We start from the raw sequence: 57,671 nt of genomic DNA, 5'->3' as shown, positions 1-57,671 counted from the left end.
GACATCGGCCCGTTTGGCTTTCGTGCCTTCGTCGACAGCGCCCCGGTGCTGGAGAAGGCCATTGCCGAGCAAGCCGGGCTGGGCTGGATCGGCAAGAACACCCTGCTGCTCAACCGCAAGGCCGGCAGTTACTTCTTCCTTGCCGAGCTGTTCGTCGACATGCCATTGCCGGTCGATCCACCGCAAGCCAGTGAACACTGTGGGCGTTGTAGCGCCTGCCTGGACATCTGCCCAACCCAGGCCTTTGTCGGCCCTTATGTACTGGACGCCCGGCGTTGTATCTCGTACCTGACCATCGAGCTGAAAAGCGCCATCCCCGAGGATCTGCGACCGTTGATCGGTAATCGGGTATTCGGTTGCGATGACTGCCAGATCGTCTGCCCGTGGAACCGTTTCGCCCGACCGACCGGCGAAAACGACTTCAAGCCCCGGCATAACCTCGACAGTGCCGGGCTTGCCGAGCTGTTCCTGTGGGATGAACAAACCTTCCTCGACAGTACCGAAGGCTCACCGCTACGCCGCGCCGGCTATGAGCGCTGGTTGCGCAACCTGGCGGTGGGGCTTGGCAACGCGCCATCGACCATTGCGGTACTGGAGGCGCTCAAAGCGCGGCAGGAGTATCCGTCGGAGCTGGTGCGTGAACATGTGACGTGGGCGCTGGGGCAGCATGCTTCGCGGGGCAAGCCCGATCCTACAGGGATTAGCGCCGGCCTGTAGGAGCGGGCTTGCCCCGCGATACGGTTATCGACTCAATGCTCGTCGTTGTAATGAAACTTGGGCATTTCCCAGTGAAAACGAATCGCCAACAGCCGTAGCAGGAAGCCACCAAACAAGGTCAACAGAATCGCCTGCTCGCCCGGCACGTTGAAGTACACACAGCCCAGGTAGAACCAGGCCGCAGCGAACGACACACTGGCATACAACTCGCGCCGGAAGATCAGCGGAATATCGTTACAGAAAATATCCCGAAGAATGCCGCCAAACACCCCGGTGATTACCCCGCTGATCGATGCCACCAGCATGCCCTGGCCCATTTCCAGCGCGGTCATGCAACCGATCAGGGTGAAGGCCACCAAACCCAGGGCATCGAGCACCAGGAACAGCGAGCGCAGGTGGCGCATCAGTGGCGCGATGAAGATGGTCATCAGCGCCGCGAAGCTGGTCAGCACCAGGTACTCCGGGTGCTTGACCCAGGTCAGCGGGTAATGCCCCAGCAGCACGTCGCGCACCGAACCGCCGCCCAGGGCGGTAATGCAGGCGATCAGCACCACACCGAACCAGTCCATGCCGCGACGCCCGGCAGACAGCGCGCCAGTCATGGCTTCAGCGGTGATTGCAATGAGGTAGAGCATCAACAACATGGCGCAGATCCGTGCAATGGGGCGCGCAGTCTAACCAGTTGCCACAGGCACCAAAAGGGGGCGCCGCACGGATTGTCTGTACAAGCCGGCGGCGTTGCGATCAGAACTTGATGAAGTGCTCGCGATAGTGGCGCAGTTCGTTGATCGACTCGCGAATATCGTCCAGCGCCAGGTGAGTGCCACCCTTCTTGAAGCTGTCGCGCACTTCAGGCGCCCAGCGTGCTGCCAGCTCTTTGAGGGTCGATACATCGAGGTTGCGGTAGTGGAAGTAGTTTTCCAGGCCGCGCATGTGGCGATAAAGGAAGCGGCGGTCCTGGCAGATGCTGTTACCACAGATCGGCGACTTGCCCTTGGGCACCCACTGCTCCAGGAAGGCGATGGTCTGGGCCTCGGCTTCGGCCATGCTGACGGTGCTGTCCTTGACCCGCTGGGTCAGGCCGGACGCGCCATGGGTGCGGGTGTTCCACTCGTCCATGCGCGCCAGCACCTGGTCACTGTGGTGAATGGCGATCACCGGGCCTTCGGCCAGCGTGTTGAGGTCGCTGTCGGTAACGATGGTGGCCATTTCGATAATGACGTCTTGATCCGGGTCCAGACCGGTCATTTCCAGGTCGATCCAGATCAGGTTCTGTGGGTTCTGCATAATTCTGCTCCTCGGTAGGTGCGCAGTTTAGCCTAGTGGAGCGTGCTAAACTGCCCGCCGTTAAACATCGCCTGCAGAACACGGAACCTTCATGGCCAAACGCCAGCTCAATCGACGCCAGAACTGGCGCATCGAAAAAATCCAGGGTGAACGCGCTGCCCGCGCCGCCAAACGCGAACAACTGACCCTGAAGGAACTCGAAGGCGGCGACCTCGGCCCGGAACAACTGGGCCTGGTCATCGCCCACTTTGGCGTGCAGGTCGAAGTCGAAGCCCAGGATGGCGAGGTCGCCGGCCAGGTGTTCCGTTGCCACCTACGCGCCAACCTGCCAGCCTTGGTCACCGGCGACAAGGTGGTCTGGCGTGCCGGCAACCAGGGCATCGGCGTGATCGTTGCGCAGATGCCGCGCCACACCGAGCTGTGCCGCCCGGACAGCCGCGGCCAGCTCAAACCGGTAGCCGCCAACGTCGATCTGATCGTGATCGTGTTCGCCCCGGCACCCGAACCCCATGCCAACCTGATCGACCGCTACCTGGTGGCCGCAGAGCACGCTGGCATCCGCCCACTGCTGCTGCTGAACAAGGCCGACCTGATCGACGAGCAGAACGCCCCAGCGCTCAACGCCCTGCTGGCGGTTTACCGGCAGCTCGGCTATCCGCTGCTGGAAGTGTCGGCCCACCACGGCAATGGCATGGAGCAACTGCAGGCCCAGCTCGACGGCCACATTAGTGTATTCGTCGGCCAGTCCGGGGTGGGTAAGTCGTCGCTGGTCAACAGCCTGTTGCCCGAGGTACAGACCCGTGTCGGTGACCTGTCGGAATGGTCTGGCCAGGGTACCCACACCACAACCACGGCGCGCCTCTATCACTTCCCCGGCGGCGGCGAACTGATCGACTCCCCGGGCATCCGCGAATTCGGCCTGGGCCATGTTAGCCGCGCCGATGTTGAAGCCGGCTTCATCGAGTTCACCGACCTGCTTGGCACCTGCCGCTTCCGTGACTGCAAGCATGATCGCGAACCCGGCTGCGCCCTGCTCAAGGCCCTGGAAGATGGCCGCGTGCAACAGCAACGGATGAACAGCTATCGCTCGATCATAGCCAGCCTGCCGCAAGACAGCTACTGAGTAGCCGAGGCTCGGCAACGGGCCTCTATTCATTGATAAGTAAGATTATTCCGTAGGATTTTTTACCCAGGCAAGTAGGCTTCATCTTGTTTGCTGGTGGTCCCTTGCCGTCCGAAAGACTTTCGCTGATTGTCACCTTTCAAGATTCGTCGCCATGAAGCGAATCACCCCATGCCCTGCGTGTGAAAGGAATCAAACAATGACAACTCAGCCCTTGCGCATCGACTCAATGTCCTCCAACCAGGGAGGGCAGCGCTGATGCCAGTCTTTATCAGTTATCGACACAGTGAACGCCTGGACGCCTTCATCATCAATGAGCGGCTCAAGCTCGAAGGTATCAGCACCCAACTGGACCTGTTCGACACCGAAGCCCAGCAGACCACCGACGATATCAGCGGCATCATCCGCCGCAACGTCAGCCAGTGCACCCACCTGATCGCCGTGCTGGCACCGGAAACCGCCGATGCCTGGTGGGTACCCTTCCAGCTCGGCGCCGCGACCCTGGTCAACCGCCGCGTCGCTTTCTACCAGTGCGGCGAGGCGACGCTACCGGGGTATCTGGAGAAGTGGCCGACCATGAACAATCGCGAGCACATAGACCTGTACGTACGCGCCTACCACGACGAGCAGACGTTCAAGCGCTCGATTGACAGCGAAGCCTGTGAAGCCAATGCCACCAATCGCTCCAACGCCGACTTCTTCCATGCCGACCTCAAGGCCAAGATCCGCCGCGGTTTCTAGCCCTTGACGCAAAAAAACGCCCGTGGGCAGCGCTGCGCACGGGCGTTTTTTTCAACTAACAGTATTACTGTTTGTTTTCGTCCATCTTCAACACACCATCCTCGAAGATGTTCAGCTTCTGTCGCAACTCCCGTGGCTGCATCGGCTCGGGTTCGGCCACCGGGGCCTGCGCTGGCGTTGCGCCCGGTACCGGCGCCGCAGCACCGGGTGCTGCGGCATCAGGGGCGGAAGGCTGGGTCTGCTCACCTTCGATGGTGCGCTGGGCCTTCTTGGTCAGGACGATGATATCGATACGGCGGTTGACCGGATTGAGCGGATTCTGCCGGTCGAACAGCGACGACGAGGCATAGCCCACCACCCGCGCGACCTGGGTATCCGGGTAGCCGCCAGCAACCAGCGCGCGACGGGCAGCATTGGCACGGTTGGCCGACAGCTCCCAGTTGCCGAAGTCGCCAGTGCCCGCGTAGGGCTTGGCATCGGTGTGGCCACTGATGCTGATCTTGTTCGGCACTGCCTTGATGGTGTCGGCCATGGCCAGCAGGATATCTTCAAAGTACGGCTGCAAACGCGCGCTGCCCAGGTCGAACATCGGCCGGTTCTCAGCGTCCATGATCTGAATGCGCAGGCCGTCCTGAGTGATCTCGAAGAGGATCTGATCCTTGAATTTTTGCAGTTGCGGGTTCTCTTCAACCTTGTTCTGCAGTTCTTGCAGCAGCAGTTCCAGACGCTCGCGCTCGACTTGCTCGGCCATGTTCTCGACCGTGTTCTGGTCGATCGGGATGCTGCTTTCAGGCGTAGGCTCGGACTTTACTTCCGGGTTGATGGTCTTTTCCGGCGCAAGCTGAGGCGAGCCACCCAGGTCAATAATGTAGGGCGTGCCGCTTTCGGAAAAACCGATCGGGTCCTTGAAGTAGCCGGCAATGGCAATCTTCTGCTCTGGCGTGGCGGTCGACAGCAGCCACAGCACGAGGAAGAAGGCCATCATCGCCGTAGCGAAGTCGGCGAAGGCAATCTTCCAGGCACCACCGTGGTGGCCGTCGCCAAAGCGCTTGATGCGCTTGACGATAATAGGCTGATTGTTCTCCATGGCTTAGCGACCGCGAACTGCTTGTTCCAGCTCGGCGAAGCTTGGGCGGTGGGCCGGGAACAGCACCTTGCGCCCGAACTCCACGGCCAGCGACGGCGGCATGCCCGAGGCCGAAGCCACCAGCGAGGCCTTGATTGCCTCGTAGACGTTCAGCTCTTCCTTGGCGTCATGGCGCAAGGAGGTGGCCAGCGGGCCGAAGAAGCCGTAAGCGGCGAGAATACCGAAGAAAGTACCGACCAGTGCCGCACCCACGTGCAGGCCGATGGACTTCTGGTCGCCATCGCCCAGCGAGGCCATGGTCACCACGATGCCCAGTACCGCGGCAACGATACCGAAACCTGGCATGCCATCAGCGATGCCGCTGACGGCATGGGACGGATGCTCAAGCTCTTCCTTCATGCTCAGCAGTTCCATGTCGAACAGGCCCTCGAGCTCGTGCGGGGCCATGTTGCCGGTGGACATGATGCGCAGGTAGTCACAGATGAACGCGGTCATGCGTTCGTCGCCCAGCACGGCCGGGTACTTGGCAAAAATCGGGCTGGCAGCGGCGTCTTCGATATCGGCTTCGATCGCCATCATGCCTTCACGACGGGATTTGTTGAGAATCTCGTAAACCAGGCCCAGCACCTCGACATAGAAGGTGTGGGTAAAGCGCGTGCCGAACATCTTCAGCGACTTCTTGATTACATGCATGGTCATGTAACCAGGGTTGGCCTGGAGGAACGCACCGAAAGCGGCACCACCGATAATCAGCACTTCAAAAGGCTGAATCAGGGCCGCAATCTTGCCGTGGGAGAGTACATATCCGCCGAGCACACTCGCGAATACGACGATGATGCCGATAATTTTAGCCATAGATAGAAAGCACTTACTGTCGTGGTCAGGGTCGTGAGCGGAAGTTAAAAAAACTCTTCTTCTACTTATCGGCAGAACTGCGCCAGACTATAGTCAGTCAAGGCGAAAAGCCAGTTCGGCCTACCTCCAGCATGCCTATTGAAACCATCGTGCCAAGTCAAACACCAAAAACACTCGATGCCTGGGTCAAGCTTCTCGATAGTGTGCGCCTGCCGGTGCCGCTTGCCAGTTACGAACGGGTAAAGGCGGCTATCGACGACAGCCGCCGTTCGTTGCGCGACATCGCCGAATTGATGCAGGACAGCCCGGCGCTGGTGCTCAGCGTGATGCGCGAGGCCAACCAGCACAGCAACACCAGCCTGGGCGAGCCTGCCGAAAGCCTGGAGATTGCCCTCAATCGCCTGGGTCTTGCCCGAACGGCACAGTTGCTGGAGCGTCTGCCGGCCGTGCCCGAAGACGAGATTGCAGTGACCCTGCGCCAGTTGCAGTTGGTCAGCCAGCATGCCAGCCAGCAAGCCAACGGCCTGTTCGCCAGCCGCCTGGCGCGCCTGTGGCAAGAAATTCACTGGGGCAGCCTGCTGTTCCTGTCACCGCTGTGGCCGCTGGCCCTGACCCACCCCAAGCTGCTTGAAGAGTGGGAGCTGCGCGTGGTGCACAAGGGCGAATCGGCCCCCAGGGTGGAAAAAGAGCTGTTTGGCGTGCGCGTCATGAGCCTGTGCAAAGCCCTGGCCGAACACTGGCGCCTGCCGGACTGGGTAACCCGCGGTTACCATTTACTCCAGGAAGAACGGCGGCTACTGGCCGAGGCGACCCTCATCGCCCGTGATCAGGACAGCCTGCACCAACAACAGCGCCTCGACGATCAGCCGAGCTTGCACCGCTGGTTCAACCAACCGGCCAACACCGTGCTACTGGCCAACGGCCTGGCCCTGGCCTCACAAGTAGGCTGGACCAATGCCCATGTGCAGCGCTGGCAGCTGCTCACCAGCCTGTACCTGCAGACCTCACTGGACGATGTGCAGCAACGGGTGCACCAACAAGCCGCCATCAGTGCCCGTCATCATGCCTGCCCCGGCTTGTTCCACCCTGCCGAGGCACTGCTCTGGCCCTGGCACCAACAATGCCTGCACCCGGGCCAGATCGCCCCGCCGACGCCCTCGGCCCAGGCCCTGGGCACCTGGCGTAAGCTCTGTGGTGAACTGCTGGCCGAGCCAAGCCCGTTCAGCAATTCCATACACCTGACTACCCTGGCCCGCGACGCCCTGGTTGCCTGCGGCATGCAGCGCGTGATGCTGCTGATGACCGACAAGACCCTGAGCCAACTGCGGGTCCATCAGATTGCCGGCCTTGCCGGCGAAGCAGCCAGCCTGGTGCTGCCCATTGAACAAAGCAAACTGCTGCAACGCTTGCTGAGCAAATCGGCGCAGTTGCGCCTGACCCCAGACAACCACGCCCAGTTCTCGGCCCTGTTGCCGGCCAGCCTACGTGCGCTGTTTCGCAGCGAGCACCTGTTGCTACGCTCACTCTCAAGCAATGGCCGGGTGGTGATGCTGCTGATCGCCGACCAGGGCGGCAAGCCATTGGCGGACGTCAGCGTGCAAGCCTTTGGCAAAACCGCGCAATGTATCGAACGGGCCCTGACCGCCTTCAGCAACCGCAGCACCTGAGCCATGCGCTACAATCGCCCCCTCTGTTTCGCCCTGGAGACTGTGGATGACTGATTTTTCTGGCTTGGCCCTGGTGATCGAAGCAGCCGACCTGCTGCCTCGCCTGGATTCGCCACAGCTGATCCTGGTCGACCTGACCAGCGCCAATCGCTATGGTAGCGGGCATGTTCCCGGAGCACGCTACGTTGACCCCAAGCGCACTCAGCTAGGCCAGCCACCGGCGCCAGGACTGTTGCCCAGTCGGGTCGACCTGGAAAAACTGTTCGCTGAACTGGGGCATCGTAATGATGCGGTCTACGTGGTCTACGACGACGAAGGTGGCGGCTGGGCCGGACGCTTCATCTGGCTGCTCGATGTCATCGGCCACAAGCATTACCACTATCTCAATGGTGGCATCCAGGCCTGGCCGGCAGACAAACTGAGCACCGAAGTGCCTGAGAGCGCCAATGGCCCGGTCAGTCTGACTCTGCATAGCGAGCCCACAGCCACCCGCGAGTACCTGCAAAGCCGCCTCGGCGCCGCCGACCTGGCCATCTGGGACGCCCGCAGCCCGGCCGAATACCGTGGCGAGAAAGTCCTCGCGGCCAAGGGCGGTCACATTCCTGGCGCGGTCAATTTCGAGTGGACCGTCGGCATGGACCTGAACGATCACCTGCGCATTCGCAAAGACATGCCCGAGATCCTCGAGCAGTTGGGTATCAGCAAAGACAAGGAAGTGGTCACCCACTGCCAGACTCATCACCGTTCCGGCTTTACCTACCTGGTGGCCAAACATTTGGGCTACCCTCGGGTCAAAGCCTACGCCGGATCCTGGGGCGAATGGGGCAATCACCCCGACACCCCTGTCGAAGTTTAAGGAAACCTAATGAAATCCCGCTTGTTCATCATCAGCCAGTACCTGCTGCCTCATCACTTGCTCTCACGCCTGGCCGGCTGCATCGCCGAATGCCGCGTGCGCTGGTTCAAGAACGCTTTCACCAGTTGGTTCGCCAAGCGCTATCAGGTCGACATGTCCCAAGCCCTGGTCGAGGACGTCACCGCCTACGAGCACTTCAATGCCTTCTTCACCCGCGCCCTCAAGCCTGGCGCACGTCCGCTGGATGAAACCCCGGGAGCGATTCTCTGCCCGGCCGACGGTGCCGTCAGCCAGCTCGGCCCGATCGAGCACGGTCGCATCTTCCAGGCCAAGGGCCACAGTTTCAGCGCCCTGGAGCTGCTCGGTGGCGATCCGGCCAATGCTGCGCCGTTCATGGGCGGCCAGTTCGCCACCATCTACCTGTCGCCCAAGGACTATCACCGCGTGCACATGCCGCTGGCCGGCACCCTGCGCGAGATGATCTACGTGCCGGGTCGGCTGTTCTCGGTCAACCAGACCACCGCCGCAAACGTTCCGGAGCTGTTTGCCCGCAACGAGCGCGTGGTGTGCCTGTTTGACACCGAGCGCGGGCCAATGGCCGTGGTACTGGTCGGTGCGATGATCGTTGCCTCGATCGAAACCGTCTGGGCCGGCCTGGTCACACCACCCAAGCGCGAACTGAAGACCGTGCGCTATGACGAAGCCAGCCGAGCGCCGATCCACCTGGAAAAAGGCGCCGAGTTGGGCCGTTTCAAGCTGGGCTCGACGGCGGTCGTGCTGTTCGGACCAGAGCAGGTGAAATGGGTCGAAGAGCTCGGCGCAGGTTCCGCCGTGAGCATGGGCCAGCGCCTGGCACTGCCGGCACAAGCCTGAAAATGAAAAAGCCCGCAGCGATGCGGGCTTTTTTATACCTGGTTTCAGATCCTGCGCAAAACCCTGTGGGAGCTGGCCTTGCCAGCGATGGGCCGCAAAGCGGCCCCCATCACGCGCGACCGTCGCGATCACGAAAGCCCAACAGGTACAGCACACCGTCGAGCCCCAGGGTCGAGATCGCCTGCTTGGCCGACTGTTTAACCAGCGGCTTGGCACGGAAGGCCACGCCCAGGCCGGCTATCGCCAGCATTGGCAGGTCGTTGGCACCGTCGCCTACTGCAATGGTCTGCTCCATCTGCAAGCCTTCCTTGCGCGCCAACTCGCCGAGCAGGTCGGCCTTGCGCTGGGCATCAACGATGGGCTCGACCGCAACGCCAGTGACCTTGCCATCGACCACTTCCAGCTCGTTGGCGAACACGTAATCGATCCCAAGCTTTGCCTGCAACTGCTTGGCAAAATAGGTGAAGCCGCCGGAGAGGATGGCGGTCTTGTAGCCCAGGCGCTTGAGCTCGGCAAACAGCGTTTCAGCGCCTTCGGTCAGGCGCAGAGATGCGCCGATCTGGTCCAGCACGCCGACATCCAGGCCCTTGAGCAGTGCCAGGCGCTCCTTGAAGCTGGCACGAAAATCCAGTTCGCCGCGCATGGCCCGCTCGGTGATCTCCGAAACCTGCTCGCCAACCCCGGCTGCCTTGGCCAGTTCGTCGATCACCTCGGCCTCGATCAGCGTCGAGTCCATGTCGAACACCGCCAGGCGGCGATTGCGACGGAACAACGAATCCTGCTGGAAAGCGATGTCAACGTTCAGTTCCTGGGCGACGCTGAGGAACTCGGCGCGCAAGGCCTGCGGATCAGCGGGCTCACCACGGACCGAGAACTCGATGCAACCCTTGCTCAGTTCAGCTGGCGTATCCAGCGCCACACGGCCCGACAGGCGATCGATATGGTCGATGTTCAGCCCGTACTTGGCCGTAATCGAGCTGACCCGCTGCAACTGCTCGGCAGTGACGCGGCGGGTCAACAGGGTAACGATATGGCGGGCCTTGCCCTGGCCTTCGACCCAATTCTGGTAGTCGGTTTCGGAAACCGGGGTAAAACGCACCTGCTGCTCGAGTTCGTTACCCGCAAACTGGATGTTCTTGAGCACCGCTGAGGCCTTCTCGGTGTCCGGGATTTCCACCAGGATGCCAAAGGACAGGGTGTCGTGAATCACCGCCTGACCGATGTCGAGGATGTTCACCCCGCCCTGGGCCAGAACCCCGGTGATGGCCGCGGTAAGACCCGGGCGGTCTTCACCGGTGATGTTAATCAGAACGATTTCGCGCACTACGGGCTCCGACTCGTTGAAAAAAAGCGCATTCTACCGATTTTCGCTGACCATCGGGCGCAGTCGATACTTTGCCCGCCCCTGAGCGCTCGCTATACTGCGCAGCAACTTCTCCGACATAAAGAGCCGCGCTCTGTGAACCGGCCCACGCCCGTTAAAACCGACAACTTCTTCCTGCTGATCTTCCACGCCCTGCGCCAACGCCGAGTACCGCTGGCGCTGCGTATCGCCTGCCATAATGTGTTCCTGGTGGCACTGGCGCTGGTGATCTACGCCTGCGTGATGGGCCTGCAGTTCAAGGAAGCCATGCATGAGCAAGCCGATGCCCTGGGGCAGAGCCTGACCACCCAGACGGCTACCTCGGCCACCGAGCTGCTGGTGTCCAATGACATCCTCAGCCTCAACGTACTGCTCGGCAACCTGGTGAAAAACCCGCTGGTGGCCCATGCGGCAATCTACAGTGTCGACAACCGGATCCTCGCCGAAGCTGGCCAGCGCCCGAAAAACGGCCTGCTGGGCGAAGCCGAAGGCCTGTACCAGACCAAGATCACCTTCCAGGACGTGACCGCCGGGCAACTGCGCATCAGCCTGGACATGAGTCAGTTTCAGCAGCCGTTGACCATCAGCCTGCAGAGCATGGGTATTCTTGCTGGCATCCTGCTCGCATTGGCACTGGCCATGAGCCTGCGCCTGGGTCGCTATATCTCCACACCGCTGCTGCAGTTGCGGGTCTGGCTGCGTGACATCAACGAGTTCACCCCGGCCATCGAACGCCAGGATGAAATCGGTGACCTGGCGCGCCAGTTGCACACACGCCTGGCACCGCCCCCGCGGGAAATCGAGCCGGAACAAGAGTCCTTCGACGAGGATGAGCCGGAATTCGAAGTGCGTAACCTGCGCGATCCAAGCTTCGACGAACAGCCTGCTGTGGCCAAGGTAGCCAAACCGGTCAAGCCTGCGGCGGACGCGGACAACGACGACAGCGATGATGCCTTCGCCGACCTGCTCGACGAAGACGACAGCCCCGCCCCCGCTCCGGCTGCCCCGGTCAACCGCGAACCACAGGCCAGCGCCGTGCTGGCAGTGCAACTGGGCTCCCAGGAGCAACTGCGACGCCTGCCACGCACGCGCCTAACCGAGCTGCTGGAGCGCTACCGCGATTGCCTCGACCAGGCTGCCTCGCTGTACGAAAGCGAAGTCCACACCCTCAACGACGGTAGCACCCTGCTGTTGTTCCACAGCCAGGACAGTGGTGAGGACTACCTCACCAACGCCATCTGCTGTGGCGAGCTGCTGCGTGCCCTGAGCCATGCCCTGCAGATCGAGGTGGCTGACAGTGGCATCACCTTGCAACTGCAACTGGGCCTGGCCTTGGGTGAAGACCTGCACGGCCTGAGCCAGATCGACCTGCTGCTGACTGAAAAGGCCCAGGACGCCCTGGCCCTGTCGCAGCACAGCCGCAACCTGCTGCTGGTCGAGCGCAAGATCAGCGACGATGCCCTGGTGCGCCAGCGTGCCCGCATCCGCCCGATCGCCAGCCCCGAAGGCGCTTGCTGTGTCGAGCGTCTGATGGAGCCCTATCCGTCGATGTTGGAGCGGCAATTGGCGCGAATGCATGAGCGTCGGGTCAAGAACTGATCCTCCTGCTACACAAAAGCCCGCAGTGATGCGGGCTTTTTGTTGCCTTTCTTGAACTACCCACACCTTCCCTGTGGGAGCGGGCCCCGCGATAGCTGACTGTCAGCCACATCGCATCGCGGGACAAGCCCGCTCCTACAGGCACAAAAAAGCCCGCATCACTGCGGGCTTCTTCAAGGCACTCGATTCAGAAGCGGAAGACTTCCAGGTCGGTACGAATTGGCGTAGCCAATGGGATCTTGGATTTCTCCGGCTCTTTGCGAACCTGAACCGGTGCCGCCTTTTTCGGTTGTTCTTCAACCACCACAGGCTGGTTGGCCAGAGGCTTCATTGCAATACTCAACTGTTCAGCAAGCTTTTGCAGCAACTGACCCTGGGCTTGAACCTGGGCAGACTCGCTTCCCAGGTGCTGTTGCTCCAGGTGCACAATGCGGTTGTCGCGAACCTGACCACGGCGGTCCAGCAGACGCCACTGGGCGTCGAGGATCGCTGGCTGGTTGGTACCGGAATCCAGGCGAGTGATCGACAGCAGCACCTGTACATCCGGAGTGAAACCGGTGCTGGCAGGGGCCAGGACCACACGCTGGCTGTCCAGGCGCCAGGCCAGTTGCCGGACCAGCAACTGGTCGATGTCTGCCGACAGGCTACCGGCCCAGCGACCATCGGTAGCGGCGGTCAGGCTGCCATCGGCCTGGCGTTGCAGCAGGGTTTCGCGTTGCAGGTAGTCGGCAACCGACACAGGGCCGAGAACCACGGCCATGCCCGCGCTTTGCTTGGGTTGGCCAGGCTCACCGCTGTCGAGCTGATACAGGGAAACCGGCTGGTGCATGCTGCAACCTGCCAGTCCGAGCACGCCGCACAGCAAAACCAACGGAAGGCGCAGAAATTTCATCATCCCATCCAGGCGGTCGCCACAAGGCAAACCGCAGTGATACTCATATAGATTCGTTTGGATACACAGCCACGCTGGTACCGCAAGGGGCCTATCATCCGCGAAATAACGGCTCGACTCCAGTGTTTCAACCGCGAACGGGCACGAAAGTACCCGTTCTGGGTGTCTAACCCGGCTTATCCGGGGATTTCGACCAACAGTGCATCGACCCGCTGGAAGCCACGAGGCAATTTGTTGCCCCGGCGCCCGCGCTCGCCCTTGTAATGCTCAAGGTCGTCGGCCTTGAGTGACAGGGTACGCTTGCCGGCTTGCAATACAAGGGTCGCACCCTCGGCAAGAACGGCCAGATCGGTGACAAATTCTTCACGCGAGGCCACCCGGTCACCCGGGATGCCGATGATCTTGTTGCCCTTGCCCTTACCCAGCTGTGGCAGGTCGCTGATCTTGAAGATCAGCAGCCGGCCTTCGGTGGTCACGGCGGCCAGCCAGTTGTGCTCGCGGTCGGCCACCGGACGTGGGGCGATGACCTTGGCACCATTGGGCAGGCTGAGCAGGGCTTTACCGGCCTTGTTCTTGGCCTGCAGGTCTTCGCCTTTGACCACGAAGCCGTAGCCGGCATCGGAGGCAATCACATACAGGGCATCATCTTCAGGCAACAGCACGCAGTCGAAGCTTGCGCCCGGCGGTGGTGTCAGCCGGCCGGTCAGCGGTTCGCCCTGGCCACGGGCCGATGGCAAGGTGTGGGCGGCCAGCGAGTAGCTACGACCAGTGGAGTCAATCAATACGGCAAACTGGTTGGAACGCCCTGCGGCGGCGGCCTTGAAGCCATCGCCAGCCTTGTATGAAAGGCCTGTGGCGTCGATATCGTGGCCCTTGGCGCAACGTATCCAGCCTTTCTCCGAAAGCACCACGGTGACCGGCTCGGTCGGCATCAGCTCGTTTTCCGACAGGGCTTTAGCTTCGACACGCTCGACAATTGGCGAACGGCGGTCGTCGCCATAGGTTTCGGCATCCTTGATCAACTCGGTACGCACCAGCTTGCGCAGCTTGGTTTCGCTGCCCAGCAGGGCGGTCAGCTTGGCTTGTTCCTTGGCCAGTTCGTCCTGCTCGTTGCGGATTTTCATCTCCTCCAGGCGCGCCAACTGGCGCAGGCGAGTCTCGAGGATGTACTCGGCCTGGGTCTCGGTGAGGTCAAAACGGGCGATCAGCGCAGCTTTTGGGTGCTCCTCGGTACGGATGATATGAATCACTTCATCCAGGTTGAGGAAGGCGACCAACAGGCCTTCGAGCAGGTGCAGGCGGCGCTCGACCTTGTCCAGGCGGAACTTCAGCCGGCGGCGCACCGTCTGCACGCGAAACTCCAGCCACTCGATCAGCAGCGCCCGCAGGTTTTTCAGCTGCGGGCGGCCGTCCAGGCCGATGATATTGACGTTGACCCGGTAGCTGGACTCAAGTTCGGTGGTCGCGAACAGGTGCTGCATCAGTTCGTCGAGATCAACCCGATTGGAGCGCGCGATGATAACGATGCGGCACGGGTTCTCATGGTCGGACTCGTCGCGCAGGTCAGCGACCATCGGCAGCTTCTTGGCCTGCATCTGCGCGGCGATCTGCTCCAGAACCTTGGCCCCGGAGACCTGGTGCGGCAGCGCAGTGACGACGATATCGCCGTCCTCGATGCGATACACCGCACGCATGCGCACCGAACCACGGCCACTTTCGTATATTTTCAGCAGATCAGCGCGTGGCGTGATGATCTCGGCTTCGGTCGGGTAATCCGGGCCCTGGATATGCTCGCAGAGCTGCTCGATCGTGGCCTTGGGCTCATCGAGCAAGCGCACGCAAGCCGAGGCCACTTCGCGCAGGTTGTGTGGCGGCACGTCGGTGGCCATGCCCACGGCGATACCGGTGGTGCCATTAAGCAAAATGTTCGGCAGCCGCGCAGGCAATACCGCTGGCTCGTCGAGGGTGCCGTCGAAGTTTGGCACCCAGTCGGCGGTACCCTGGCCCAGTTCGCTGAGCAGCACCTCGGAGTAGCGCGACAGGCGCGCCTCGGTGTAACGCATGGCGGCGAAGGACTTCGGATCATCCGGCGCACCCCAGTTACCCTGGCCATCGACCAGGGTGTAGCGGTAGCTGAACGGCTGCGCCATCAACACCATGGCTTCGTAGCAGGCCGAGTCGCCGTGGGGGTGGAACTTGCCAAGCACGTCACCGACGGTGCGCGCCGACTTCTTGTGCTTGGAGTCGGCGTCCAGGCCCAGCTCGCTCATGGCATAGACGATGCGTCGTTGCACCGGCTTCAGACCATCGCCGATATGCGGCAAGGCGCGGTCCATGATCACGTACATGGAATAGTTGAGGTAGGCCTGTTCGGTGAAGTCAGCCAGTGACCGGCGCTCTACGCCATCGAGGCTGAGATCAAGGGAGTCGCTCATGCGGGCCTCATCATTTCAGGTTCTGTCGTAGCAGCAAGGTGCCACCACGCTGGGTAAATTCGAGTTGTTTCAGGGCGCTCATGCCCAGTAATACCTGTTCGCCATCCAGCCCCGGGACCACCAGTGCGCGCACATTGCGCAGGAGGATATCGCCCAGTTGCAGCTGCTCCAGCCGCGTACGATAGCCCTGGGTACGGCCGTTGGCGGTGCTGAGCATTACTGGCGCACCACGCGCAAGGCCAAGCTGGCCTGCCAGGCTTTCGGGAATCGCTACGTCGGTTGCACCGGTGTCGAGCAGAAAATTTACCGTCTGGCCGTTGATCCGACCATCGGCGACGAAGTGCCCTTGGCCATTGCCGGCCAGCTGCACTTCGATGTAACCCTCGCCATGTTGCGAGGTGACCACGGCATTGGGGTTGGCCTGGCGCTGCTCCCATTCGCCGAAAAAGCGCGTGGCCAGGAAAAGCCCGGCCGCCCAGGCGAGAATCAGCAGGACCCGGCCAGCCCGATTGCCCGGCGGCTGGCTCACGATTTGGCACTCCAGCCACCGGCCGGTGCGGCAAAACGCCAGACGATCGGTCGCGATTCACCGTCCTGGCGGGTCGCGCCATTGTTGTCGAGGCCGATCCAGGCGCCTTTGGCATCGATCACCAGCGCTTCGGCCAGGCCGAAAGGCTGAGAATAACGTCGAGGCTCGGCCAGGGCATCGGCGGCGAACGACCAGCAACGTTCGACCTTGGCCGTTTGCGCATCGCGCCGGCAGATACGGTATGCGTTGCGCTCCAGGGTAAACAACTTGTCGTTGAACAGTGCAAGGTCAGCGAAGTCGCGCGACACCGGCCGCGGCTTGGCCATTTGCGCCGGCTGCATCTCGACCCCGGCTTCGCTGAGCAGCACGCAGCCATTGCCACAGTTCCAGGTGGTCTGCTGGCGATTGATAAGCAGCAGGCCGCGGCGTTCGCGCTCGGCCGCCAGCCAGATGCGGTCACCGGCCGAGCTCACCGCCAGGCCTTCGAACAGCGCATTGAAATGCAGCAACATGCCACTGGCCCGTGCCTGGCGGACCATGCTCGGATCGATTTTCAGCCAGTTTGGCGAGCCTTCCACCGGCACCTGCAGCACTGCCGCATGGGCTTCGCTGACCAGGTAGTGATTGCCAGCGGCATCACAGCTGATGCCTTCAAAATCCAGCTCGCCACCACGCACCTGAGAAGCGGCCCAGGTACGCGAGCGCAAGCCCCAGGGCAGGCCGCTGTCCGGTACCGGCGGTACCTCCATCTGCACCGACTCGGCTTGCCACACAGCAGCCGAGGTCTCCAGCCGATAGAGCAATTCGTCGTCACGGTCCGAAACCGCCCACAAGCCGCCGCGGCACTCGCTCAGCCCGGACAGGTTGCCACCGCGCATGCCTTCGACCGGATGCTCGGCGACCAGCTTGAGTTCCGGCCACGGCGCTGCCAGTGCCGGAAGCGACAACAGCGCCAGTGCTGCGGTCAAGGCCAGACGTATCAAGCCAGGACCTCGGCCAGGTTACCCTTGGACTCCAGCCAGCTCTTGCGATCACTTGCACGTTTCTTGGCCAGCAGCATGTCCATGATTTCGCGGGTGCCCTCCAGGTCTTCCAGGGTCAACTGGACCAGGCGCCGGGTGTTCGGGTCCATGGTGGTTTCACGCAACTGCGGCGGGTTCATCTCACCCAGGCCTTTGAAGCGGGTGACCTGCGGCTTGCCGCGTTTCTTTTCGGCCACCAGGCGGTCGAGGATGCCATCGCGTTCGGCTTCGTCCAGGGCGTAATAGATTTCCTTGCCCAGGTCGATGCGGTACAGCGGTGGCATGGCCACATACACATGACCGGCCTCGACCAGCGGGCGGAAGTGCTGGACGAACAGCGCACAGAGCAGCGTTGCGATGTGCAGGCCGTCGGAGTCGGCGTCGGCGAGGATGCAGATCTTGCCGTAGCGCAGCTGGCTCATGTCCGCAGCACCCGGGTCGACCCCAATGGCCACGGCAATATTGTGCACTTCCTGGCTGGCCAGCACTTCGCCGCCATCGACTTCCCAGGTGTTGAGGATCTTGCCGCGCAGCGGCAGGATCGCCTGGAACTCCTTGTCCCGCGCCTGCTTGGCCGACCCCCCGGCGGAGTCACCCTCGACCAGGAACAGTTCAGCGCGCATCGGGTCCTGCCCGGCGCAGTCCGCCAGCTTGCCCGGCAATGCCGGGCCTTGGGTGACGCGCTTGCGCTCGACCTTCTTGCTTGCCTTCAGGCGCCGGCCGGCGTTGTTGATGGCCAGTTCCGCCAGTTGCATGCCCAGTTCGGGATGAGCGTTGAGCCACAGGCTGAAGGCATCCTTGACCACACCGGAGACGAACGCGGCGGCCTCGCGCGAGGACAGGCGCTCTTTGGTCTGCCCGGAGAACTGCGGCTCCTGCATCTTCATCGAGAGCACGAAGCTGATGCGCTCCCAGACGTCCTCGGGCGCCAGCTTGACGCCACGCGGCAACAGGTTGCGGAACTCGCAGAATTCGCGCATGGCATCGAGCAGGCCCTGGCGCAGGCCGTTGACGTGGGTGCCGCCCTGGGCGGTGGGGATCAGGTTGACGTAGCTTTCCTGAACGCTGTCGCCGCCTTCGGGCAGCCACAGCAAGGCCCAGTCGACCGCCTCCTTGTTACCGGCCAGACTGCCGCAGAACGGCTCATCGGGCAGGCGCAGGTAGTCGCTGACCGAATCGACCAGGTAGGAACGCAGGCCGTCCTCGTAATGCCACTCGACCTTCTCGCCGGTGCCTTTGTCTTCGAAGCTGACCAGCAGCCCCGGGCACAATACGGCCTTGGCCTTGAGCACGTGCTTGAGGCGGCTGATGGAGAATTTCGGCGAGTCGAAATACTTCGGATCCGGGGCGAAGTACACGCTGGTGCCAGTGTTGCGCTTGCCAACGCTGCCGACCACTTCCAGCTCGGTGGCCTTGTAGCCATCGGCGAAGGTCATCTGGTATTCATTGCCGTCGCGCTTGACCTTGACCCGCACCTGGCTCGACAAAGCATTGACCACCGAAATACCCACCCCGTGCAGACCGCCGGAGAACTGGTAGTTCTTGTTGGAGAACTTGCCGCCAGCGTGCAGCTTGGTGAGGATCAGCTCGACCCCGGATACGCCTTCTTCAGGGTGGATATCCACCGGCATGCCGCGGCCGTCGTCAGACACTTCCAGGGAATGGTCGGCGTGCAGGATCACCTGCACCGACTTGGCGTGCCCGGCCAGGGCTTCGTCGACACTGTTGTCGATCACTTCCTGGGCCAGGTGGTTCGGCCGGCTGGTATCGGTGTACATGCCCGGGCGCTTGCGCACCGGGTCAAGGCCGGAGAGGACTTCGATGGCGTCTGCGTTATAGGCACTAGCGCTGGGAATGGCCATGGGTTCTCGTCGTCAGTCGTGGGTGAAAATAGGTTATCAAAATACAGAAAAATCGAGCGCTTGATACTGCTGAGGGGCAATACCGGCAAAGCTCAGCAGGGCTGGCAGGCGTTCGGCAAAACCCTGATAGCTGTGATCGCCACCGGCCTGGATGCGCAGCGCACAGGCGCGGTAGAACTGCTCGGCCTGGCGGTAGTCCAGGGTTTCATCGGCGGTTTGCAGCCACACTTGAAAGCGCTCGGCATCCGTCGGAGCCGGCACTTCCAGCTCGGCCAGGGCCTGTACGTGGTCCAGGGTCAGCTCCCAGGACTCGCCGGTATAGAGGTTCTGCTGGGGGCCCAGGTAGCCCTCGAACAGCCGGTGCGGGTTGACCGCCGGGTTGACCAGCAGGGCCTTGAGCCCGTGGCGCTCGGCCAGGTGGGTGGCATAGTAGCCGCCGAGCGAGCTGCCGACCAGTAATGGCGATTCGAGCTCGGCGATTGCGGCCTCCAGCTGGGCGATGGCCTGGCGCGGGTGATGATGCAGAGCCGGCACCCGCAAGTGCTCGCCCAACCCCATCTGCGCCATGACCGCCACCAGTTGGCAGGCCTTTTTCGACGACGGCGCGCTGTTGAACCCGTGAATATAGAGAATCGAACCCGACATGCCGCCCCCGATGCACCGTGAGTACCTGGGCTACCAGGCAGGAAAGCGCGCATTTTAGCCTGTTCGAAGGCAGATGGAGCAGTTTCAGCGATTTGGCAACACTTAATAGCCGTCGCCTTCGTAGTCGACGGTGAACTCAAAGTCGGTCACCCGCGACACGCCGGTGTCGATCGAGCCGTCCGGCTGCAGGCGCAGCCAGCGGTAACCGGGAGCCTGTTCGCCGACCTTGAAGTCTTCGCTGCCCGGCTCGAACTGGATGCAGGTCGAGGGTGAGGCCAAAAGCCGCACACCCTCGCGCATCTGGTCCCATTCCTGATGGATATGCCCCCAGAGCAGGGCTCGCACCTGTGGATAACTTTTCAGTATGGCAAACAATGCATCGGCGTTGCGCAAGCCGATCGGCGCCATCCAGGCGCAATCGATAGACACCGGCTGGTGATGGAAACAGATCAGGCAATGGCGCTCGGGGGCTTCGTGCAATGCTTGCTCGAGCAAGCTGAGCTGGTCGTCACCGAGCAATCCCGGTACCGAGCCTGGCACTGCCGAGTTGAGCATCAGGATGCGCCAATTGCCCATGTCCACAACGGGTTCCAGCAAGTCAGTACCCTGCGCCGCCTGCTCCATCGGCAGCGGCTCATCATGGTTGCCGGCAAGCCAGCGTACCGGCGCCTCGAGGCTGGCGGTCAGGTCACGAAAACAGCAATAAGACTCCAGCGATCCATCCTGGGTCAGGTCGCCGGTAGCCAGCACCAGGTCGATCCGCGGCTGCTCGTCCCGCACCCGTTCGATCACGCGCTGCAGGCTGTCGCGGGTACTCATGCCCAACAACGTGCCTTGCGCGTCGGCAAACAGGTGACTGTCGGTCAGTTGCACCAGGTACACCGGCGCGTCGCTAAGAGGGATCGATGGTTGCGGCAAGGGCCGACTCCTTGAACGGATTCAGCGCGATTATGGCGGTTGGCGGGCTTTGAGCAAATACTCGAAAACGACCGCCGTCACATTTCAGCGAACGACGGCCAACTCATGGCCACAGGCCAGGCAATGGCTCAGCCATTCGCCGAGGAACAGATTGAGCTGGGCTTTTTCGTCCGGCTGGTGCATGGCCGCGTTGGGGTAAGGATAGATACTGCGAAAACGCCGGGCATGCTCGGCGCTGACCACTTCAGCCATACGTGCATCGTGATAGACCTGCACTTCCAACTGCGGCACCGGCAGCCAGGGCAGGCTGTGCTCCTGGCGCACCCGCAAAGTGGTGGTGTAGGGACAGGCGAGCACCACATCCAGGACCAGCACACCCAGCATCTGGTCGCCCTGGGTCATGCCGATCCGGCGCGAGCTTTGGGTGCTGCGCATGTCGGGCAACAAGCGCATCAGGCGCGCATAGTTGGCCTCACAGGCAGCCTGCAACCCGACCAGATCGACCCGGTAGCGCTCGCGCAGCAGATTCACGACCATAACCCCCTGACTTCTGCGCGGTTCAAGGCCAGCCATTGCAAGGCAATGATGGTTGCCGCGTTGGCAATTTTGCCGTCGCGCACGGCCTGCAGCGCATCCTCGAACGCCCAGACCTTGACGCGAATATCTTCACCTTCTTCTTCCAGCCCGTGCAGGCCACCGGCCCCCACGCTGCTGCAACGGCCCAGATAGAGATGTACAAATTCGTCGCTGCCGCCCGGTGACGGGAAATACCGAGTCATCGGCCACAGCGTGCTGAACACAAGTCCAGCTTCCTCCTCGGCCTCGCGGTGTGCAACTTCTTCCGGTTGTTCGTCCTTGTCGATCAGACCGGCGACCAACTCGATCATCCACGGATCTGCAATCTTGCCCAGTGCTCCGACGCGAAACTGTTCGATCAGCACCACTTCATCGCGCACAGCGTCATAGGGCAACACACAGACCGCATCGTGGCGCACGAACAGCTCGCGACTGATTTCGCGGCTCATGCCACCGGCAAACAGCTCATGGCGCAGGCGCAGCTTGTCGAGGCGGTAGAAACCTTTATAGCAATTCGCCTGATCGACGATCTCGACCTTGGCGGGCGTTGCGTTGTTAAACGTGTCTGACATGGGAATCCTCATTACCTCAATTGCTGCATCGCGCCATCCTAACCTGCACACCGCCGTGTTTCACCTCTTTAAAGATACCGTCCAGGCTGCGAGGATAGGCAGCCCGCTGGTCTATTCAGCTTAGTGGCGAACTGACGGCCTTGCCGACGGTCCAAGTCCGATCACCTTTGCCTTACAAGGATCATCATGACGCTTGTGAAACTGACTTCCGTGGCCGTGCTGGCCCTGGCCCTGGGCGCTTGTCAGAGCCTGTTCCAGCCCAACATGCGCACGCCGCTGGAGGTCAAGCGCGACCGCTGGGAGCACATCAAGCCCGGTTGCAGCACTGCCGATTGCCCGCTGGTCAACATCGACACCATCCACTTCCCGGCCAACCCCAAGCTGGACGGGATCGTCGAGAAGCGCCTGCTGCAACTGACCCAGGACAACGAGCGCAGCGCCCTGCCCGGCTCGCTCAAGGCTTATGAAGAGCAGTTCATGGCCAGCGCACAAAGCCGCAACAGCAGCTACCTGCAAGCCAAGGTACGTGAGCAGCATGACGGACTGGTGATCATCGAACTGTCCAGCTACCTGGACACCGGCGGTGCCCACGGCATGCCCGGGCGTGGCTTCATCAACTATTCACGCCAGCAGGACAAGGTGCTGACCCTGCAGGACATGCTGGTGCCGGGCCAGGAAGCGACCTTCTGGAAAACCGCCGAAGAAGCCCACAAAGGCTGGCTGATCAGTACCGGCATGGACAAGGACGCCGAGTTCGTCAAGACCTGGCCGTTCCGCCAGACCCCGCACATCGCCCTGACCTACGGCGCGGTGGTGCTGAAGTACGAGGTCTATGCCATCGCCCCGTACTCCATGGGCCACATCGAGCTGAAAATCCCCTATCCGCGCCTGAACGGCGTGATCAAGCCGGCGTTGTTTCCCGGCCGCGGTTAACTGCCGACGCGGCAGTCCAGTAGACCAACCCTGCCAGCAGCAAGGCCGGCAGGGTCGAGCCGACATTGGGCGCAAAGTGCGCCAGCAGATGGTAAGCCGTGACACCAATCGCCCAGGCCAACAATGCCGGCCAATGCAGGCTATGGATCGGGCTGGCGTCGCTGCGTCGGCGACGGACGATAAAGTGATCGACCAGAACCACACCGAACAGTGGCGCAAACACCGAGCCGATCAGCAAGAGGAAGTTCTGGTACTGCGCGAGCGGCGCAAAGCAGGCGATCAGGGTGCACAGCACGCCGATGGCCAGGGCCAGGTGCTCGACTTTCAGGCGCACCAGTAAACCGCTGGAGACGGCCGCCGAGTGAATGTCGGCAAAGGCCTTTTCCGACTCGTCGAGCAGGATCAGCAGCAGCGGAACACCCAGGCCCGCACCGGCCAGCGCCAGCAGCAGGGTATTGACCTCGCCGGCCGGGGCAAACGCCAGGGTGTAGGCCACGCCCAGACTCATCATCCACACGTTGCCCACGAAGTAGCCCAGCGCCGTGCCGGCAAATACGCGGCTGGCGCGTTGGCTGAAGCGTGAGTAGTCGGCAATCAGCGGCAACCACGAAAGCGGCATGGCAATCGCAATGTCGATACCAATCGCCAGCGGCATCGAGCCATCGCCGGCCCGCGCCCACAGTGCGACCAGATCAGCCTTGGCAAACAGGTTCCAGGTCAGCCACAAGCAAGCACCGATCAGCAGCCAGATGCCCCACTTGCGCAGGATCTTGCGCACGAAGGTCAACGGCCCGCTGACCGCCAGCAACGTGGCCAGAGCGCCGAAGCACAAGGTCCACAGCAAAGGATTGGTCAGCACGCTGCCAGCGCCGAAGGCGCGCTCGCCAAGCAGGCTAGCGGCGTCGCGCATGACAATGATTTCGAACGAGCCCCAGCCGATCAGTTGCAACAGGTTGAGCATGGCGGGCAGGCGCGCGCCGTTGCGGCCCAAGCTACGGCGCAAGGCGGCCATCGAAGACAGGCCGGTGTCACTGCCGATGACACCCACCGCAGCCAGCAGCAAAACACCCACGCTGGTACCGACGATGATCGCCAGCACGGCATTGGCCAGGCCCAGGCCGGGGCCGAGCAAGGCGCCGGTCTGCAGAACCATCAGGCCGATGCCGAGGGAAAACCACAGGGAACAGAGGTCGCGGCCACTGAGCACGCGTTGCTCGGCGTTGACGGGGTGATCGGGGGAAAACTGGCTGGGTGTGCTCACGAGCGTGGTCTCGACAGGAGGAATTTGTTGTTCTTAAGGGCGCTATCGCTGGCAAGCCAGCTCCCACAGGGAAGGTGCACGCAGCCCCTGTGGGAGCCGGCCTTGCCGGCGATGCGGTGTGCGCCAGCACACCGCATGAACAGCCCAGTCAGACTTTTCTGTACAACTGGCTGCCTTCCTGGCGGAACCGCTCGGCCTGCTCGCGCATGCCATCCTCGACCGCCACGTCCACCGCTTCGATGCGCTGGTTGGCGGCGTACTCACGAACTTCCTGGGTGATCTTCATCGAGCAGAACTTCGGTCCGCACATGGAGCAGAAGTGCGCGACCTTGGCCGAGTCCTTGGGCAGGGTCTCGTCGTGGAACGCGCGCGCGGTGTCCGGGTCCAGGCCGAGGTTGAACTGGTCTTCCCAGCGGAACTCGAAGCGCGCCTTGGACAGTGCGTTGTCGCGGATCTGCGCGCCGGGGTGCCCTTTGGCCAGGTCCGCGGCATGGGCGGCGATCTTGTAGGTGATGATGCCGGTCTTGACGTCATCCTTGTTCGGCAGGCCCAGGTGCTCCTTGGGCGTGACGTAGCAGAGCATGGCGCAACCGAACCAGCCGATCATCGCCGCGCCAATCCCCGAGGTGATGTGGTCGTAGCCCGGGGCGATGTCGGTAGTCAGCGGGCCAAGGGTGTAGAACGGCGCCTCATCGCAGCACTCGAGCTGCTTGTCCATGTTCTCCTTGATCAGTTGCATCGGCACATGGCCCGGGCCTTCGATCATGCACTGGACATCATGCTTCCAGGCAATCTTGGTCAGCTCGCCCAGGGTTTCCAGCTCACCGAACTGCGCTTCGTCGTTGGCGTCGGCAATCGAACCCGGACGCAGGCCGTCGCCCAGCGAGAAGCTGACGTCGTAGGCCTTCATGATCTGGCAGATTTCGTCGAAGTGGGTGTAGAGGAAGTTCTCCTGGTGATGCGCCAGGCACCACTTGGCCATGATCGACCCCCCGCGGCTGACGATACCGGTGACGCGCTTGGCAGTCAGCGGCACATAGCGCAGCAAGACGCCTGCGTGGATGGTGAAGTAATCCACGCCCTGCTCGGCCTGCTCGATCAAGGTGTCACGGAACAGTTCCCAGGTCAGGTCTTCGGCCACGCCGTTGACCTTTTCCAGGGCCTGGTAGATCGGTACGGTACCGATCGGCACCGGCGAGTTGCGGATGATCCACTCGCGGGTTTCATGAATGTGTTTGCCGGTGGACAGGTCCATCACCGTGTCCGAGCCCCAGCGAATACCCCAGGTCAGCTTGGCCACTTCTTCTTCGATGGACGAGCCCAGGGCGCTGTTGCCGATGTTGCCGTTGATCTTCACCAGGAAGTTGCGGCCGATGATCATCGGCTCCAGCTCCACGTGGTTGATGTTGGCCGGGATGATCGCACGACCGCGGGCAATCTCTTCGCGGACGAACTCGGCGGTGATTTCCTTCGGGATGCTGGCACCGAAGCTGTGCCCGGCGTGTTGCTGGTCAAGCAGTCCAGCGGCGCGGGCTTCTTGCAGCTTCATGTTTTCGCGCAGGGCGACGTATTCCATCTCGGCGGTGATGATGCCCTTGCGCGCATAGTGCATCTGGCTGACGTTGGCACCGTCCTTGGCCCGGCGCGGATTGCGCACATGGGCAAAACGCAGCTTGGTCAGCTCGGCATCGGCCAGGCGCTGCTGGCCGAAGTCCGACGACAGGCCAGCCAGGCGCTCGGTGTCGCCGCGGGCGTCGATCCAGGCCGAGCGTACATCGCCCAAGCCCTTGCGCACGTCGATGATGACGTTGGGGTCGGTATAGGGCCCGGAGGTGTCATAGACCAGCACCGGGGCGTTGGCTTCACCGCCGAAATCGGTCGGGGTGTCGTCAAGGCTGATTTCACGCATGGGCACGCGGATGTCCGGGCGCGAGCCTTCGACATAGATTTTGCGCGAGCGGGTGAACGGCTGTACGGACTGTTGATCGACCTGGGCCGACTCACTCAGATTGGTATATTTTTCTTGTTTACTCATCACAGGCTCTCCAGACGGCTTCCTAGCAGTGGAATGTCGGGGAGAACCTGAAAGGCACGGACGCACCATGGGTGGTGCTGTGCCAAATACGCGGTGATGCCTGCAGCGACGACGGCTGACTCGACATTCCCGGACCTGGCACAAGAGACTCGCCGGGAAAGCGAGAAATCTTGTTCCCTACGCAGGCGCTAACCTGATCAGGTTCAACGGGATCCGGATTATCCGATCTCAGCCTCAACGCAAGGCACCCCGACAAGAACGCGGCCAGTCTAAGCTGGAGTGGCATACAAAGCCAAGCACCTGGACATGGACACGATAAATGGCGCAAATAGTGGATTGTTGCGAAATGCCTGCACAACTACACTCACCAGTTCAGAAATTCTCACCGTTCAAGGATTGCCCTATGCTGCGCAAACTTTCACTGGCTCTTGCCGTGTCTTGTGCTACCAACGGAATGGCCTGGGCAGCGGATGCGCCCTTGTCGGCCAAGACCGACCTGGTCAGTGTCTATCAGGAAGCCGTGAACAATAACGCCGACCTGGCCGCCGCCCGTGCCAACTACGGCGCGCAGAAGGAAGTGGTGCCCCAGGCCCGCGCCGGCCTGCTGCCGAACCTCTCGGCCGGCGCCGAGATGATGAGTAACCGGACCAAGATCGACAGCCCTTCGGCAACCGCCAACCGCAGCGGCAACTCCTGGCAGGCGACCCTGGCGCAGCCGATCTTCCGTGCGGACCGCTGGTTCCAGCTGCAGGCTGCGGAGGCGGTCAATGAACAGGCGGCGCTGGAGCTGTCCGCCACCGAACAGAACCTGATCCTGCAAAGCGCCGAGAACTACTTCGCCGTGCTGCGCGCCCAGGACACCCTGGCCTCGACCAAAGCCGAAGAAGCTGCGTTCAAACGCCAGCTCGACCAGTCCAACGAGCGTTTCGACGTCGGCCTTTCGGACAAGACCGACGTGCTGCAATCCCAGGCCAGCTATGACACCTCCCGAGCCAATCGAATCGTTGCCCAACGTCAGGTCGATGACGCCTTCGAGGCACTGATTACCCTGACCAACCGCGACTACAACTCGGTCCAGGGCATTGTCCACACCCTGCCGGTGCAAGTGCCAGCACCTAACGATGCCAAGGCCTGGGTCGAGACGGCCGGCAAGCAGAACCTCAACCTGCTGGCCACCAACTATGCGGTCAGCGCCGCCGAAGAAACCCTGCGCCAACGCAAGGCCGGCCACGCACCGACAGTGGATGCGGTAGCGCGCTACCAGAAAGGCGACAACGACAGCCTGGGCTTCACCAACCCCAACCTCACCGGGCAGAACTACAGCGGGGATGTCGAGCAGACCAGCATCGGCCTGCAACTGAACATCCCGATATACAGCGGCGGCCTGACCAGTTCGCAAGTGCGCGAGGCCTACCAGCGCCTGAGCCAGAGCGAACAGCAACGCGAAAGCCTGCGCCGCCAGGTGGTGGAAAACACCCGCAACCTGCACCGCGCGGTGAACACCGACGTCGAGCAGGTACAAGCGCGCAAGCAGTCGATCATCTCCAACCAGAGCGCTCTGGAAGCCACCGAAATCGGCTATCAGGTCGGTACCCGCAACATCGTCGATGTGCTCGATGCCCAGCGCCAGCTGTACACCTCGGTGCGCGACTACAACAACACCCGCTACGACTACATCCTCGACAACCTGCGGCTGAAGCAGGCGGCCGGGACCTTGAGCCCACAGGACCTGACGGACTTGAGCCGTTACCTGAAACCAGACTACAACCCTGACAAGGACTTCCTGCCGCCGGACCTGGCTGCAGCGGCCAAGGCCAACTTCGAAGCCCGGCCCTGAAACGCATCGCGGGGCAAGCCTGCTCCCACAGTTGAGGGGTTCTCTGTGGGAGCGGGCTTGCCCCGCGATGACATCAGAGCAATCGCGCCAAGCCCCCGAGCAAACGCTGCAACGCCCCCTGGTTAGCCTTCATCACCGCCAGCCCCGCCGTCCCCATGCGCTGCGCATCACGGGGCAATTCGATCAAGCGTCGCACTTCTGTCGCCAGCCCCTGGCTATCATCGACTTCCAGCAAGGCTCCAGCCTCTCGCAGCATCGCCGCAATCTCCAGGAAGTTGAACAGGTGCGGGCCGCTGAGCACTGGCAACGCCAGCGCCGCCGGCTCAAGCAAGTTGTGCCCGCCATTGGGCACCAGGCTGCCACCGACAAAGGCAATGTCGGCCAAGGCATAGAGAAACAGCAGTTCGCCCATGGTGTCGCCAAGCAGCACCGCGCTGTCAGCATTCACCGGTTCGCCACCGGAACGGCGGACGGTGGAAAACTGCTGGCGACACAACTCGAACACACTGTTGAAGCGCTCCGGGTGTCGCGGCACCAGAATCAGCAGCGCGTCGGCATGATGCTCACGCAACTGCCGGTGGGCGGCGAGGATGACCTCGTCTTCGCCTTCATGGGTACTGGCCGCGATCCAGACCGGCCGTTGGCCTGCCTGCCACTGCTCACGCAGGGCGCGTGCACGGGGCAACAATTGCTCGTCGATACTCAGGTCGAACTTGATTGAACCGGTCACCTGCACGCATTCAGGGCGCGCACCCAGTTGCCGAAAGCGCTGCGCTTCGGTCTCGGTCTGCGCAGCGATCAGGCTCATCTCGGCCAGCATCGGCCGGGTCAACCCGGCAAAGCGCGAATAGCCGCGGGCCGAGCGCTCGGACAACCGCGCATTGGCCAGAGCCACGGGAATGCCGCGCTTGGCGCATTGATGGATGTGATTGGGCCACAGCTCGGTTTCCATGATCACCGCAAGCGTGGGCTGTATATGATCAAGAAAGCGCCCGGCCGCCCAGGGCAAGTCATAGGGTAGGTAGCAGTGCTGGATGCGCGGTTCATTGGCAAACATCGCCCGGACCCGCTCGGAGCCGGTAGGGGTCATGCAGGTGATAGTGATCGGCAGCTGTGGATAAGCTAGCAGCAAGGCACGAATCATCGGCGCGGCGGCAATGCTTTCGCCTACCGACACCGCATGTACCCAGATCCCGCCCCTGGCCATGGCCGGCAGTTTCATGGCGAAACGCTCAGCGATGCGCTGGCCATAGGCCGGCGCCTTGCGCGAACGCAGGAACAGGCGCAGCGCAACCAGCGGCAGGCCCAGGTGAAATAGCAAGGTATAGAGGGTTCTGTTCATGGCGCCGAAGTGTACTAGCCAATTGCACGCAAGTGCACTGCGAAGCGCTCGGCCAACCACTGCGCGGCGGGGCCCAGCGGCTCGTCCCGACGCCACACCAGCTCAACAACCAGCGCTGGCGGCGCCCACTCGCTGGCCAGCTCGACCATTTGCGCCTGGTACGTGGGGTACTGCACCACATGCCGGGGCAGCCAGGCCCAACCCAGGCCACGCATCAGCAGTTCGGCCATGGCGTAGAAGCTGTCGGCGCGCCAGATTTGCGGGCTGATCGGCTCGCCACCGGGGTAGCCGCTTTCCTGTGGGGTGATCAGCAACTGGCGGTGCCGGGCCAGGTCCTGGCGGGTCACTCGCTCCAGTTGGGTCAGGGGATGATCCACGGCACACACCGTGACCATTTCGATCCTCCCCAGCGCCCGGCGCTCCAGCGACACTGGCATATGATCGTGATGAAACAACAGGCCCAGGTCGGCGCGCCGCTCAATCAGCTTGCGCGCCACATCACCCTGGGCGCCACTGGCCATCTGCACTTCGAGCAAGGGGAACTGCCGGGCCAACTCATCGAGGCTGTCGATCACCGGTTGATAGGGCATGGCCTCATCTTGCGCCACGCGCAATTGCGCCTCTTGCCCGCGCATCAAGGCCAGGGCCCGGCCATCCAGGCGCTCGCACTGGCGCAAGAGTTCACGGGCATCTTCGAGCAAGGTCGCACCAGCTTCGGTCAGGCGTGGCTGGCGGCCGCTGCTACGCTCGAACAGCATCACGCCCAGGTCGGTCTCGAGCAGGGCAATGCCATTGCTCACGGCCGATTGCGCCTTGCGCTGTTCACGGGCCACCGCCGAGAACGACCGCAACTCGGCAACCCGCACGAACATGCGCAGTTGCTCCAGATTCCACTGCTCGGCCATCAACCTATCTCCAGAAAAGATAGGTAATGACTTTACCCCATTCAGGCTTGCTCTAAAATGCCCAGCCAGAACAGAGGATCACCGTCATGAATGCCTACACCTACCTGGCTATCGCCATCTGCGCCGAAGTCATCGCCACCGCCTCGATGAAAGCCGTCAAGGGCCTGAGTACGCCCCTGCCGTTGCTGCTGATGGTCTGTGGGTACGCGGTGGCGTTCTGGATGCTGACCCTGGTGGTGCGCAGCATTCCGGTCGGTATCGCCTATGCCATCTGGTCGGGCCTGGGCATTGTCCTGATCAGCATTGCCGCCCTGGTGATTTATGGGCAAAAACTGGACCTACCCGCCATGCTCGGCATGGCCATGATCGTCGGCGGCGTGGTGGTGATCCAGGTCTTCTCGAAAACCGCCGGGCATTGATCAGCAACCGGGTGCAATGTCTCACAGGCTGTATACTGGGCGTCTGTCCACGCTTGTGAGGTTCATGCATGCCAACCGTAATTTCCACCGATGTGCTGATCGTCGGCGCCGGAGTCGCAGGCCTCTGGCTCAATGCCCGCCTGCGCCGGCTCGGCTATTCGACGGTGTTGGTGGAACGCGCCAGCCTCGGTGGCGAGCAAACACTCAAATCCCAGGGAATCATCCATGGCGGCGCCAAGTATGCGCTGCATGGTGCCCTGACCGGTGCGTCGGAAGCGATTGCCGATATGCCCCGGCGCTGGCGCGAGGCCCTGGCCGGCAATGGCGAGCTGGACCTTACCAACGTGCGCCTGCTTTCTGAAGCCCACTACCTGTGGTCCCCAGGCACCCTGGCCGGCAACCTCACCAGCTTTTTCGCCAGCAAAGCGGTGCGTGGCAGGGTCGATCAGGTCAAGGGTGAGCAACTGCCCCCCGCCCTGCAGGACCGCGCCTTCAAGGGCAAGGTCTATCGCCTGGCCGAACTGGTCGTCGACGTGCCAAGCCTGCTGAAAAAACTCGCCGAGCTGGCCGGTGACAGCCTGCTGGCCGCAGAAGCCATCGAACCGCTGAACGAAAATGGCGAGCTGGCTGGATTGCGCGTCGACGGCCGCGAAATCCGTGCCCAACGTGTGGTGCTCAGTGCCGGTGCCGGCAATGCCGCGTTGCTCGAAGCCCTGGGCCTGAGTCAACCAGCCATGCAGCGGCGCCCACTGCACATGGTCCTGGCCAAGGGCGCTAGCCTCAAGCCGCTGTACGCCCACTGCCTGGGCGGCGGACCGAAACCACGCATCACCGTTACCAGCCACCCGGCCGCCGATGGCCAGTGGGTCTGGTACCTGGGCGGCGATCTGGCCGAAGCCGACGGCGTCGCCCGTGAGCCCGAGGCGCAGATCGCTGCCGCGAAAAAAGAAGTCGGCAACCTGCTGCCATGGATCGACCTAAGCCAGGTGCGCTGGGCCACCGTGCGCATCGACCGCGCCGAGCCAGCGCAATCGGGCCTGGTACGCCCAGACAACGCCTTCCTCGCCGAGCAGCAGCGCCTGCTGGTGGGCTGGCCGACCAAACTCGCACTGGCCCCGGACTTCAGCGACCGGGTATTGGCCAGCTTTGAGCGCGATGGCATCAAGCCCGCCGGCCTCGCCGCCCTGCCCGACCTGCCACGCCCGCCCATGGCCCTGCCGGTGTGGGAGCAACTGCTGCCATGAGCGTGCCGAGCCTGCACGACTTGCGTCGCCCCCTCGGCAGCACCGGCCTGATGGTTTCGCCACTGGGCCTGGGCACGGTCAAGCTCGGCCGTGATCAGGGCGTCAAATACCCCAGCGGCTTCACCATTCCCGACGACGGTGAAGCCCGCTTGCTGCTGGCCCAGGCCCGCGAACTGGGCATCAACCTGATCGACACCGCGCCCGCCTATGGCCGCAGCGAAGAACGCCTGGGCCCGCTGTTGCGCGGCCAGCGTGACCAATGGGTGATTGTCAGCAAGGTCGGTGAGGAGTTCGAAGAGGGCCAGTCGCGCTTCGACTTCAGCGCAGCCCATACGCGTTTTTCCATCGAGCGCAGCCTCAAGCGCCTGGAGACCAACTGCATTGACCTGGTACTGGTGCACTCCGACGGCAACGACCTGCACATCCTGGAACAGGAGGAGGTCTACCAGACCCTCGAAGCACTGAAGCTCGAAGGCAAGATCCGCGGCTTCGGGCTATCCGGAAAAACCGCGGCAGGCGGCCTCAAGGCACTCGAGCGCGGCGACTGCGCCATGGTCACCTACAATCTGAACGAGCAGGCCGAACGGCCGGTGATCGATTATGCTGCCGAACACTGCAAGGCAATCCTGGTGAAAAAGGCCCTGGCCAGTGGTCATGTGTGCCTGAGCCCTGGGGTCGACCCGGTACGTGCCAGCTTCGAACTGCTATTCGCCCACCCCGGTGTCAGCAGTGCTATTGTCGGCACCATCAATCCGCTGCACCTGGCCCACAACGTGGCAACCGTTGCCAAGGTGTTGCGCCGCTGAACCCTACGCCGCCGCCGCGGCCGACCCCAACGCAAGAAGGAGCCGACATGCCGCGAACGCTGATCCGCAAGAACCCGAGCAACTTCAAGACCCTGCCCCTGCATGTCGAAGCCAGCCCCGAAGGCCTGGTCTACCAGAGCATCGGCATGCCGCTGAACTTCGCCCAGACCCTGCAACGGCGCAAGCCGATCCAGCTCGACGATAGCCAGCGCTTTGCTGTGGAGCTGGCCAACCTCGGCGTTTCGGTGCGCCTTACCCTGCGCTGGCAGAACCGCGATTACTGGGTCCTGGTGCGCCAGCGCCGTCAGGACCGTGGCGATGTCGTGCTGAAATTGATTTCAGGCTATGTGCCAGCCCAGGAGCTGAACCTGCCGCTGCATACCGCGATCCAGGAGGTGGCTGAAGAATGCCTGCTGGAAACCCCGGAGGGTTGGCTGGGTGGCCGCTTCAATGACACCTGGCTGCCGGCGCCCTACGCCGATGCCCTGCATTACCGCGAGGCCCTGCCCTTCGTGCTGACTCCGCAATCGGGTGCGGCACGCCCGGTGCGCTGCGCCAACCTGCAGTTGCTGGAACGGCCACGGGCTTATGTGCACTTGCCGACCGCTTCGCTGCAACTGATCTACGACCTGTGCCTGCAAGTACCACGAGAGGCGAAGTCACTGAGCCTGTTCCATGTCGACGAACGCCTTGAAGGCGACCAACTGGTTGCCCGCCTCAACCGCAAGCGCCCTGACCTGTACCTGATGCCACTGGAAGATGGCCAGCCCCGAGCCGAACTCTACACCCTGAGCAAGGACCGCCTGGTGGCGGCCAGCACCCGTGGCCTGTTCCTGGCCGAGAGTTTTGCCCGGCAAGAAGGCTGGCTGGTCAGGGATGAGCGGATTCGCTGGAAGGACTGGGTCAGGCAACAGGGCTTGAGCCCGATGAAGCCCGATAGCGGCTTGAAGCGACTGACCGGCAGGGCGCGGGAATTGTTGCAGATGGCTCGCGGGGGGTTACGCAAGTAAGACCAATCGCGGGGCAAGCCCGCTCCCACAGGAATGGATGATCTCTGTGGGAGCGGCGATGCGGCGCCCCGACTTGCCCCGCGATCTCGATCAATTTTTGCGAATTTTCTCGACGATAGCGGTGGTCGAGCTGTTTTCCACCAGCCCCAGCACCTTCACAATGCCGCCGTAAGCTTTGACGATATCGGCGCCAACCACCTGGTCGATGCCATAGTCACCTCCCTTGACCAGCACATCCGGCTTGACCTGGCTCAGCAGGTTTTCCGGTGTGCCCTCCGGGAAGCTGATGACCCAGTCCACCGCACCCAGGCCGGCCAGCACAGCCATGCGCCGGTCAACACTGTTGATTGGCCGGCCCGGGCCTTTCAGGCGGCTGACTGACGCGTCGTCGTTGACTGCAACGATCAGGCGATCGCCTTGGGCACGCGCCTGCTCCAGGTAGGTCACATGCCCGGCATGCAAGATGTCGAAGCAGCCGTTGGTGAAGACAATCCTCTCGTTGTGCGCACGGGCATCATCGATGGCCAGCAGCAACTGGTCGAGGCTCAGCACGCCACGCTCAGAACCCTCTTCGCGCTGGATGGCACGGCGCAGTTCCGGGGCGCTGATAGCGGCGGTACCCAGCTTGCCGACCACGATACCGGCGGCAAGATTTGCCAGGCCTACGGCATGCGGCAGCTCTTCGCCGGCAGCGATGGCAGCGGCCAGGGTCGAGATCACCGTATCACCGGCACCGGTCACGTCGAACACTTCACGAGCACGGGCTGGCAGGTGCAAGGCCGGGTGATCAGGGCGCAGCAGGGTCATGCCGTGTTCGCCACGGGTCACCAGCAAGGCGCCCAGCTCCAGCTCGCTCATCAGTTGGCCGCCCTTGGCCACCAGCTCCGCTTCATCGGCGCAACGACCAACGATGGCTTCGAACTCGCTGAGGTTCGGGGTGATCAGACTGGCCCCGCGGTAAATGGAAAAATCCTTGCCCTTGGGGTCGGCCAGGACCGGAATGCCTTTGGCCCGGGCGGCCTGGATCAGGCTCTGGTGGTTTTTCAGCGCACCCTTGCCATAGTCCGACAACACCAGGACCTTGACGCCGTCGAGCAGCGCGTCGACTTCAGCATTAAGCGACAGCGGATCGGTGGCGAACGGTTCTTCGAAGTCGATCCGCAGCAGTTGCTGGTGCCGGCTCATGACCCGCAGCTTGACGATAGTTGGTTGGTGGGCGATGCGCTGGAAGATCGAGCGCACGCCAGCGGCCTGCAGGCTGTTGGCGAGGCTGTCGGCAGCCTCGTCCTGACCCGTCACTCCGACCAGTGCCGCGGGGGCCCCCAGAGCTGCAATGTTCAAGGCGACGTTGGCCGCACCGCCCGGACGGTCCTCGATCTGTTCGACCTTGACCACCGGTACCGGTGCTTCTGGCGAAATCCGTGAGGTACCGCCATGCCAGTAACGGTCGAGCATGACATCGCCCACCACCAGTACCGGGGCTTGATCGAAACGCGGCATGGACAACTTCATGGGCAACCCATATACAAAATAATTAACAGGGGCAGGATATTAGCACAGGGCTGAATCGCCCGACCTCAATCGCCGATCCGACGTACCCAAAACAACTCGTGACGCCTGACCGCCTTGCGCAAGAACTCATCCTCGCCAGTCGCCGGCCAGCGCCTGCCGGCAAGCAACCGCTGAATCAGGCGGCGAACCCGCCGCTTGAACGCAAGGGGCCCCTGAAGATCATGTTGCATATTCAGGGCCATGGCCTTGTCCAGTTGCGTCGTGGCATCCAGCAAAGGGCTCCACAAGCGATCGGCCGGCAACGCCTCGATGGCGGGCGGCAAAGCGATCCCCATCCCTGCCGGACCCATTGGCCAGCGGTCGTTGTCATGCAGGTGGTTGGCGTACAGCAATGCCGTGGAAGGCTTCCAGCGACTCTGGCTAATTGCTGCGAAAATCGCCTGACTGGTGGCGACATGATCTGCATGAGGGTCCAGCTCCGGATGCGGCGTGACAATCACCTGCGGCTGAAAGTGCTCCAGCAGCGCCACCAGGTCGGCCACCAGGTTGTGCCAGGTCGGTGCGCCATCGCGGTCACCCGGCAGTGGCAGCGGATTGTGCTGGCGAACGCTGCGCGTATCGCTCTCACCCGACTCCCGCGAGCCCCAGGCCTTGCCGGGCTCACTGGCCATGGACGGCAGTTGCAGACAGTAATAGCCCAACTGCACGCAATGGTTGGCCGCAACGCCTCCCCACAAGGGTATCGCCAGGCTGTCCCAGCTACGCAGGCGACCTTTCAACCGGGCTGCCTGGGCAGGCTCGAGCCCCAAGCGCTGGAAGGATTGCGCTTCGATCTCACCCTGGGTCAGCGTCACGATGCTGACCTCGGCGCTGGCGCTGTAGAACCCGAAGGCCGCAAGCTCAGCGTCGTCGGCATGGGGCGCGAGAATCATCGAACGCTGCTGGGTGTAGGACGGGTTGGCCATGACATACAAGGTGCCCGTGGCATCGAGCCGGCAATAACGCCCACGCAGGCTCAACGCCCCGCGCTCCAGTGTTTCGCGCTGACCGGACAGGTTGAGGAAACGCAGGCCGGCAACACCACGCTCGAAGTCCTGACGGTCGTCACCGACTTCGACGTAAGGGTCGAGCCAGCGCCCAAGCCATCGGCACTGAACCCGTACGGCCAGGACCAGGGTTTCGCCTTCGGCCAAGGTAGCGCTCAACTGCACCTTGCCTGCATTCAGCAATACCGACTGCTGCTGAACATCTTCCGGGAACAGATACTGATAGTCGTCACTACCGCGGTAGAACAGGTGATCTGCAAACCAGGCCTCGTGGGCGATCCAGCCCACCAACATGAGAATCGGCACCAGCCACCAGGCCAGTGTCACGCCCAGGCCCACCAACACCACCAGCGCAGCCACCAGCATCAGGCGCTTGTTGCGTCGATGAGCCTTCAACAGCCGTTGTTTACGCGCGCTCATGCTTTAAACCTGATGAACCGGGACCGTGTGGCACCAGCGGTCCTTGTATTCACGGTCGGCGCGGCCAAAGGAGTAGCGCAGCGGCTTGCCAAGCGCCCTGGCATCGTCCCAGGCCTGCTGGGTATTGACGAAGCTGAGTACGCTGCCGGGGCTGAATTCACGACTTTGCGGATCAACACCACCATTGATGTACTCCAACGATATCCATTGCGCAGCCTCCACCCGGTAGAGCACCTGGATGGCCACGGGCACGCCCTCAAGTAGCGCCACAGAGCCCGTCATGAACTCGCGCATCAAGCTGAAGACCTCGACCAACCCCTTCTTGCCCGGCACCTCGAAGCCCCAGCGACGTTCGAACAGCTCGGTATACATGGCCGCCTGCTCAGTTGCCGAGAACGCTTGCATGGGTTGCAGCGTACCACCGGCCTCCTCGAGCAGGCGCAGCTCACGACGCTGGTTGTAGCGAAACTTCTTCGAGTAGTCTTCCGGCACCCTGGCCATGGCCAGGCCTTCGGGCTGTGTCCTGAGGGTGGTGATCGTCCCGGCATTGAGGTCCGAGACATATCGCATGCGCTGGCGCACTGGCACTTGTACGCCGGGCGATACTGGCAGGATGATCTCGGCATTGCCCATGTCCAGCAAGCTGCGCTTGCCTTCGCGCTTGAGTACCTCCTTGGCCAGGGCCACATGCCGGCCCCAGCAAGGCATGGCCGCCACTAACTGGCCATCGACGTGCCAACCCAGGTAACGCACCGGCACCTGAACAAACTCGGACAGCCGCTCCACCACCTGCGGATGGGTCGCGACACTGCCGCCGAACTGCTGCCAGGCTTCGGCATAGCGTTGTTGGTCGATCTCGTTCCAGCCACGTTCACGCCACCAGCGCAGAGCACTCAACATGCGTCGATCGCTTGTGTCGCTTGCAAATCACCACCTTCCTCGAATTCCTTGGCATGCAGACGGGCGTAATGGCTGTTCTGCGCCAGTAACTGCACATGCGTGCCTCGCTCGACGATCCGCCCCTCTTCCATGACCAGAATCAGGTCGGCCTTTTCAATGGTGGTCAGACGGTGGGCGATAACCAGGGTGGTGCGATTCTTGACCACGTGGTCCAGCGCCGCCTGGATATGCCGCTCCGATTCGGTATCAAGTGCCGACGTCGCCTCGTCAAGAATCAGCAGTGGCGCGTCCTTGAGCAGCGCGCGGGCAATCGCCAGGCGCTGGCGCTGGCCACCGGACAACAGCACGCCGTTCTCCCCCACCAGCGTCTGGTAGCCTTGCGGCATCTTGTTGATGAACTCATCGGCATACGCTTCGGAGGCGGCCTGCTTGATCGCCTCGATCGGGGCACCTGCCAGATCACCGTACGCGATGTTGTTGGCCACCGTGTCGTTGAACAAGGTTACCTGCTGGGTCACCAGAGCAATCTGGCGGCGCAGGCTACGCAGGGTGAAAGCCTGGACCTCTTCGCCATCGAGCAGGATCTGCCCCTGCTCATGCTGGTAGAAACGCGGGATCAATCCGGCCAGGGTCGACTTGCCACTGCCGGAACGCCCGACCAGGGCAACCATCTGCCCCGGTTCAACGACGAAGCTGATGTCGTCCAATACCTTTTTCTCGGTACCGGGGTACTGGAAGCTGAGATTGCGCACTTCAAGGCGCCCCTCCAGACGGTCGCGCTCGAGGGTGCCGTTGTCGACTTCCGGGGCTTCATCCAGTTGTTCAAAAATGCTTTCGGCGCCGGCCACGCCGCGCTGAATGGTAGAGCTGACTTCGGAAAGCTGGCGAATCGGCTTGGGCAGCAAACCCGCCATGGTGATGTAGGCAACCAGATCACCGGCCGAGGCCTCTCCACGCAGCAACAGCACCAGGAACATCACCACGGCCATGGCACTGTAGGTCACCAACTGCAGTGTCGGGGTATAGACAGCGCCCGTCTTGGTCATTGACAACTGCTTGTCGGTGTTGCTCTGGCTGGCCTGCTGAAAACGCGACTTCTCGTAGCCTTCACCGCCGAAACTACGGACCACGCGGTAGCCATGGATGGTTTCGGAGGCCACATGGGTGACGTCGCCCATGGACACCTGGATCTTTTTGCTCTGCTTGCGAAACTTGCGGCTGGTGCTGCTGACCATCAAGGCAATGATGGGCAGGATGGCAACCATCACCAGGGTGAGCTTCCAGTTCATCCACAACAAGGTGCAGAACAGGAACACAACGGTCATGCCCTCACGAATCACCACCTTGATCGCATCGGTTGCCGCGCCGGTCACCATGGTGACGTTGAAGGTGATTCGGGAAATCAGGTGGCCAGAGTTGTTTTTGTCAAAATACTGGTTGGGCAGGTCCAGCAGTTTGTTGAACAGGACGACTCGCAGGTCATGGACCAGGCCAAGCGAAACGCGGGCAAGAAAGAAGTTACCCAGAAACGAGCCCACACCTTGCCAGACAGCGATTGCAACAATCAGCAGGGGTACCGCCTGCAGCAGTTGCAACTCGCCCAGGTAAGGATTACCGGGGAACAGGCGGGCCTCCGGATTAGCCAGGCCATCGACGAAATATTTGAGGATGTAGGCCAGCATCGGCTGAGTCGAGGCAAAAATCAGAAAGCCCAGGATGCTCAGCAAGAACAGCCCGATATAGGGCCGCACATAAGCCAGCAGGCGGAAATAGATCGCCAACGTGGACTGGGGGCGTGGTTCAGGACTGCTCATGGGAATCCGCACATAACAATGAGGGGGGAATCATATCACAGCGCCTTTTTTCCCCAATGAAACCAACGGCAGGCGGCCCTGTGGCAAGTCAGTTAAGATAGTCGGCTTCTGAGCGGAGGTTAAGCATGCAAGCAATGGATCACACCACCTACATGTCGTTGCGCGAGGGTGCGCACGTGCTGGAGGCCGACGGCTCCGGCGACAAGGTGCTGCGCTTGCATGACGGGCGGATGCTCAAGCTGTTCCGGCGCAAGCGCCTGCTTAGCTCGGCACTGCTCTATCCCTACGCCCGGCGCTTTGCCAACAACGCCCAGGCGCTGCGACAACTGGGGGTGCCCAGCCCCGAGGTGATTGGTGTGTACCGCATCCCCAGCATCCAGCGTGACGCGGTCTACTACGCACCACTGGCCGGCGAAACCCTGCGCCAGCTCCTGCACAAGCAGGAAGGCGCGCAAACGTTGCGGGCCCAGCTGGGGCATTTCATTGCCCATTTGCATAACCTGGGTATCTATTTCAGGTCGTTGCACCTTGGCAACGTGGTGCTGACGCCAGAGCGCGAGCTGGGCCTGATCGATCTAGCCGACTTGCAACGCCAGAGCCGTCCCCTCAGCGAGCGCCAACGCGTGCGAAATTTTCGCCATGTGTTGCGCTACACCGAAGACCGCCAATGGTTGCTGGGCGATGACAATGGCGCCGCCTTCCTCGAAGGCTACCGCGAGGAACTGGAGCAGGGTCAGGAAAAACCCCGACCCCGCCTACTCAACACATTGCGCCAGTTGCTTGACTGAACTACTTGCCGATCACCAGCACTGTGGCGCCCTTGCGATTGGCAAAACTCGACAGCACCCTTAGATGATGCTTCTCAAGCCAGGCAGCCAGCCACGGCTCATCGGCACGCGCTTCGATGGCAAAGTAACGGTAGGTGCTGACGTGCTCGTCAGACAACGCCTCCTCGCGTGGCAATATCCCGAAATAGCCTCGACCAGCGTAGTAGCTGATACGACCATCTTCGAAGTAAGTAGCCGCCTGTGGGTCGATATTGGCAGCGATCCAGTGCCCGGCGTCAACGTACTGGGTCTTGCGTGCACCTGTGGAAATCACGTTGGCCAACATTACCAGCAGCGCGATCGCCACCAGCACTTTGCCCAGACGCGGGAAGTTCCGGGCGAACTGCATCAGGGCAATGGCCAGCAGCGGTAATACCATCAGATTGAGGAAGCTCAGGTACCTGGAGTTCATGAACTGCAGAACCACGAAGAACACCATCAGGATGATCAGGTACAGACCGGCAACCCAGGCAAACGGCTGATACTCGCGGCCATAGGTGCGCAGCGCCTGCCAACTGCTGCGATGCAGGAACGGCAAGGAAAACGGCCCCATCAAGGTCACGAACTTGATCAGCACGGCGGCCAGCAAGCCGAAAAACACGATCCGGCCAGCTTCATCCTTCGAAAATTTATAGGTCAGGCTGTCGGCAAATTGCTGCGACAGCATGTTGAACGCCCCTACCACACGCTGGGGATTGATCAGACCCAAGTAGGTCTCCAGACGCACTGAGGATACACCACCCTGCACCAGCAACACCGCCAGGGCCAAAACACCGGCCAGCAACGGCAACATCAGGAACTGGGCAAAACTCCGCCAGTTCTGCCGCTCACGCAAGCCAGTCAATTGCCACAGGCCCAGGGCAGGCAGCAACATCAATGCCTCCAGGCGAAACAGCGCGGCAGCACCAATTGCCAGGTGAATGCAAGCGGCCCGCAACCAGCCGCCTCGCGCTTGCCAGTGCATGACCAGCCACAGCGCCAGGACACAGAAGAACCAGAAGCCGAACTCACGAATGATGTCATTGCGAAACTGATTGACCGCTGGCATCGCCAGCACCAACAGGCACGCCCAGCCAGCGGCCTGCGGAACTCGTTGACGTACACAGTCCACCAGCAATGCGCAAGTACCCGCCATGAACAGAGCGCACCAAACATAGGCACTCAACTCCAGTGACAGACCAAAAAGCTTGTGCGTTCCTGCAAGCAGCAGCGGAAACCAGGGCCAGTCAAAAGCACGCCAAGCGACCTTTGGCCCCTGCTCGCTTACCTGCCGTGCGATGTCCAGGTACAACGTCGCGTCGCGCCCCACCGTCACTACGCCCAGCACAGCGATCAAAGAAAGTAACAGACTGCCCGCAAATGCCAGTCGAACCGGGTAGGTGCTGACCATCCTTGATATGTATGAAATTAATCCTGCATCCATCCTGCCAACAACCATACCCATGAAATTTCTACACCATGATCAGACGCGTAGCCTTGCGTAGGTACGTCCAGCGCAAGGCCTGCAACGGACTCAGGCGCAAGGCCCGAGCATAAAAACGCCGTGCGGCAGAGCCGTCTCCCGACAGCAAGGCCGCCCGAAACAGTGAGAGGTAGCGTTGCGCCTTATAGCGAACACTCAGCGACTGGCACTCTTCAGGCAAGCTGGCGAACACCTCGCGAACCATGCCCAATGCGTACTCCTCTTCGTTCTCGCGGTTGTGCCGCAGACTGTCAGCGTGCTTGTAGATACGCGCCAGAGGCTCGTTGGTCACCGCCACCCGGGCATTGACCACCAGATAGGCAAACACCGGAATATCCTCGCCAGTACGCAAGGCTTCCGGATAAGGGCGACGCAACAACAGCTCGCGAGCGAACAAGGTGCAGCAATGCGAGACCGAAATCCGCTTTTGCAACAGGTACTGGCGCGCCAGGTCCCGCGCCGGCGCCTTCGGCACCGGTGTAGGCAGGCGCAGCCGCTCGCTACCGTCTGGATAAACGGAGATTTGCCCGCCCAGGACCATGCCGACGCCAGGATTGGCCTGCAAGGTGGCACGCAGCACGGCAATAGCCTCGGGCATCAGTTCGTCGTCCGCATCCAGCAACAACACATAGCGTCCACGCGCCTGGGCAATACCCTTGTTGCGCGCCACAGCAGCGCCGGCATTGACCTGATCGATGACGCACACCTGTGGATAACGGGCTTGATAGCCCGCTAACACTGAACCGGTATCATCTTTGGATCCATCGTTGACCACGATCAACTCAAGATCGTCTGCCCACTGGTCCAGAACCGAATCCAGCGCCCGTGGCAGTACCCGCGCGTAGTTGTAAGTAGGAACAACTACGCTGATCAGAAACTCATGCGTCAACATATTCCTGTGCACCCTCTTTGATCACCAGAATATCTTCCATGATCAAATACTGCAGGTCCGAGCCGAAGAACATGTTCAACGCATCGGTCGGCGAACAAATCATTGGTTCGCCACGACGGTTGAGCGAGGTATTCAGCGACACGCCATTACCTGTCAGGGTTTCCAGAGCCTTCATCATGTCGTAGTAGCGCGGATTATACTCGCGTTTAAGCACCTGAGCCCGCGAAGTGCCGTCTTCATGGACGACTTCCGGCACACGGGTTTTCCACTCTTCGGCGACTTCGAAAGTGAAGGTCATGAACGGCGCCGGATGATCGATCTTGATCATCTGCGGCGCAACGGTGTCGAGCATCGACGGGCAGAAAGGCCTCCAGCGCTCGCGGAACTTGATCTGGTGGTTGATGCGGTCGGCAACGCCTTCCACACTCGGGCAACCAATGATCGAACGACCGCCGAGGGCACGTGGACCGAACTCCATGCGGCCCTGGAACCAAGCTACCGGGTTGCCATCGACCATGATCTTGGCGATCTGCTCGGGCATGTTCTCCAGCTTGCGCCATTTCGGCTGGCTCGGGTGACGGGCACAGGCGGCAATCACGTCTTCGTTGGTGTACGCAGGGCCAAGGTAGACATGCTCCATCTTCTCGACCGGCACACCACGGGCGTGGGACACATAGGCCGCAGCGCCGACCGCGGTACCGGCGTCGCCGGAAGCCGGCTGGACGAACAGCTCCTTGAGGTCAGGACGGGCAATGATCTTCTGGTTGAGCTTGACGTTCAACGCACAACCGCCGGCGAAGGCCAGCTTGCCGGTTTCCTTGAGGATGTCGCCCAGGTAGTGGTCGATCATCTGCAAGGCAAGCTTCTCGAACAGCGCCTGCATGCTGGCGGCGTAGTGGATGTACGGCTCGTCGGCGATGTCGCCTTCGCGCTTGGGACCCAGCCATTCGATCAGTTTTGGCGAGAAGTAGAAGCCTTTGCCCTTCTCTTTATAACGACGCAGGCCGATGACGTTGGCGTAGTCAGTATTGATGACCAGCTCGCCGTTCTCGAACGAGGCCAGGCGCGAGAAGTCATACTTGCTGGCATCGCCATAAGGCGCCATGCCCATGACCTTGAACTCGCCATCGAGCATTTCGAAACCGAGGAACTCGGTGATCGCGCCATACAGGCCGCCGAGCGAGTCAGGATCGAAGAATTCCTTGATCTTGTGGATCTTGCCGTTTTCACCATAGCCAAAGAAGGTGGTGGCGTATTCGCCTTTGCCGTCGATACCGAGGATCGCGGTCTTCTCCTTGAAGCCGGAGCAATGGTAGGCACTGGAGGCGTGAGCCAGGTGGTGCTCGACCGGCTCGATCTTGACCTTCTTGGGGTCAAAACCCAGTTGTTCCAGGCACCAGACGATCTTGTTGCGGTAGCGCTTGTAGCGACGGTTGCCCATCAGGATCGCGTCGAGGGCGCGGTCCGGGGCGTACCAGTAACGCTTGGCGTAGTGCCAGCGAGCCTCACCGAACAGGCTGATCGGGGCGAACGGGATCGCCACCACGTCAACGTCGGACGGCTTGATACCGGCCTGTTCCAGGCAGAACTTCGCCGATTCGTAGGGCATGCGGTTCTTTGCATGTTTATCGCGCACGAAGCGCTCTTCTTCAGCGGCGGCAATCAGCTTGCCGTCGATGTACAGGGCCGCGGAAGGGTCATGACTAAGGGCGCCGGACAGGCCAAGAATCGTCAATGCCAAGGGTCTAGCCTCTTCAATCTGTATATATGCGCGCAGGCCATTAGGGCGAGCGGCAGCCAAAGGGCGGGATTATAACCCATTCGCCGGGAAGGCGGCAGCAGGCAAGCAAAATAGGCTTACAGAAAAGCCGATTAGCCCACCACTCAAAACTGCGAGACACCATCACCAGTCGATCCCCTCAAAAAGAAGCAACCTACATAGTTGTGGGAGGTTTCTATATATACGCCAATTTACAACAAGGATTAGATTGTCATGCAATTACAGCCATCACCTAAAGGGCTTCGCCATGCAACAAACGCAAGTAATACTACCACCTACAATGATTTATCCAGACAACTACGGGACACCCGCATCAAAGGGAGGATAAGCCACACCGAACAGCCCAATCATCATGGCTAAAGCTTGGGCCCAACGGGATGATGCCTACGTATCTGGGAACTGGTGGGCAATGCTTTGCCTAGACCTTAAGCGAGCACAATACAACAGGCCACCTTTTTCCTTGGGCCTGATGGCCCCAGACTTGCTTTGCTCTCACCATGCCGATCAGCTGATAGCAAACGATCCCAACCTGCCCAACCAAGTCGCATGGCGGCAGGGCCGAATAAAATCCACAAAATACGGTGCTGATAAATCTTCAACACTATCAACGGAAGTAAATTTTTCCGGCGGAATATTCACCCCTCTAAAAGCGCTGGCACATGCAATTTATGGCAATGGCGCCACGACCACGGTCCCACTCGAAAACACTGGAATAGAACCTACTGTCGAAAAAACACCTGAACTGAAACAAGCCATCGACTCAGCAATGCTAGGAAGTAGCAGCATCGACATCAATGTGACCTACTACACAGGACAAGACTCATTTGCAGCGCGCGTGTACCTTGGCGACATCACGCTACGCATCATAGGCACAGTTAACAAGGACGCGAATGGCAAGGTAGAGTTCTCCGGCCACGCCAGGGCTTACAACGATAGGTATGACGGTGACGCAAACATACATAGGCTACCCATTGATGAAGCACTCACCACCGCCCTACGAGCAATCATGAAAAACAGTAACGCGACGAGCTATCAAATAAAAATACCCGGATCACTTCCAATCGTTTACTCAACCAAATAACCTCCTGACAGCATGAAAAAAACACTCTCACTATTACTTCCACCTAGCCTATTTATACTCGCATGGACCGGTCTGGCAATCGAAACGTATGGAACCCCTGACAACCCTAACGACCCACTGGACACCCATGGCGTAGCAACTGTTTATATCTGGATGACAATACTAACTGCGCTGGGATTAGTATCACTGGCATTCGCATTAATCGGAAACATTGCGCTTTGGAAACTTTCCAGACCTAGAAAGCGCATATTTAGATTCTGCATTGGAGCCCTTACCAACTCCCCAAGCATATCTACAGCAGCACTCGGCGCCGCCATAACGCTCTCTTACTGCGGATTAACCATCTTGTCGATATCTAGCGCTGCAACCTTTCTCGCCAGTGCAATAACCGCAGGGTATTTGATATGGGCATCAACCGTTAAGCAGTAAACACAAAGTTAAAGCAGCCAGGAAATAACTTTGACTGCTTTAGCCTTGCTCCGCATTACTCCGCAATCAACCAATCCATCCGCCAACTCCCCTGAGTCTGCGCCAGCACCTGTGACAGCCACGGCAACAACTCACGCAGTTCTTCTTCCAGGCCCCATGGCGGGTTGGCAATGGCCAGGCCTGAGCCATTCAAGCCCTGCGGGCTGTCCTGCGGGTGCACATACAGCTCGACACGCAGCAGTTTTGGCGCACCGGTGCTGGTCAGGTCCTGGTAAAAGCGCACCAACTGGCGCTGGTCCTTGATCGGGTACCAGATGGCTGCGACGGTCTGGCGCATGCGACCAATGGCCTCCTTCATCGCCAGAGTGCAACGCTTGAGCTCGTCGGCCTGTTCGAACGGCGGGTCGATGAGCATGACCGCGCGCTTCTCCTGCACCGGCAACAAGGCTCGCGGCACATGCCAGCCCTCGCCCAGGTGCACGGCAACGCGCGGGTCTTTCTTCATGTTATCCCTGAGCAGGCGACCGTCTTCGGGGTGCTTCTCGTTGAGCAACACACGATCCTGCTGACGGGCCAGGCGCCGGGCCAGCTCGGGAGAACCCGGGTAGTAACGCAGTTCGCCGTCGGGGTTCATCTTGCGCAGGATACGCAGGTAGTCGGCGGTTACCTCCGGCAGGTCGTCGCGCCCCCAGAGCCGGCCAATGCCTTCAAGCCACTCGCCGGTACGTGTCGCCTGATCACCCTGCAGGTCGTAAAGCCCCAGGCCTGCATGAGTATCGAGATAGGCGAATGGCTGCTCCTTGCGCGACATCAGCGCAATCAGACGGGTCAGCACAAGGTGTTTGAAGACGTCGGCGTGGTTGCCGGCGTGGAAGGCGTGACGATAGTTCATGGCAACTCCTGCAAGACCCCGCAGTTTACCCTGTCCCGCAGGCGGCGTCAGGCATGGACCGCCAAAACCACAACGGCCCGGACTCTTGCGAGGCCGGGCCGTTGTCAGGCGAAGCTCAACAGGCGATCAATGAGCGGCTTTGAACGCCTCATCGGCCGCTTCGAAACGCGACACCATGCCTTTCGACGGGCTGCCGGCCTTGCTGACGAAGTAGATCGCCAGGGCGCCGAGGATGAAGCCCGGGATGATTTCGTACAGACCCCAGATGGAGAAGTGTTTCCACACCACCACGGTGATCGCGCCGACCAGGATACCGGCCAGTGCGCCGTCGCGGGTCATGCCTTTCCACAGGACCGAGATCAGCACGACCGGACCGAAGGCGGCACCGAAGCCTGCCCAGGCGTAGCTGACCAGGCCCAGTACACGGTTCTCCGGGTTGGAGGCGATCAGGATGGCAACCACGGCCACCAGCAGCACCATGGCACGACCGACCCAGACCAGCTCCATCTGCGAGGCACCCTTGCGCAGGAAGGTCTTGTAGAAGTCTTCGGTCAGGGCGCTCGAACACACCAGCAACTGGCAGCTCAGGGTACTCATGACCGCCGCCAGGATGGCCGACAGCAGAACACCAGCGATCCATGGGTTGAACAACAGCTTGGCCAGTTCGATGAACACACGCTCGTGGTTCTCGGTAACCGGGCCGGCCACTTCAGGGTGCGCCGAGAAGTAGGCGATACCAAAGAAGCCAACGGCGCAGGTACCGACCAGGCACAGGATCATCCAGGTCATGGAAATGCGACGGGCCTTGGCGATCGACTTGACCGAATCAGCGGCCATGAAGCGTGCCAGGATATGCGGCTGACCGAAGTAGCCCAGACCCCAGCCCATCAGCGAGATGATGCCGATGAAGGTGGTGCCCTTGAGCATGTCGAAGTTGCCGGCGTCCTTCAGCTCGATCGCGGCGAAGGTCGTGTCAAAACCACCGGTTGCGATCAGTACGATCACCGGGGTCAGGATCAGGGCGAAGATCATCAGCGTCGCCTGGACGGTATCGGTCCAGCTCACCGCCAGGAAGCCACCAACAAAGGTGTAAGCAATGGTCGCTGCTGCGCCAGCCCACAGCGCTGTCTCGTAGGACATGCCGAAGGTGCTTTCGAACAGGCGAGCACCGGCAACGATGCCGGAAGCACAGTAGATGGTGAAGAACACCAGGATGACCACGGCGGAGATGATCCGCAGCAAGCCGCTGTTGTCTTCGAAACGGCTGGAGAAGTAGTCCGGCAGGGTCAGCGCATCGCCGTTGTGCTCGGTCTGCACCCGCAGGCGGCCGGCAACGAACAGCCAGTTCAGGTAGGCACCGACGATCAGGCCGATGGCGATCCAGCTTTCCGACAGGCCCGACATGTAGATGGCGCCCGGCAGGCCCATCAACAGCCAGCCACTCATGTCCGAGGCACCGGCCGAAAGCGCGGTGACCACACTGCCGAGGCTACGGCCGCCAAGAATATAGTCAGAAAGGTTGTTGGTGGAGCGATAGGCCATGAAGCCGATCAGTACCATTGCCGCGATGTAGATCACGAACGTGATCAAGGTTGGATTGCTTACACTCATTGTTGCGCCCTGGCGTTTGTTTTTATGTAGCGACAGCCTCAGAGGAGGTTGCACCCAGGCCGCGAATGCTATGCAACAACGCAAAGAGGGTGCAACCTGTTTTTACAATCAAGTTGCACCTCGTCGGAAATTTTGCGTAACAGCGGGTTTTTGCTCCTTTTTGGAGCAAAAACACATATTTTCAGAAGAAAAAGCATCAGAAACAGCCATTTCCGCTGTAGGGTTTTACCATCCAGACGAGTAGCACTTTTTTCCTGCATATTTTGGGTTGCACTAGGTTGCACCCAAATTCGCGCACGGATAATCTTGGCGCCAGCTTAAGCCACAGCCTGTGGCAATAATGAGGATAAGAAATGGCGACGACCACCCTTGGGGTCAAACTCGACGACCCTACCCGTGAGCGACTCAAAGCAGCTGCAACGTCCATCGACCGCACGCCGCATTGGTTGATCAAGCAAGCGATCTTCAATTACCTGGAGAAGCTCGAGGGTGGCGCCACCCTGACCGAACTCAACGGTCAGCCCGGTATTCATGCCGACGACAGCGGTGAAGTCCAGGCCGACCACGCTCACCAGTGCTTCCTCGAGTTCGCCGAAAGCATCCTGCCGCAATCGGTTCTGCGCTCGGCCATCACCGCCGCTTACCGCCGCCCCGAGCCGGAAGTAGTACCGATGCTGCTGGAGCAGGCACGCCTGCCAGCGGCCATGGCCGAAGCCACCAACAAGCTGGCTGCGGGCATCGCCGAAAAGCTGCGTAACCAGAAGAGCGCTGGCGGCCGGGCCGGCATCGTTCAGGGCCTGCTGCAGGAATTCTCCCTGTCGTCCCAGGAAGGCGTGGCGCTGATGTGCCTGGCCGAAGCACTGTTGCGCATCCCCGACAAAGGCACCCGCGACGCCCTGATCCGCGACAAGATCAGCACTGGCAACTGGCAGCCGCACCTGGGTAACAGCCCATCACTGTTCGTCAACGCTGCCACCTGGGGCCTGCTGCTGACCGGCAAGCTGGTCTCGACCCACAATGAATCTGGCCTGACCTCCTCGCTCAGCCGCATCATCGGCAAGAGTGGCGAGCCGATGATCCGCAAGGGCGTCGACATGGCCATGCGCCTGATGGGCGAGCAGTTCGTCACCGGCGAGACCATCGCCGAAGCCCTGGCCAATGCCAGCAAGTTCGAAGCCAAAGGCTTCCGCTATTCCTATGACATGCTCGGTGAAGCGGCACTGACCGAACATGACGCACAGAAGTACCTGGCGTCCTACGAGCAGGCCATCCACTCGATCGGCAAGGCGTCCCACGGCCGCGGCATCTATGAAGGCCCGGGCATCTCGATCAAGCTCTCGGCCCTGCACCCGCGCTACAGCCGCGCCCAGTACGAGCGCGTAATGGACGAGCTGTACCCGCGCCTGCTGTCGCTGACCCTGCTGGCCAAGCAATACGATATCGGCCTGAACATTGACGCCGAAGAAGCCGACCGCCTGGAGCTGTCGCTGGACCTGCTCGAGCGCCTGTGCTTCGAGCCGCAACTGACTGGCTGGAACGGTATCGGCTTTGTCATCCAGGCCTACCAGAAGCGCTGCCCGTACGTCATCGACTACGTCATCGACCTGGCCCGCCGCAGCCGCCATCGCCTGATGATCCGCCTGGTCAAAGGCGCCTACTGGGACAGCGAGATCAAGCGCGCCCAGGTCGAGGGCCTGGAAGGCTATCCGGTGTACACCCGCAAGGTGTACACCGACGTTTCCTACATTGCTTGTGCACGCAAGCTGCTGTCGGTGCCGGAAGTCATCTACCCGCAGTTCGCCACCCACAACGCCCACACGCTGTCGGCCATCTACCATATTGCCGGCCAGAACTATTACCCGGGGCAGTACGAGTTCCAGTGCCTGCATGGCATGGGCGAGCCGCTGTACGAGCAGGTTGTCGGTAAAGTCGCCGACGGCAAGCTGAACCGTCCGTGCCGTGTGTATGCACCGGTCGGTACCCACGAAACCCTGCTGGCCTACCTGGTTCGTCGCCTGCTGGAAAACGGCGCCAACACCTCGTTCGTCAACCGGATTGCCGACCAGTCGATCTCGATCCAGGAACTGGTCGCCGACCCGGTCGCAACCATCGAACAGATGGCCACCCAGGAAGGCAACGCCGGCCTGCCGCACCCGCGCATTCCGCTGCCGCGTGACCTGTATGGCGCCGAGCGGGCCAACTCCGCCGGCATCGACCTGGCCAACGAACACCGCCTGGCCTCGCTGTCCTGTGCCTTGCTGGCCAGTGCCCACAACGACTGGAAAGCCGCGCCGATGCTCGGTTGCGCCTCCAGCCAGGAAGCAGCAGCCGCCGTGCTGAACCCGGCAGATCTGCGTGATGTCGTCGGTCACGTTCAGGAAGCCAACGTCAGCGACGTCGACAATGCCATCCAGTGCGCCGTCAAGGCTGCGCCGATCTGGCAGGCCACCCCGCCAGCCGAACGCGCAGCGATCCTGGAACGTGCTGCCGACCTGATGGAAGCCGAGATCCAGCCGTTGATGGGCCTGCTCGCCCGTGAAGCCGGCAAGACCTTCGCCAACGCCATCGCCGAAGTCCGCGAAGCCGTCGACTTCTTGCGTTACTACGCCGTACAGGCACGCAACGACTTCAGCAACGACGCCCACCGCCCACTGGGCCCGGTCGTGTGCATCAGCCCCTGGAACTTCCCGTTGGCGATCTTCAGCGGCCAGGTTGCCGCTGCGCTTGCCGCAGGTAACCCGGTGCTGGCCAAGCCGGCCGAACAAACGCCGCTGGTCGCGGCCCAGGCCGTGCGCCTGCTGCTCGAAGCTGGTATCCCTGAAGGCGTGGTGCAACTGCTGCCAGGCCGCGGTGAAACCGTCGGCGCCCGCCTGGTCGGTGATGATCGGGTCAAAGGCGTGATGTTCACCGGTTCCACCGAGGTCGCCCGCCTGCTGCAACGCAACATCGCCGGCCGCCTGGATGCCCAGGGCCGTCCGATCCCGCTGATCGCCGAGACTGGCGGCCAGAACGCGATGATCGTCGACTCCTCGGCACTCACCGAGCAAGTGGTCATCGACGTCGTCTCCTCGGCTTTCGACAGCGCCGGCCAACGTTGCTCGGCTCTGCGCGTACTATGCCTGCAGGAAGACTCCGCCGACCGCGTCATCGAAATGCTCAAGGGCGCCATGGCCGAAAGCCGCCTGGGTAACCCCGAGCGCCTGTCCGTAGATATTGGCCCGGTCATCGACGCCGAAGCCAAAGCCGGGATTGAGAAACACATCCAGGGCATGCGCGACAAAGGCCGCACCGTGTACCAGATGGCCATCGCCGATGGCGAAGAGATCAAGCGCGGCACTTTCGTGATGCCAACCCTGATCGAGCTGGAAAGCTTCGACGAACTGCAGCGCGAGATCTTCGGCCCGGTACTGCACGTGGTGCGCTACAACCGCAAGAACCTCGACCAGTTGATCGAGCAAATCAACGCCTCCGGTTACGGCCTGACCCTGGGTGTCCACACCCGCATCGATGAAACCATTGCCAAGGTCATCGACAACGTCAACGCCGGTAACGTCTACGTCAACCGCAACATTGTCGGTGCCGTAGTCGGCGTGCAGCCATTCGGTGGCGAAGGCCTGTCTGGCACTGGCCCGAAAGCCGGCGGCCCGCTGTATCTGTACCGCTTGCTGTCGACCCGCCCAGCCGGTGCCATCGAGCAGTCGTTCCAGCGTACCGACGGCGAAAACGCCCCGGACACCCGCCTGCGCGACAGCCTGAGCAAGCCACTGCAAGCTCTCAAGGCCTGGGCGGAGAGCAATCAGCTGAATGACTTGAACGGCCTGTGTGAGCAGTTCGCCCAGCAATCGCAAAGCGGTATCAGCCGCCTGCTGGCTGGCCCGACTGGCGAGCGCAACAGCTACACCATCCTGCCGCGCGAGCACGTGCTGTGCCTAGCCGAGGTCGAAGCCGACCTGCTGACCCAACTGGCCGCGGTCCTGGCCGTGGGCAGCTCGGCGGTCTGGCCGGAAGGCGAGCTGAGCAAGACCCTGCGCAATCGTCTGCCGAAGGAAGTGCAAGCGCGCATCCAACTGGTGGCCGACTGGAACAAGGACGAGGTGGTGTTCGACGCTGTCCTGCATCACGGCGACTCTGACCAACTGCGCGCCGTGTGCGAGCAGGTGGCCAAGCGCGCTGGCGCCATCGTCGGCGTTCACGGCCTGTCGTCGGGTGAAACCGCGATTGCCCTGGAGCGCCTGGTGATTGAGCGCGCACTGAGCGTCAACACGGCAGCCGCTGGTGGTAACGCGAGCCTGATGACTATCGGCTGACGTTAGCGCCACAACGAAGAAGGGAGAGCATCGGCTCTCCCTTTTTCGTTATGCGCTCAATAAAGATCTATTGCCAGCGAGCCTACAGCAAGCAACACCAACGACGGCCAAAACAATAGCCCGCAAAGCATCCAGATCCAGTTAACTAGCGACAGCTTTGCATTGGCCACCCCTTGCTCATCTCCTTCACTGAAGTTGATGGCGCACTGAATTCTGACAATCACCCAGATGAACACTCCATGTGAAGTCAGCAGGAGCATCGTGGCGATATGAAAGAAGTGCTCCCAGGCGCCCTGATCCAACAACAGCAAAGGCCCCACGCCAATCAGGTAAAGCGATGTCAGGAGCAATGGTGACCATCGGTATTCAAGCCTTGAATGGTGAATCCGTGCATCGATCCGCCTCATCAATGGATATAGGAAAATGACCTGGAACAAGGCGCGGACCAACGGCAAGACAGGCTCGCCTGTAGTTTTTCGGTGCAAGACCCAGTTTCGGTGAAAGCAGAACCACCAATACAGGCCAAAAGTGAAGAAACTCATGATGGCCAGCTTTTTGGGCGACACCACATAAAATTGAGGGCCATTGTTGACCCTGGCGATTGTTTCTAACGACATCGACGAATACCGACTGGATGGACCATAGAATGAGTTGATATCTAACCGGTTTGAGGCATTCGAAATCTGCCCTACGGGTCCTAACCCAAAGTACGACCGGTCCTAAGCTGAGCGGATTAGCTCGCTCATGCCCCGTCATCACCTGCACCTATTAACCTGTCCTGATCCCTGCCTCCCCCCTAGACTCGGCCCATCCCCAGACAGGAATGCCGCCATGTCCGAGACCCTGCTCAGCGCCCGCAACCTGGCCTTCGAACTCTACGAAGTGCTCAACGCCGAGGCCCTGACCCAACGCCCGCGCTTTGCCGAGCACACACGCGAAACCTTCGACGCCGCCTTGAATGCCGCACGGACCCTCGCCGAAAGGTATTTTGCCCCGCACAACCGCAAGGGTGACGAGCATGAGCCACGCTTTGAAAATGGCGAGGCGGTGTTGATCCCCGAGGTCAAACCTGCGGTCGATGCCTTCCTGGCAGCCGGCTTTCTCAATGCCAGCCGTGACTTCGAAGCCGGCGGCATGCAGTTGCCGACCCTGCTGTCGCAAGCCTGTTTCGCCCACTTCCAGGCCGCCAATGCCGGGACCACGGCCTATCCGTTCCTGACCATGGGCGCCGCCAATCTGATTGAAAACTTTGGCAGCGAGGAACAGAAGCGCCTGTTCCTGCAGCCAATGATCGAAGGGCGTTTCTTCGGCACCATGGCTTTGACCGAGCCCCATGCCGGCTCATCCCTGGCCGACATCCGCACCCGCGCCGAACCGGCTGGCGATGGCAGCTACCGACTGCGCGGCAACAAGATCTTCATTTCCGGCGGTGACCATCCACTGTCGGAAAACATCGTGCACATGGTGCTGGCCAAGCTGCCAGATGCGCCGCCGGGGGTGAAGGGCATTTCGCTGTTTATCGTACCCAAGTTCCTGGTCAACGCCGACGGCAGCCTGGGCCCGCGCAACGATGTGCTGCTGGCCGGACTGTTTCACAAGATGGGTTGGCGCGGAACCACCTCGACGGCACTGAACTTCGGCGATAACAACCAGTGCGTCGGCTACCTGGTGGGCAAGCCACACCAGGGCCTGGCCTGCATGTTCCAGATGATGAACGAGGCGCGTATCGGCGTCGGCATGGGGGCGGTGATGCTCGGCTATGCCGGCTACCTGTACTCGCTGGAGTACGCCCGCCAGCGTCCGCAGGGGCGCCTGCCGGACAACAAGGATCCGACCATCGCTGCTGTACCGATCATCCAGCACAGCGATGTGAAACGCATGCTGCTGACCCAGAAGGCCTACGTCGAGGGCGCCTTCGACCTGGGCCTGTATGCGGCCCGGCTGTTCGATGAAACCCAGAGCGGCGAGAGCGAAGCCGCTCGCCAACAGGCTCATGAACTGCTCGACCTGCTGACACCAATCGTCAAGTCCTGGCCCTCGGAGTTCTGCCTCAAGGCCAACGAACTGGCCATCCAGATTCTCGGCGGCCATGGCTACACCCGCGAGTATCCGGTCGAGCAGTACTACCGCGACAACCGCCTGAACCCCATCCACGAAGGCACCCATGGCATCCAGTCACTGGACCTGCTCGGGCGCAAGCTGGCGCAGAACGGGGGGGCCGGGCTCAAGCAACTGGTCCGCCTGATCGCCGTGACTTGCGAGCAGGCCCACCGGCACAGCAGCCTAGATCGCCTGCGCGCACCCTTGGAGCAGTTGCTTAACCGCCTGCAGGAAATAACCCTGGGCCTGCTCGCTGATCTGGCCCAAGGCCAGGTCAACATCGCCCTGGCCAACTCGGCGCTGTACCTCAAGGCCTTTGGTCACTGCGTGATTGGCTGGCGCTGGCTGGAGCAGGCGATCCGTGCCGAACAGGGCCTGGCCCGGGGCAATCCGGCCGATCGCGACTTCTACTTGGGCAAATTGCAGGCCGCACGTTATTTCCTGACCTGGGAAGTGCCGGGCTGCCATAATGAGCTGGCATTGCTCGCGGCCCGTGACGATACCTGCCTGAGCATGCACGACGAGTGGTTCTGAGGGGGAACCACCGCACACGGAGGTTCCCGCATGTTCGAGTTGACCGCATTGCTGCGCCAGCGCTTCGCCGCTCTGCGCAGCAGTAGCGAATTTTTCTCCCTGCGTTATGTGCAGCAGAGCCAGCAGCACCTGTCGGTGCGCAAGAATATCGCCGAGCCGCCGTTCCTCAGCCGTGATGAAGGCGCGATGCTCACCGTGCGCGTCAATGGTGTGGAAACCTACGCAGCCACCGCCGACCTGTCTCAATCGGGCTTGCAACGCGCACTGGAGCAGGCTGAAGCACTGGCCCGGCAAATCGCCGGCCGCGCCCTGCTCGACCTGCGCGAACAGCCGGTGGCCACAGGCCGCGCTGACTACTGCTCGCCCAACCTTGAGCAAGCCTTCCCGGCCCTCGCCGACTGCTACGCCCTGCTCGCCCGGGAGTCGGCCAGCGTGCCCAGTGACAGCCGCCTGGTGAACTGGCAGGCCAGCCTAGGCCTCAGCAACATCGAGCAAATCTACCTGAACAGTGCCGGTGCCGAGTTGCGCCAGGCCCAGCGCTTCATTTACCCGGGTTTCAGTACCACCGCCTTCGACGGCCAGGACAGCCAGACTCGCACCCTGGGCCGAGAGAACTTCGGCCAGCAAGGTGGCCTGGATGTGATAGAGCGCTGCGGCCTGGTCGGAGCCGGGGCCAAGGTCGCGGATCAGGCCCTGCAGCTGTTGCTGGCGCCAAACACCCCGAGCGGTGCGCGCGACCTGCTGCTGATGCCCGACCAGATGATGCTGCAGATCCACGAGTCCATCGGTCACCCGCTGGAAATGGACCGCATCCTCGGCGACGAGCGCAATTACGCTGGCACCAGCTTCGTCAAGGCCAGCGACTTTGGCAACCTGCAATACGGCTCGAACCTGCTCAATGTGACCTTCGACCCCTCGATCCGCGAGGAGTTGGCCAGCTACAGCCACGACGATGACGGCAGCCCTGCGCTCAAGCAGTTCCTGATCAAGGACGGTTTGCTGATTCGCCCGCTAGGTGGCGCTCTGTCGCAGTTCCGCTCAGGCCTTGAGGGTGTGGCCAACAGCCGCGCCTGCGGCTGGAACCGCGCACCGATCGACCGCATGGCCAACCTCAACATCGAGCCGGGGGACAAGACTCTGGCACAACTGATCGGTGGCATCGAGCAGGGCATCCTGATGCGCACCAATCGCTCGTGGTCGATTGACGACGCGCGCAACAAGTTCCAGTTCGGCTGCGAATGGGGCCAGTTGATCGAGAACGGCGAACTCAAGGGCGTGGTCAAGAATCCCAATTACCGCGGCATCTCCGCACAGTTCTGGGGCAACCTCAGCGCCGTCGGTGACGCCAGTACCTTGCAGGTGCTGGGCACGCCGAACTGCGGCAAGGGCGAACCCAACCAGGTGGTACGGGTGGGGCACGCCTCCCCTGCCTGCGTATTCAGCCAGATCGACGTATTCGGAGGAGACGCCTGATGGCTGCCACCCCATTGCACAGTTTCCAGGACCTGGTCGCCAACCTGCGCGACGCAGTGCGCACCCCTGAGCACTTCACCCTCAGCTACAGCGGCGAACACTCACAGTTCATTCGTTTCAATCACGCCAAGGTGCGCCAGGCCGGTGAAGTGCAGCAGGCCAGTTGCGTGCTCAAACTGGTCGCCGACGGGCGCCAGGCCGAGTTGCAGTTCACCCTCGGCAACGACGCCGAAGTCGACCACCTGCGTTTGCAGCAGGCGCTGGAACAATTGCGCCAGATCCTGCCGCTGCTCGAGCCCGACCCTTACCTGCAACTCAACGACAGCGCCTGGCAAAGCCATAGTGTGCAAGATCATCCACTGCCAGACAGCACTGCGGTACTGGCGCAGATCGAGCAAGGCGCGGGTGATCTGGACCTGGTCGGCATCTACGCCGCAGGCCCGACCTGCCGGGGCTTTGCCAGCTCGTTCGGGGCTTTTGGCTGGCACCAGGCCAACAGCTTCAACTTCGACTGGAGCCTGTTCCACAACAACGGCGAGGCCGTCAAAGCCAACTATGCTGGCCAGACCTGGGATGGCGAAGCATTCGCTGTGCGCCTTCGGCAAGCCCGCGAACAGCTTGATTACCTCGGCCGCCCATTGAAAAAGCTCGCCCCCGGCCAATACCGCGCCTACCTGGCCCCGGCCGCGCTGGACGAAATCATGGGGATGCTGTGCTGGGGTGGCTTCTCGGCCCAGGCCATCGCCACCAAGAACAGCCCGCTGCAACGCCTGTACAGCGGCGATGCCAGCCTGAGCCCGTTGACCAACATCGCCGAGCAGGTCAGCGGCTCGCTGAGCCCGTCATTCTCAGACGAGGGTTTGCTGCGCAGCGACCTCAAGCTGATCAACCAAGGGCAGGCGCAGGACCGCCTGGTCTGCGCCCGCAGCGCCGCCGAGTTCGAACTGGCCGCCAACGGTGCCGACAGTCATGAAGCGCCCTGCGCCCTGAGTATGGCGCCAGGTCAGCTTGCACACAGCGAAATCCTCGCCCGCCTGGGCACCGGCCTGTACATCAGCAACCTCTGGTACCTGAACTACTCGGACCTGCCTGCGGCGCGCATGACCGGCCTGACCCGCTTCGCCACCTTCTGGGTGGAGAATGGCGAAATCCAGGCACCGGTGAGCACCATGCGCTTTGA

Annotated in this window: 47 protein-coding genes and 1 riboswitch (2 of these 48 running past the window's edge); of the genes, 19 read left to right on the top strand and 28 right to left on the bottom strand. The window is 61.6% G+C overall.

The genetic code is table 11. The features are described 5' to 3' along the window. Positions 1–717, top strand: partial view of a tRNA epoxyqueuosine(34) reductase QueG gene (gene queG / locus M5G17_RS10795; RefSeq protein WP_273892902.1) — the 3' portion only. Its footprint begins 384 nt before the window's first position; the window shows 717 of its 1,101 coding nt (coding positions 385–1,101); the start codon falls outside the window, past its left edge; the stop codon is at positions 715–717. A gap of 32 nt (positions 718–749) precedes the next feature. Here queG and M5G17_RS10790 read toward each other — a convergent pair whose 3' ends face one another. Together M5G17_RS10790 and orn are read right to left on the bottom strand one after the other, a co-directional pair. Further along, positions 750–1,361, bottom strand: coding sequence for a trimeric intracellular cation channel family protein (locus M5G17_RS10790; protein WP_038997454.1), 612 nt, complete (start codon positions 1,359–1,361; stop codon positions 750–752). 100 nt (positions 1,362–1,461) lie between these two features. Continuing rightward, the gene (gene orn, locus M5G17_RS10785) at positions 1,462–2,004 is read right to left on the bottom strand and encodes an oligoribonuclease (protein ID WP_273892901.1); all 543 of its coding nucleotides are present in this window, start codon (positions 2,002–2,004) and stop codon (positions 1,462–1,464) included. Between the two features lie 91 nt (positions 2,005–2,095). On the opposite strand from orn, the gene rsgA reads away from it, so the two are divergent. Together rsgA and M5G17_RS10775 are read left to right on the top strand one after the other, a co-directional pair. Next, entirely contained in the window at positions 2,096–3,127 is a 1,032-nt protein-coding gene (rsgA, locus tag M5G17_RS10780) for a small ribosomal subunit biogenesis GTPase RsgA (RefSeq protein ID WP_273892900.1), read from the top strand. A 258-nt stretch (positions 3,128–3,385) separates the two neighbouring features. Further along, positions 3,386–3,868 (top strand): TIR domain-containing protein, encoded by a 483-nt coding sequence (locus M5G17_RS10775; RefSeq protein WP_273892899.1) that lies wholly within the window; start codon positions 3,386–3,388, stop codon positions 3,866–3,868. A gap of 64 nt (positions 3,869–3,932) precedes the next feature. Here the strand turns inward: M5G17_RS10775 and motB are convergent, their stop codons facing one another. Together motB and motA are read right to left on the bottom strand one after the other, a co-directional pair. Further along, positions 3,933–4,955 (bottom strand): flagellar motor protein MotB, encoded by a 1,023-nt coding sequence (motB, locus tag M5G17_RS10770; protein WP_273892898.1) that lies wholly within the window; start codon positions 4,953–4,955, stop codon positions 3,933–3,935. A 3-nt stretch (positions 4,956–4,958) separates the two neighbouring features. Further along, the gene (gene motA, locus M5G17_RS10765) at positions 4,959–5,810 is read right to left on the bottom strand and encodes a flagellar motor stator protein MotA (RefSeq protein WP_130262841.1); all 852 of its coding nucleotides are present in this window, start codon (positions 5,808–5,810) and stop codon (positions 4,959–4,961) included. Between the two features lie 131 nt (positions 5,811–5,941). Here motA and M5G17_RS10760 point away from each other — a divergent pair, with 131 nt between their 5' ends. From M5G17_RS10760 to asd, 3 genes are read left to right on the top strand one after another with little or no spacing between them, the layout of a single operon-like run. Further along, positions 5,942–7,477, top strand: coding sequence for an HDOD domain-containing protein (locus M5G17_RS10760; protein ID WP_273892897.1), 1,536 nt, complete (start codon positions 5,942–5,944; stop codon positions 7,475–7,477). A 46-nt stretch (positions 7,478–7,523) separates the two neighbouring features. Beyond that, entirely contained in the window at positions 7,524–8,333 is an 810-nt protein-coding gene (locus tag M5G17_RS10755) for a rhodanese-like domain-containing protein (protein WP_273892896.1), read from the top strand. Between the two features lie 9 nt (positions 8,334–8,342). Then, a complete protein-coding gene (gene asd / locus M5G17_RS10750) occupies positions 8,343–9,206 on the top strand; it encodes an archaetidylserine decarboxylase (protein WP_273892895.1) in 864 nt (287 codons plus the stop codon). Positions 9,207–9,315: 109 nt separating this feature from the next. Here asd and serB read toward each other — a convergent pair whose 3' ends face one another. Beyond that, a complete protein-coding gene (gene serB / locus M5G17_RS10745) occupies positions 9,316–10,530 on the bottom strand; it encodes a phosphoserine phosphatase SerB (protein WP_273892894.1) in 1,215 nt (404 codons plus the stop codon). Between the two features lie 135 nt (positions 10,531–10,665). Between serB and M5G17_RS10740 the strand changes: the two genes are divergently transcribed. Beyond that, positions 10,666–12,168 (top strand): histidine kinase, encoded by a 1,503-nt coding sequence (locus M5G17_RS10740; protein ID WP_273892893.1) that lies wholly within the window; start codon positions 10,666–10,668, stop codon positions 12,166–12,168. Positions 12,169–12,355: 187 nt separating this feature from the next. On the opposite strand, the gene M5G17_RS10735 is transcribed toward M5G17_RS10740, so the two are convergent. The 9 genes from M5G17_RS10735 to M5G17_RS10695 form a co-directional block, all read right to left on the bottom strand. After that, the gene (locus M5G17_RS10735) at positions 12,356–13,060 is read right to left on the bottom strand and encodes a PqiC family protein (RefSeq protein ID WP_273892892.1); all 705 of its coding nucleotides are present in this window, start codon (positions 13,058–13,060) and stop codon (positions 12,356–12,358) included. A gap of 176 nt (positions 13,061–13,236) precedes the next feature. Next, entirely contained in the window at positions 13,237–15,495 is a 2,259-nt protein-coding gene (gene parC, locus M5G17_RS10730; RefSeq protein ID WP_273892891.1) for a DNA topoisomerase IV subunit A, read from the bottom strand. Between the two features lie 10 nt (positions 15,496–15,505). Next, positions 15,506–16,024 carry a retropepsin-like aspartic protease family protein gene (locus M5G17_RS10725; protein ID WP_273892890.1) on the bottom strand — a complete coding sequence of 173 codons (519 nt, stop codon included), beginning with the start codon at positions 16,022–16,024 and terminating at the stop codon, positions 15,506–15,508. After that, positions 16,021–17,007, bottom strand: coding sequence for an esterase-like activity of phytase family protein (locus M5G17_RS10720; RefSeq protein ID WP_273892889.1), 987 nt, complete (start codon positions 17,005–17,007; stop codon positions 16,021–16,023). The genes M5G17_RS10725 and M5G17_RS10720 overlap by 4 nt, the downstream gene beginning before the upstream one ends. Beyond that, positions 17,004–18,908 (bottom strand): DNA topoisomerase IV subunit B, encoded by a 1,905-nt coding sequence (gene parE, locus M5G17_RS10715; RefSeq protein WP_273892888.1) that lies wholly within the window; start codon positions 18,906–18,908, stop codon positions 17,004–17,006. Before parE ends, M5G17_RS10720 begins: the two co-directional genes overlap by 4 nt. Positions 18,909–18,944: 36 nt before the next feature. After that, entirely contained in the window at positions 18,945–19,553 is a 609-nt protein-coding gene (locus M5G17_RS10710; protein WP_273892887.1) for a YqiA/YcfP family alpha/beta fold hydrolase, read from the bottom strand. Positions 19,554–19,655: 102 nt separating this feature from the next. Further along, positions 19,656–20,471, bottom strand: coding sequence for a 3',5'-cyclic-AMP phosphodiesterase (cpdA, locus tag M5G17_RS10705; RefSeq protein ID WP_273892886.1), 816 nt, complete (start codon positions 20,469–20,471; stop codon positions 19,656–19,658). 84 nt (positions 20,472–20,555) lie between these two features. Next, positions 20,556–21,008 carry a DUF1249 domain-containing protein gene (locus M5G17_RS10700; protein ID WP_045193762.1) on the bottom strand — a complete coding sequence of 151 codons (453 nt, stop codon included), beginning with the start codon at positions 21,006–21,008 and terminating at the stop codon, positions 20,556–20,558. Continuing rightward, complete coding sequence (locus M5G17_RS10695; protein WP_273892885.1) at positions 20,999–21,619, bottom strand: NUDIX domain-containing protein; 621 nt, start codon at positions 21,617–21,619, stop codon at positions 20,999–21,001. Before M5G17_RS10695 ends, M5G17_RS10700 begins: the two co-directional genes overlap by 10 nt. 186 nt (positions 21,620–21,805) lie before the next feature. On the opposite strand from M5G17_RS10695, the gene M5G17_RS10690 reads away from it, so the two are divergent. Beyond that, the gene (locus M5G17_RS10690) at positions 21,806–22,552 is read left to right on the top strand and encodes an RsiV family protein (RefSeq protein ID WP_130262815.1); all 747 of its coding nucleotides are present in this window, start codon (positions 21,806–21,808) and stop codon (positions 22,550–22,552) included. Here the strand turns inward: M5G17_RS10690 and cytX are convergent. Then, positions 22,521–23,813 carry a putative hydroxymethylpyrimidine transporter CytX gene (gene cytX, locus M5G17_RS10685; protein ID WP_273892884.1) on the bottom strand — a complete coding sequence of 431 codons (1,293 nt, stop codon included), beginning with the start codon at positions 23,811–23,813 and terminating at the stop codon, positions 22,521–22,523. The two genes, M5G17_RS10690 and cytX, sit on opposite strands and share 32 nt — an antisense overlap. A gap of 148 nt (positions 23,814–23,961) precedes the next feature. Continuing rightward, entirely contained in the window at positions 23,962–25,848 is a 1,887-nt protein-coding gene (gene thiC / locus M5G17_RS10680; RefSeq protein ID WP_273892883.1) for a phosphomethylpyrimidine synthase ThiC, read from the bottom strand. A gap of 157 nt (positions 25,849–26,005) precedes the next feature. Then, positions 26,006–26,110: riboswitch (TPP riboswitch) on the bottom strand. 141 nt (positions 26,111–26,251) lie between these two features. Between thiC and M5G17_RS10675 the strand changes: the two genes are divergently transcribed. Further along, entirely contained in the window at positions 26,252–27,685 is a 1,434-nt protein-coding gene (locus tag M5G17_RS10675; RefSeq protein WP_273892882.1) for a TolC family outer membrane protein, read from the top strand. 73 nt (positions 27,686–27,758) lie between these two features. On the opposite strand, the gene waaA is transcribed toward M5G17_RS10675, so the two are convergent. Continuing rightward, entirely contained in the window at positions 27,759–29,027 is a 1,269-nt protein-coding gene (waaA, locus tag M5G17_RS10670) for a lipid IV(A) 3-deoxy-D-manno-octulosonic acid transferase (RefSeq protein WP_273892881.1), read from the bottom strand. Between the two features lie 14 nt (positions 29,028–29,041). Next, positions 29,042–29,932, bottom strand: coding sequence for a LysR family transcriptional regulator (locus M5G17_RS10665; protein WP_273892880.1), 891 nt, complete (start codon positions 29,930–29,932; stop codon positions 29,042–29,044). 86 nt (positions 29,933–30,018) lie between these two features. Here M5G17_RS10665 and M5G17_RS10660 point away from each other — a divergent pair, with 86 nt between their 5' ends. The 4 genes from M5G17_RS10660 (at position 30,019) to M5G17_RS10645 (ending at position 33,411) form a co-directional block, all read left to right on the top strand. Further along, positions 30,019–30,351 (top strand): DMT family transporter, encoded by a 333-nt coding sequence (locus M5G17_RS10660; protein WP_028945643.1) that lies wholly within the window; start codon positions 30,019–30,021, stop codon positions 30,349–30,351. 68 nt (positions 30,352–30,419) lie between these two features. Continuing rightward, positions 30,420–31,595: an NAD(P)/FAD-dependent oxidoreductase gene (locus tag M5G17_RS10655; RefSeq protein ID WP_273892879.1), complete on the top strand. Its 1,176-nt coding sequence runs from the start codon at positions 30,420–30,422 to the stop codon at positions 31,593–31,595. Beyond that, positions 31,592–32,401, top strand: coding sequence for an aldo/keto reductase (locus M5G17_RS10650; protein ID WP_273892878.1), 810 nt, complete (start codon positions 31,592–31,594; stop codon positions 32,399–32,401). The genes M5G17_RS10655 and M5G17_RS10650 overlap by 4 nt, the downstream gene beginning before the upstream one ends. A gap of 47 nt (positions 32,402–32,448) precedes the next feature. Then, positions 32,449–33,411 carry a metal ABC transporter ATPase gene (locus M5G17_RS10645; protein WP_273892877.1) on the top strand — a complete coding sequence of 321 codons (963 nt, stop codon included), beginning with the start codon at positions 32,449–32,451 and terminating at the stop codon, positions 33,409–33,411. Between the two features lie 90 nt (positions 33,412–33,501). Here M5G17_RS10645 and hldE read toward each other — a convergent pair whose 3' ends face one another. The 4 genes from hldE to msbA form a co-directional block, all read right to left on the bottom strand. Then, positions 33,502–34,923 (bottom strand): bifunctional D-glycero-beta-D-manno-heptose-7-phosphate kinase/D-glycero-beta-D-manno-heptose 1-phosphate adenylyltransferase HldE, encoded by a 1,422-nt coding sequence (hldE, locus tag M5G17_RS10640; RefSeq protein WP_273892876.1) that lies wholly within the window; start codon positions 34,921–34,923, stop codon positions 33,502–33,504. Positions 34,924–34,988: 65 nt separating this feature from the next. Continuing rightward, positions 34,989–36,389 carry a PIG-L deacetylase family protein gene (locus M5G17_RS10635; RefSeq protein ID WP_273892875.1) on the bottom strand — a complete coding sequence of 467 codons (1,401 nt, stop codon included), beginning with the start codon at positions 36,387–36,389 and terminating at the stop codon, positions 34,989–34,991. Between the two features lie 3 nt (positions 36,390–36,392). After that, on the bottom strand, positions 36,393–37,289 hold the full coding sequence (locus M5G17_RS10630) for a GNAT family N-acetyltransferase (protein ID WP_273892874.1): 897 nt from the start codon (positions 37,287–37,289) through the stop codon (positions 36,393–36,395). Continuing rightward, on the bottom strand, positions 37,283–39,103 hold the full coding sequence (gene msbA / locus M5G17_RS10625; protein WP_273892873.1) for a lipid A export permease/ATP-binding protein MsbA: 1,821 nt from the start codon (positions 39,101–39,103) through the stop codon (positions 37,283–37,285). Before msbA ends, M5G17_RS10630 begins: the two co-directional genes overlap by 7 nt. 125 nt (positions 39,104–39,228) lie before the next feature. Here msbA and M5G17_RS10620 point away from each other — a divergent pair, with 125 nt between their 5' ends. Beyond that, entirely contained in the window at positions 39,229–39,891 is a 663-nt protein-coding gene (locus M5G17_RS10620) for a lipopolysaccharide kinase InaA family protein (RefSeq protein ID WP_273892872.1), read from the top strand. 1 nt (position 39,892) lies between these two features. Here the strand turns inward: M5G17_RS10620 and M5G17_RS10615 are convergent, their stop codons facing one another. The 3 genes from M5G17_RS10615 to M5G17_RS10605 form a co-directional block, all read right to left on the bottom strand. Further along, the gene (locus M5G17_RS10615; RefSeq protein WP_273892871.1) at positions 39,893–41,065 is read right to left on the bottom strand and encodes a hypothetical protein; all 1,173 of its coding nucleotides are present in this window, start codon (positions 41,063–41,065) and stop codon (positions 39,893–39,895) included. A gap of 316 nt (positions 41,066–41,381) precedes the next feature. Continuing rightward, positions 41,382–42,284: a glycosyltransferase family 2 protein gene (locus M5G17_RS10610; RefSeq protein ID WP_273892870.1), complete on the bottom strand. Its 903-nt coding sequence runs from the start codon at positions 42,282–42,284 to the stop codon at positions 41,382–41,384. After that, on the bottom strand, positions 42,271–44,025 hold the full coding sequence (locus M5G17_RS10605) for a carbamoyltransferase family protein (RefSeq protein ID WP_273892869.1): 1,755 nt from the start codon (positions 44,023–44,025) through the stop codon (positions 42,271–42,273). The genes M5G17_RS10610 and M5G17_RS10605 overlap by 14 nt, the downstream gene beginning before the upstream one ends. A 385-nt stretch (positions 44,026–44,410) precedes the next feature. Between M5G17_RS10605 and M5G17_RS10600 the strand changes: the two genes are divergently transcribed. Further along, positions 44,411–45,145 carry a lipid II-degrading bacteriocin gene (locus M5G17_RS10600; RefSeq protein WP_337993354.1) on the top strand — a complete coding sequence of 245 codons (735 nt, stop codon included), beginning with the start codon at positions 44,411–44,413 and terminating at the stop codon, positions 45,143–45,145. A gap of 484 nt (positions 45,146–45,629) precedes the next feature. Here the strand turns inward: M5G17_RS10600 and M5G17_RS10595 are convergent, their stop codons facing one another. Continuing rightward, positions 45,630–46,466, bottom strand: a complete 837-nt coding sequence (locus tag M5G17_RS10595) for a 23S rRNA (adenine(2030)-N(6))-methyltransferase RlmJ (RefSeq protein WP_273892867.1) — start codon at positions 46,464–46,466, stop codon at positions 45,630–45,632. Positions 46,467–46,592: 126 nt separating this feature from the next. Then, entirely contained in the window at positions 46,593–48,077 is a 1,485-nt protein-coding gene (gene putP / locus M5G17_RS10590) for a sodium/proline symporter PutP (RefSeq protein ID WP_273892866.1), read from the bottom strand. Positions 48,078–48,430: 353 nt separating this feature from the next. Here putP and putA point away from each other — a divergent pair, with 353 nt between their 5' ends. Beyond that, positions 48,431–52,384, top strand: a complete 3,954-nt coding sequence (gene putA / locus M5G17_RS10585; protein ID WP_273892865.1) for a trifunctional transcriptional regulator/proline dehydrogenase/L-glutamate gamma-semialdehyde dehydrogenase — start codon at positions 48,431–48,433, stop codon at positions 52,382–52,384. A gap of 56 nt (positions 52,385–52,440) precedes the next feature. Here putA and M5G17_RS10580 read toward each other — a convergent pair whose 3' ends face one another. Then, a complete protein-coding gene (locus M5G17_RS10580; protein ID WP_273892864.1) occupies positions 52,441–53,001 on the bottom strand; it encodes a hypothetical protein in 561 nt (186 codons plus the stop codon). Between the two features lie 214 nt (positions 53,002–53,215). Here M5G17_RS10580 and M5G17_RS10575 point away from each other — a divergent pair, with 214 nt between their 5' ends. The 3 genes in view from M5G17_RS10575 to M5G17_RS10565 are tightly spaced (at most 30 nt apart) and all read left to right on the top strand, a layout consistent with a single transcriptional unit that may run on beyond the window. Beyond that, positions 53,216–55,018, top strand: a complete 1,803-nt coding sequence (locus M5G17_RS10575; RefSeq protein WP_273892863.1) for an acyl-CoA dehydrogenase — start codon at positions 53,216–53,218, stop codon at positions 55,016–55,018. Positions 55,019–55,048: 30 nt separating this feature from the next. Next, complete coding sequence (locus M5G17_RS10570; RefSeq protein WP_273892862.1) at positions 55,049–56,491, top strand: TldD/PmbA family protein; 1,443 nt, start codon at positions 55,049–55,051, stop codon at positions 56,489–56,491. Then, positions 56,491–57,671 carry the 5' portion of a TldD/PmbA family protein gene (locus tag M5G17_RS10565; protein ID WP_273892861.1) on the top strand. Its footprint extends 151 nt past the window's final position, so only the first 1,181 of its 1,332 coding nucleotides appear in the window; it begins with the start codon at positions 56,491–56,493; the stop codon falls past the right edge of the window. The genes M5G17_RS10570 and M5G17_RS10565 overlap by 1 nt, the downstream gene beginning before the upstream one ends.

The sequence above is a fragment of the Pseudomonas rubra genome (assembly GCF_028656935.1).
Classification (GTDB): domain Bacteria; phylum Pseudomonadota; class Gammaproteobacteria; order Pseudomonadales; family Pseudomonadaceae; genus Aquipseudomonas; species Aquipseudomonas rubra.
Note: the sequence above shows the minus strand (reverse complement) of the source record. Positions and strands in the feature narration are given on the sequence as shown.

Excerpts from the sequence above, each read along its gene's own strand:
- M5G17_RS10695 (WP_273892885.1), bottom strand. The coding sequence starts at position 21,619 with ATGTCAGACACGTTTAACAACGCAACGCCCGCCAAGGTCGAGATCGTC.
- asd (WP_273892895.1), top strand. The coding sequence starts at position 8,343 with ATGAAATCCCGCTTGTTCATCATCAGCCAGTACCTGCTGCCTCATCAC.
- M5G17_RS10660 (WP_028945643.1), top strand. The coding sequence starts at position 30,019 with ATGAATGCCTACACCTACCTGGCTATCGCCATCTGCGCCGAAGTCATC.
- M5G17_RS10575 (WP_273892863.1), top strand. The coding sequence starts at position 53,216 with ATGTCCGAGACCCTGCTCAGCGCCCGCAACCTGGCCTTCGAACTCTAC.
- putP (WP_273892866.1), bottom strand. The coding sequence starts at position 48,077 with ATGAGTGTAAGCAATCCAACCTTGATCACGTTCGTGATCTACATCGCG.
- M5G17_RS10580 (WP_273892864.1), bottom strand. The coding sequence starts at position 53,001 with ATGTCGTTAGAAACAATCGCCAGGGTCAACAATGGCCCTCAATTTTAT.
- M5G17_RS10645 (WP_273892877.1), top strand. The coding sequence starts at position 32,449 with ATGCCGCGAACGCTGATCCGCAAGAACCCGAGCAACTTCAAGACCCTG.
- parC (WP_273892891.1), bottom strand. The coding sequence starts at position 15,495 with ATGAGCGACTCCCTTGATCTCAGCCTCGATGGCGTAGAGCGCCGGTCA.
- M5G17_RS10620 (WP_273892872.1), top strand. The coding sequence starts at position 39,229 with ATGCAAGCAATGGATCACACCACCTACATGTCGTTGCGCGAGGGTGCG.
- M5G17_RS10665 (WP_273892880.1), bottom strand. The coding sequence starts at position 29,932 with ATGGCCGAGCAGTGGAATCTGGAGCAACTGCGCATGTTCGTGCGGGTT.
- M5G17_RS10635 (WP_273892875.1), bottom strand. The coding sequence starts at position 36,389 with ATGAGCGCGCGTAAACAACGGCTGTTGAAGGCTCATCGACGCAACAAG.
- M5G17_RS10690 (WP_130262815.1), top strand. The coding sequence starts at position 21,806 with ATGACGCTTGTGAAACTGACTTCCGTGGCCGTGCTGGCCCTGGCCCTG.
- hldE (WP_273892876.1), bottom strand. The coding sequence starts at position 34,923 with ATGAAGTTGTCCATGCCGCGTTTCGATCAAGCCCCGGTACTGGTGGTG.
- thiC (WP_273892883.1), bottom strand. The coding sequence starts at position 25,848 with ATGAGTAAACAAGAAAAATATACCAATCTGAGTGAGTCGGCCCAGGTC.
- M5G17_RS10710 (WP_273892887.1), bottom strand. The coding sequence starts at position 19,553 with ATGTCGGGTTCGATTCTCTATATTCACGGGTTCAACAGCGCGCCGTCG.
- parE (WP_273892888.1), bottom strand. The coding sequence starts at position 18,908 with ATGGCCATTCCCAGCGCTAGTGCCTATAACGCAGACGCCATCGAAGTC.
- msbA (WP_273892873.1), bottom strand. The coding sequence starts at position 39,103 with ATGAGCAGTCCTGAACCACGCCCCCAGTCCACGTTGGCGATCTATTTC.
- M5G17_RS10735 (WP_273892892.1), bottom strand. The coding sequence starts at position 13,060 with ATGAAATTTCTGCGCCTTCCGTTGGTTTTGCTGTGCGGCGTGCTCGGA.
- orn (WP_273892901.1), bottom strand. The coding sequence starts at position 2,004 with ATGCAGAACCCACAGAACCTGATCTGGATCGACCTGGAAATGACCGGT.
- M5G17_RS10570 (WP_273892862.1), top strand. The coding sequence starts at position 55,049 with ATGTTCGAGTTGACCGCATTGCTGCGCCAGCGCTTCGCCGCTCTGCGC.
- putA (WP_273892865.1), top strand. The coding sequence starts at position 48,431 with ATGGCGACGACCACCCTTGGGGTCAAACTCGACGACCCTACCCGTGAG.
- M5G17_RS10595 (WP_273892867.1), bottom strand. The coding sequence starts at position 46,466 with ATGAACTATCGTCACGCCTTCCACGCCGGCAACCACGCCGACGTCTTC.
- waaA (WP_273892881.1), bottom strand. The coding sequence starts at position 29,027 with ATGAACAGAACCCTCTATACCTTGCTATTTCACCTGGGCCTGCCGCTG.
- motA (WP_130262841.1), bottom strand. The coding sequence starts at position 5,810 with ATGGCTAAAATTATCGGCATCATCGTCGTATTCGCGAGTGTGCTCGGC.
- M5G17_RS10775 (WP_273892899.1), top strand. The coding sequence starts at position 3,386 with ATGCCAGTCTTTATCAGTTATCGACACAGTGAACGCCTGGACGCCTTC.
- M5G17_RS10655 (WP_273892879.1), top strand. The coding sequence starts at position 30,420 with ATGCCAACCGTAATTTCCACCGATGTGCTGATCGTCGGCGCCGGAGTC.
- M5G17_RS10650 (WP_273892878.1), top strand. The coding sequence starts at position 31,592 with ATGAGCGTGCCGAGCCTGCACGACTTGCGTCGCCCCCTCGGCAGCACC.
- M5G17_RS10790 (WP_038997454.1), bottom strand. The coding sequence starts at position 1,361 with ATGTTGTTGATGCTCTACCTCATTGCAATCACCGCTGAAGCCATGACT.
- M5G17_RS10700 (WP_045193762.1), bottom strand. The coding sequence starts at position 21,008 with ATGGTCGTGAATCTGCTGCGCGAGCGCTACCGGGTCGATCTGGTCGGG.
- M5G17_RS10610 (WP_273892870.1), bottom strand. The coding sequence starts at position 42,284 with ATGTTGACGCATGAGTTTCTGATCAGCGTAGTTGTTCCTACTTACAAC.
- M5G17_RS10755 (WP_273892896.1), top strand. The coding sequence starts at position 7,524 with ATGACTGATTTTTCTGGCTTGGCCCTGGTGATCGAAGCAGCCGACCTG.
- M5G17_RS10615 (WP_273892871.1), bottom strand. The coding sequence starts at position 41,065 with ATGGCGGGTACTTGCGCATTGCTGGTGGACTGTGTACGTCAACGAGTT.
- M5G17_RS10675 (WP_273892882.1), top strand. The coding sequence starts at position 26,252 with ATGCTGCGCAAACTTTCACTGGCTCTTGCCGTGTCTTGTGCTACCAAC.
- motB (WP_273892898.1), bottom strand. The coding sequence starts at position 4,955 with ATGGAGAACAATCAGCCTATTATCGTCAAGCGCATCAAGCGCTTTGGC.
- M5G17_RS10760 (WP_273892897.1), top strand. The coding sequence starts at position 5,942 with ATGCCTATTGAAACCATCGTGCCAAGTCAAACACCAAAAACACTCGAT.
- rsgA (WP_273892900.1), top strand. The coding sequence starts at position 2,096 with ATGGCCAAACGCCAGCTCAATCGACGCCAGAACTGGCGCATCGAAAAA.
- M5G17_RS10630 (WP_273892874.1), bottom strand. The coding sequence starts at position 37,289 with ATGTTGAGTGCTCTGCGCTGGTGGCGTGAACGTGGCTGGAACGAGATC.